The sequence below is a fragment of the Geodermatophilus amargosae genome, from assembly GCF_900116515.1.
In the GTDB taxonomy this organism is placed as follows: domain Bacteria; phylum Actinomycetota; class Actinomycetes; order Mycobacteriales; family Geodermatophilaceae; genus Geodermatophilus; species Geodermatophilus amargosae.
This window is the reverse complement of record NZ_FPBA01000005.1, coordinates 279,947-322,006: the sequence shown is the minus strand read 5'-3', so window position 1 is coordinate 322,006 and position 42,060 is coordinate 279,947. Positions and strand designations below refer to the sequence as shown.

General features: G+C 72.7%; 43 protein-coding genes and 3 pseudogenes (1 of these 46 running past the window's edge). 23 read left to right on the top strand and 23 right to left on the bottom strand.

The annotated features are described in order from the left end of the window. Nucleotides 1-144 (top strand): annotated as a pseudogene (locus tag BM414_RS30765) (IS110 family transposase); the annotation flags it as partial. 16 nt (nucleotides 145-160) lie between these two features. Continuing rightward, nucleotides 161-334 (top strand): annotated as a pseudogene (locus tag BM414_RS10360) (integrase core domain-containing protein); the annotation flags it as partial. A gap of 22 nt (nucleotides 335-356) precedes the next feature. Here BM414_RS10360 and BM414_RS10355 read toward each other — a convergent pair. From BM414_RS10355 to BM414_RS28320, 5 genes are all read right to left on the bottom strand, one after another. Further along, nucleotides 357-533 carry a hypothetical protein gene (locus BM414_RS10355; protein WP_245784620.1) on the bottom strand — a complete coding sequence of 59 codons (177 nt, stop codon included), beginning with the start codon at nucleotides 531-533 and terminating at the stop codon, nucleotides 357-359. 422 nt (nucleotides 534-955) lie between these two features. Next, complete coding sequence (locus BM414_RS28325) at nucleotides 956-2,497, bottom strand: hypothetical protein (RefSeq protein ID WP_139245779.1); 1,542 nt, start codon at nucleotides 2,495-2,497, stop codon at nucleotides 956-958. 281 nt (nucleotides 2,498-2,778) lie between these two features. Beyond that, nucleotides 2,779-3,147 (bottom strand): hypothetical protein, encoded by a 369-nt coding sequence (locus BM414_RS10350; protein ID WP_139245777.1) that lies wholly within the window; start codon nucleotides 3,145-3,147, stop codon nucleotides 2,779-2,781. 262 nt (nucleotides 3,148-3,409) lie between these two features. Beyond that, nucleotides 3,410-4,006, bottom strand: coding sequence for an RNA polymerase sigma factor (locus BM414_RS10345; RefSeq protein ID WP_093579335.1), 597 nt, complete (start codon nucleotides 4,004-4,006; stop codon nucleotides 3,410-3,412). A 78-nt stretch (nucleotides 4,007-4,084) separates the two neighbouring features. Further along, nucleotides 4,085-4,894: a hypothetical protein gene (locus BM414_RS28320; protein ID WP_139245775.1), complete on the bottom strand. Its 810-nt coding sequence runs from the start codon at nucleotides 4,892-4,894 to the stop codon at nucleotides 4,085-4,087. Nucleotides 4,895-6,850: 1,956 nt separating this feature from the next. On the opposite strand from BM414_RS28320, the gene BM414_RS10340 reads away from it, so the two are divergent. Continuing rightward, complete coding sequence (locus tag BM414_RS10340) at nucleotides 6,851-7,987, top strand: tyrosine-type recombinase/integrase (RefSeq protein ID WP_093579334.1); 1,137 nt, start codon at nucleotides 6,851-6,853, stop codon at nucleotides 7,985-7,987. Here BM414_RS10340 and BM414_RS10335 read toward each other — a convergent pair. Continuing rightward, on the bottom strand, nucleotides 7,965-8,768 hold the full coding sequence (locus BM414_RS10335; RefSeq protein ID WP_093579333.1) for an exodeoxyribonuclease III: 804 nt from the start codon (nucleotides 8,766-8,768) through the stop codon (nucleotides 7,965-7,967). The two genes, BM414_RS10340 and BM414_RS10335, sit on opposite strands and share 23 nt — an antisense overlap. Nucleotides 8,769-8,989: 221 nt before the next feature. Here BM414_RS10335 and BM414_RS10330 point away from each other — a divergent pair, with 221 nt between their 5' ends. Next, nucleotides 8,990-10,576, top strand: a complete 1,587-nt coding sequence (locus BM414_RS10330; protein WP_093579332.1) for an LCP family protein — start codon at nucleotides 8,990-8,992, stop codon at nucleotides 10,574-10,576. Between the two features lie 145 nt (nucleotides 10,577-10,721). Then, nucleotides 10,722-11,348 (top strand): FMN-dependent NADH-azoreductase, encoded by a 627-nt coding sequence (locus BM414_RS10325; protein WP_093579331.1) that lies wholly within the window; start codon nucleotides 10,722-10,724, stop codon nucleotides 11,346-11,348. A 9-nt stretch (nucleotides 11,349-11,357) separates the two neighbouring features. Here BM414_RS10325 and BM414_RS10320 read toward each other — a convergent pair whose 3' ends face one another. Genes BM414_RS10320 through BM414_RS10310 form a run of 3 tightly spaced genes read right to left on the bottom strand, consistent with a single transcriptional unit; the run spans nucleotide 11,358 to nucleotide 12,505 of the window. After that, nucleotides 11,358-11,807: a MarR family winged helix-turn-helix transcriptional regulator gene (locus BM414_RS10320; RefSeq protein WP_093579330.1), complete on the bottom strand. Its 450-nt coding sequence runs from the start codon at nucleotides 11,805-11,807 to the stop codon at nucleotides 11,358-11,360. Nucleotides 11,808-11,834: 27 nt separating this feature from the next. Beyond that, complete coding sequence (locus tag BM414_RS10315) at nucleotides 11,835-12,227, bottom strand: VOC family protein (RefSeq protein WP_093579329.1); 393 nt, start codon at nucleotides 12,225-12,227, stop codon at nucleotides 11,835-11,837. Next, the gene (locus BM414_RS10310; RefSeq protein ID WP_217644648.1) at nucleotides 12,212-12,505 is read right to left on the bottom strand and encodes an ArsR/SmtB family transcription factor; all 294 of its coding nucleotides are present in this window, start codon (nucleotides 12,503-12,505) and stop codon (nucleotides 12,212-12,214) included. Before BM414_RS10310 ends, BM414_RS10315 begins: the two co-directional genes overlap by 16 nt. A gap of 115 nt (nucleotides 12,506-12,620) precedes the next feature. Between BM414_RS10310 and BM414_RS10305 the strand changes: the two genes are divergently transcribed. Together BM414_RS10305 and BM414_RS10300 are read left to right on the top strand one after the other, a co-directional pair. Next, entirely contained in the window at nucleotides 12,621-12,842 is a 222-nt protein-coding gene (locus tag BM414_RS10305; RefSeq protein ID WP_093579327.1) for a hypothetical protein, read from the top strand. A gap of 88 nt (nucleotides 12,843-12,930) precedes the next feature. Beyond that, on the top strand, nucleotides 12,931-13,131 hold the full coding sequence (locus BM414_RS10300) for a hypothetical protein (protein ID WP_093579326.1): 201 nt from the start codon (nucleotides 12,931-12,933) through the stop codon (nucleotides 13,129-13,131). A gap of 63 nt (nucleotides 13,132-13,194) precedes the next feature. Here the strand turns inward: BM414_RS10300 and BM414_RS10295 are convergent, their stop codons facing one another. From BM414_RS10295 to BM414_RS10265, 7 genes are all read right to left on the bottom strand, one after another. Continuing rightward, nucleotides 13,195-14,406 (bottom strand): acyl-CoA dehydrogenase family protein, encoded by a 1,212-nt coding sequence (locus BM414_RS10295; RefSeq protein ID WP_093579325.1) that lies wholly within the window; start codon nucleotides 14,404-14,406, stop codon nucleotides 13,195-13,197. A gap of 147 nt (nucleotides 14,407-14,553) precedes the next feature. Further along, complete coding sequence (locus tag BM414_RS10290; RefSeq protein WP_093579324.1) at nucleotides 14,554-15,006, bottom strand: DUF4383 domain-containing protein; 453 nt, start codon at nucleotides 15,004-15,006, stop codon at nucleotides 14,554-14,556. A gap of 214 nt (nucleotides 15,007-15,220) precedes the next feature. Further along, entirely contained in the window at nucleotides 15,221-16,867 is a 1,647-nt protein-coding gene (locus BM414_RS10285) for a carbamoyltransferase family protein (protein WP_093579323.1), read from the bottom strand. A 220-nt stretch (nucleotides 16,868-17,087) separates the two neighbouring features. After that, the gene (locus BM414_RS10280; protein WP_093579322.1) at nucleotides 17,088-18,479 is read right to left on the bottom strand and encodes an amidase; all 1,392 of its coding nucleotides are present in this window, start codon (nucleotides 18,477-18,479) and stop codon (nucleotides 17,088-17,090) included. A gap of 4 nt (nucleotides 18,480-18,483) precedes the next feature. Beyond that, nucleotides 18,484-18,684, bottom strand: coding sequence for a hypothetical protein (locus BM414_RS10275; RefSeq protein ID WP_093579321.1), 201 nt, complete (start codon nucleotides 18,682-18,684; stop codon nucleotides 18,484-18,486). Nucleotides 18,685-18,745: 61 nt separating this feature from the next. After that, the gene (locus BM414_RS10270; protein ID WP_093579378.1) at nucleotides 18,746-20,458 is read right to left on the bottom strand and encodes a RecQ family ATP-dependent DNA helicase; all 1,713 of its coding nucleotides are present in this window, start codon (nucleotides 20,456-20,458) and stop codon (nucleotides 18,746-18,748) included. A gap of 81 nt (nucleotides 20,459-20,539) precedes the next feature. Further along, a complete protein-coding gene (locus BM414_RS10265) occupies nucleotides 20,540-21,751 on the bottom strand; it encodes a DUF2786 domain-containing protein (protein WP_093579320.1) in 1,212 nt (403 codons plus the stop codon). Between the two features lie 120 nt (nucleotides 21,752-21,871). On the opposite strand from BM414_RS10265, the gene BM414_RS10260 reads away from it, so the two are divergent. From BM414_RS10260 to BM414_RS10230, 8 genes and pseudogenes are all read left to right on the top strand, one after another. After that, nucleotides 21,872-22,267 (top strand): TOBE domain-containing protein, encoded by a 396-nt coding sequence (locus BM414_RS10260; RefSeq protein ID WP_093579319.1) that lies wholly within the window; start codon nucleotides 21,872-21,874, stop codon nucleotides 22,265-22,267. A gap of 43 nt (nucleotides 22,268-22,310) precedes the next feature. Continuing rightward, complete coding sequence (modA, locus tag BM414_RS10255) at nucleotides 22,311-23,099, top strand: molybdate ABC transporter substrate-binding protein (RefSeq protein ID WP_093579318.1); 789 nt, start codon at nucleotides 22,311-22,313, stop codon at nucleotides 23,097-23,099. After that, the gene (locus tag BM414_RS10250; RefSeq protein WP_093579317.1) at nucleotides 23,096-23,890 is read left to right on the top strand and encodes an ABC transporter permease; all 795 of its coding nucleotides are present in this window, start codon (nucleotides 23,096-23,098) and stop codon (nucleotides 23,888-23,890) included. Before modA ends, BM414_RS10250 begins: the two co-directional genes overlap by 4 nt. A gap of 29 nt (nucleotides 23,891-23,919) precedes the next feature. Then, nucleotides 23,920-24,363 (top strand): annotated as a pseudogene (locus tag BM414_RS31785) (ATP-binding cassette domain-containing protein); the annotation flags it as partial. 120 nt (nucleotides 24,364-24,483) lie between these two features. Further along, entirely contained in the window at nucleotides 24,484-24,939 is a 456-nt protein-coding gene (locus BM414_RS31780; RefSeq protein ID WP_425432353.1) for a TOBE domain-containing protein, read from the top strand. A 13-nt stretch (nucleotides 24,940-24,952) separates the two neighbouring features. Then, nucleotides 24,953-25,534 (top strand): nucleotidyltransferase family protein, encoded by a 582-nt coding sequence (locus BM414_RS10240; RefSeq protein ID WP_093579315.1) that lies wholly within the window; start codon nucleotides 24,953-24,955, stop codon nucleotides 25,532-25,534. Then, the gene (locus BM414_RS10235) at nucleotides 25,531-25,956 is read left to right on the top strand and encodes a molybdenum cofactor biosynthesis protein MoaE (protein WP_245784619.1); all 426 of its coding nucleotides are present in this window, start codon (nucleotides 25,531-25,533) and stop codon (nucleotides 25,954-25,956) included. Before BM414_RS10240 ends, BM414_RS10235 begins: the two co-directional genes overlap by 4 nt. A gap of 142 nt (nucleotides 25,957-26,098) precedes the next feature. Beyond that, nucleotides 26,099-27,685 (top strand): SpoIIE family protein phosphatase, encoded by a 1,587-nt coding sequence (locus BM414_RS10230; protein WP_245784618.1) that lies wholly within the window; start codon nucleotides 26,099-26,101, stop codon nucleotides 27,683-27,685. A gap of 55 nt (nucleotides 27,686-27,740) precedes the next feature. Here the strand turns inward: BM414_RS10230 and BM414_RS10225 are convergent, their stop codons facing one another. The 6 genes from BM414_RS10225 to BM414_RS10200 form a co-directional block, all read right to left on the bottom strand. Next, the gene (locus BM414_RS10225) at nucleotides 27,741-27,959 is read right to left on the bottom strand and encodes a hypothetical protein (protein WP_093579314.1); all 219 of its coding nucleotides are present in this window, start codon (nucleotides 27,957-27,959) and stop codon (nucleotides 27,741-27,743) included. Continuing rightward, entirely contained in the window at nucleotides 27,956-29,005 is a 1,050-nt protein-coding gene (locus tag BM414_RS10220) for a hemolysin family protein (RefSeq protein WP_093579313.1), read from the bottom strand. Before BM414_RS10220 ends, BM414_RS10225 begins: the two co-directional genes overlap by 4 nt. After that, nucleotides 28,998-30,389: a hemolysin family protein gene (locus BM414_RS10215; RefSeq protein WP_093579312.1), complete on the bottom strand. Its 1,392-nt coding sequence runs from the start codon at nucleotides 30,387-30,389 to the stop codon at nucleotides 28,998-29,000. Before BM414_RS10215 ends, BM414_RS10220 begins: the two co-directional genes overlap by 8 nt. A 69-nt stretch (nucleotides 30,390-30,458) precedes the next feature. Next, nucleotides 30,459-30,707 carry a MoaD/ThiS family protein gene (locus BM414_RS10210; RefSeq protein WP_093579311.1) on the bottom strand — a complete coding sequence of 83 codons (249 nt, stop codon included), beginning with the start codon at nucleotides 30,705-30,707 and terminating at the stop codon, nucleotides 30,459-30,461. A gap of 3 nt (nucleotides 30,708-30,710) precedes the next feature. Continuing rightward, nucleotides 30,711-31,772, bottom strand: coding sequence for a GTP 3',8-cyclase MoaA (moaA, locus tag BM414_RS10205; protein WP_217644647.1), 1,062 nt, complete (start codon nucleotides 31,770-31,772; stop codon nucleotides 30,711-30,713). A 98-nt stretch (nucleotides 31,773-31,870) separates the two neighbouring features. Further along, nucleotides 31,871-32,740, bottom strand: a complete 870-nt coding sequence (locus BM414_RS10200) for a hypothetical protein (RefSeq protein WP_093579310.1) — start codon at nucleotides 32,738-32,740, stop codon at nucleotides 31,871-31,873. Between the two features lie 190 nt (nucleotides 32,741-32,930). Between BM414_RS10200 and BM414_RS10195 the strand changes: the two genes are divergently transcribed. Further along, entirely contained in the window at nucleotides 32,931-34,184 is a 1,254-nt protein-coding gene (locus BM414_RS10195; RefSeq protein ID WP_093579309.1) for an MFS transporter, read from the top strand. A gap of 75 nt (nucleotides 34,185-34,259) precedes the next feature. Next, nucleotides 34,260-35,099, top strand: coding sequence for an aldo/keto reductase (locus BM414_RS10190; RefSeq protein WP_093579308.1), 840 nt, complete (start codon nucleotides 34,260-34,262; stop codon nucleotides 35,097-35,099). A 90-nt stretch (nucleotides 35,100-35,189) separates the two neighbouring features. On the opposite strand, the gene BM414_RS10185 is transcribed toward BM414_RS10190, so the two are convergent. After that, on the bottom strand, nucleotides 35,190-35,996 hold the full coding sequence (locus BM414_RS10185) for a DUF3097 domain-containing protein (RefSeq protein WP_093579307.1): 807 nt from the start codon (nucleotides 35,994-35,996) through the stop codon (nucleotides 35,190-35,192). 321 nt (nucleotides 35,997-36,317) lie between these two features. On the opposite strand from BM414_RS10185, the gene BM414_RS10180 reads away from it, so the two are divergent. From BM414_RS10180 to BM414_RS10155, 6 genes are all read left to right on the top strand, one after another. Continuing rightward, the gene (locus BM414_RS10180) at nucleotides 36,318-37,301 is read left to right on the top strand and encodes a PRC and DUF2382 domain-containing protein (RefSeq protein ID WP_093579306.1); all 984 of its coding nucleotides are present in this window, start codon (nucleotides 36,318-36,320) and stop codon (nucleotides 37,299-37,301) included. A 159-nt stretch (nucleotides 37,302-37,460) separates the two neighbouring features. Next, complete coding sequence (locus BM414_RS10175; protein WP_245784617.1) at nucleotides 37,461-38,378, top strand: AAA family ATPase; 918 nt, start codon at nucleotides 37,461-37,463, stop codon at nucleotides 38,376-38,378. 172 nt (nucleotides 38,379-38,550) lie between these two features. Continuing rightward, nucleotides 38,551-39,555, top strand: coding sequence for a vWA domain-containing protein (locus BM414_RS10170; protein ID WP_245784616.1), 1,005 nt, complete (start codon nucleotides 38,551-38,553; stop codon nucleotides 39,553-39,555). An 11-nt stretch (nucleotides 39,556-39,566) separates the two neighbouring features. Beyond that, entirely contained in the window at nucleotides 39,567-40,688 is a 1,122-nt protein-coding gene (locus BM414_RS10165) for an XdhC family protein (protein ID WP_093579304.1), read from the top strand. Between the two features lie 14 nt (nucleotides 40,689-40,702). Next, on the top strand, nucleotides 40,703-41,302 hold the full coding sequence (locus tag BM414_RS10160; RefSeq protein ID WP_093579303.1) for an MOSC domain-containing protein: 600 nt from the start codon (nucleotides 40,703-40,705) through the stop codon (nucleotides 41,300-41,302). Nucleotides 41,303-41,341: 39 nt separating this feature from the next. After that, nucleotides 41,342-42,060 carry the 5' portion of an AAA family ATPase gene (locus tag BM414_RS10155; protein WP_093579302.1) on the top strand. The gene runs 169 nt beyond the window's last position, so the window shows 719 of its 888 coding nt (coding positions 1-719); its start codon is at nucleotides 41,342-41,344; the stop codon falls past the right edge of the window.

Sequence of the window (42,060 nt, the reverse complement as noted above, 5' to 3'; positions counted from 1 at the left end):
CCCCGCACCCGCGCCTACGTCACCAAACGACAAGCCGACGGGAAAAGCACCAAGGAGATCATCCGCTGCCTCAAGCGACACATCGCCCGCGAGATCTACCGCCTGCTCACCACACCGGCCGCCCTGCCGTTCGCCGCCACTTGACCGCCATAGGAGCTTCGGCAAGGCCGAACGCTTCAACCGCACCCTGCGCACCGAGTGGGCCTACGCCACCGGCTGGACCAGCAACGAGGAGCGCACCGCCGCCCTGGACGCCTGGCTGCAGCACTACAACACTGCCCGCAGCCACTCCGCCCTCGGAGGCCACCCACCGATCAGCCGACTGACCGCGTGAACAACCTGTCTGGTTGCAACACCTAGTCGGTCAGCTCCACGACCACCGGTGCATGGTCGCTGGCTCCCTTGCCCTTGCGTTCCTCGCGGTCTATCAGGGCATTCGTGACCCGGCCGGCCAGTGCGGGGGAGGCGAGGGTGAAGTCGATCCGCATGCCCTCGCGGCGCGGGAAGCGCAGCTGCGTGTAGTCCCAGAACACTTCATGGGGGTTCGCCGACCAGCCGTGATGGGGCCGATCCGCCGCTGACCTGCAACAACACGATTCGTCCAATTGGGGTCAACGAGGGCCAACTAAGGATTCATGTGCCCCAGATGTGCCCCGGCGGCGCCCGTCCCCGCAGTACTTGTCGAGTTCGGTCGGACGGCCGGCCGATCGAGGGCCACGTGTGACGAGCCGCCCGAGCTGGGCGACCAGTCGCCGAATGCGCGCCGCGTCGCTGCGGCGGGCCAGCCGGTCCACAGCGGGGTCTCGGCACGGCTCTCGCAAGTGAGCATCCCTGCGGAGTATTCGCCATCCACCCGCGCGCGCCGAAAAGGCGACGGCAAGACCAGTCCACTCAAGCCGATTCCTGCGTCAGCAAGTAGCTGATGTAGGTAGAAGGCGATGGGCCGATCAGATATTCAACGTCGACCTCGACGAGGCATGACGCCGTCCCGCCAATCGGGGGCATCCTTATCGCTGAAGAAGGATGTCGAGTTGACCCAACCGTCACTTGTCCACCGCAGGGTGCCAGCCAGTACGCGCTGGGAGTAGCTGCCGAAGTCTATGGCGTACCCGTCGTAGCTCTCACCCCCACCTTCCGGTCGAATTCCCGATTGCAAGAGGTGTATCAGCCGCGCGTCGTACAACTCTGCGTAGAGCGGGCGCTTTGGGTCACTTCGGTTAACCAGGATGGTTCTTTTGCCACGCTTCAGCGACTTAGCGAGTATCTCCTCGAAGAGTTCCTCGAGGTCAGGCCTCCCTTCGATGTTCTTGAACTTGGTCATCCAGAAGTAGTCACTTGAGGCTCGAAGAACGTGATCTGGCCCGATCGGCCCTTGAGCGGCCAAGCGGGCGGATTTGGATACGATGTTTATCGCGTCGCGAGGATTACCTTCGGAAGCCGTGACGAGTGTCGCCAAAGCATCCCGCAAGAAGCCGGCCATGATCTCTTCCAAAGTAGATACGTCATGGCCCAAGGTTTTCTCGTATGCACGAAAGTGCTCGAATAGGACCCGCCCGGCGAAGTCTCGCGCGGTCGCTGGACCCTTGAGAGCCTGATGGAAGTCGAGCGACACAGACTCACCCGTATCACTGCCCAGCTCCAACCCAATCCACCGACCGTCTGTCCCTGGCTCACGAAATACTGATCGATGCTCAACAGCTGTCATCTTGACGGTAAGTTGAGGTACGGGGATGAAGGCTCGCCGGAGCATGTCTGCGAGCGTTGGCTGAAGTTCTCGCGGGACCGCATCCCATTCGTCGATTAGAAGCCACAGTCTTCGTCCCTCTATGGCTGCACAAAGGGATCGCAGCGCTTTACTGAGTGACCCAAGAACTACGTGGTACTCCGACTGCCCTTTTCGGGTTACGGCCTGCCTGAAGCTTCCATGCTCGCGATTCTCGGATGAGAATCCAACGGAGATGCCATCCTTCGACTTGTAGCCAACCTCAGCCTTTCCATTCCTGCTGACTTCCCCACCCTGCTCGTGTGTGACTTCGACTTCTCCAGTGACCGCAACGTCGGTCATCGCTTCACCGATAGCATCAAGCGCCGGCCCAAGTAGGTGCAATTGGGCAGAGAGATCGAGGCGCCCCTCGCCTATACCGGCTTGGTAGAGGACTTGGTGAACGTTCTCGACCAGGTCGACAAGCAGCCTGGTTGCGCGGTTACTGAAGGGTATTTGTGGATCATTGTAGATGCCAGCATTTGATCCCATAACGCGCATGTCCAAGAAAATTGGAACATCGTCCCGTGCGCGAATCTGGTGTTCTAGGTGAATCAACAAATGTGTTTTGCCGGCACCCCGGCGACCAAAGACTACCGAGGACTCCGTCCCTGAGAACAACCCATCGACAGACGTTGCGACGTAAGAAGCCTCGAGGCGCGCCTCGTCCGTGACCAAGTCCGCCCTGCGGGCAAGTCCAGTCCAGATGCGGTTTTGGTAGCAGAGCGTCTCCACGGTTCCCCCAAAGAAGAGGCAAGTAGCGTATCGATACTGCGCGGTCCCTGCCACGTAAAGGCTTGTTGCCTCATCGACCAGACAACACTGGCCCCGCTGGACCGCGAGCGCTGCGAACCGGCGACACCCGCCGGGTAGCGCCTGAGGCGGCATATGGAGATGCGGAAAACCCAGCCATCCCCGTCGCGACGCCCGGTCTGTGACGTCGCGGCGAGCGAGGACGGCTGATAGACCGCAGATCAGTGGTGTATCAGCCGTCCTTGACCAAAGCGACCTCTGGGCTACCGCACGAGCCGGTCCTGGAACTCACGAACCAACTGCTCATCCTCATCCGCGAGGACGATCTCGCCCCCTGGGGGATCACCCGCTGCCAGGGACAGTGGCGTATCCATAAGCAGGGCCTGCCGCATGGTGCGAACGGCAACCGCATCGTCGATACGCACGGCGCGGACCCAGTGCGCCAGAACGTCGATCGAGATTTCCCTTGCTGACAGCTCGCCCGTCTCGAACGCACGCAGTTGGCCCGCTTCGGCCACGGCGCCTTCACCTCTATTGCTGGCCACAACGGCCTCCCGCGTCAGGCCTTCCTCCTGACGCCGAAAAAGCAACAGCGCCGGGAGAGGCCCGTGCTCAAGCCGCTTGGTGTCCAAGGCCTCGTCCAAACGGTCGGCAATGCGTGCGCGGCGCTCCGGGGACAGACGCCGACCGCGAGGACCTGATTCCTCTCCGTAGACCAACTTGTTTCGACGCCGAGTAACACCGTCCGGCCACTCTGTGCTGAGGTCCGCTTCACGAAGGAGACGAGCCGCCGTGGCCTCGGTCAGCTCTCGTTCGGAGCCAGGATCATTCGCAGTCATGAGCATTCCTTGTCTCGAGGTTCGGGGTACTGCAGGTGGGAGTGGAGGAGCGCGGTCATGGCTCACCCTCGCTCTCCGACGACGCCTGCTCTTCGGGCGGCAAGAGATGGCGAAGGGAGGGATCCGAGCGGGCGGCTTCCTTGAGCTTCCTGAAAGCCCGGCTGAAGCGCTGCCGCATGGTGGTTTCGGACTTACCTGCGTTCGCAGCTAGGACGCCATAGGGGACGTTGTCAACCAGGCGCGCGAGGATCAACGCGGACTCGTCCTCAGTGAGGACGGTCAGCATCAGCGACACCATGGACGTCGCCTCGGGCCGCGGCTCGTCTGACGTGGGTTCTGCTTCGGCCTCCGGAACATGATCCCAGTCCAAGTGGGTTCGACCTGGAGCATCCCGGCGGGCGTCACGGAGCGCCTGCCGCACGAACCCCTTCGCCCACGGGAGGAGACCCCGGCCCTGGTCGACGAACTTGTCGATCTTGCGGGCCACCTCCGTCAACGCGCTCTCGACAGCAAGCTCTCGATCCACCTGAGCCATGTCCCCCGCGATGGCTTCGGCGTACGCGTCGCAGGTGGAGCCTAAGTACGTCAGTAGAAGCGGGACCGCGCTCGGATCGCCGGCGCGCAGCAGCTCAATGAGTTCCTTCTCGTCCATGGGTCCCTCCGGTGTCTTCACTCTCTATAGAGAGTCTGTGACACCTCCTCCGGGGATCACGTGACAGGCGACCGCAGGTCAGCGGAGTTCGTGGACCGGCGCTCGAGGGATGTCGACAACGCTCGGGGTCGCCTCGCTCGATACGAGGTGGTGAGACTCCGAGTCTTGGTCAGCTAGCCATCGCGTTATGCCGGAGGGACAGCGCCAGGCCAGGACCTTCGTATCGTTCGTATGGTCAGTGGCGTCTAGGACGGCCTCAGCGAGCACACAGTCGGGGGCAGCCACGTCGTCCTGATCACGCGCTGAACGATCAGTCACCTCCACCACCCAGATGTAGCGCGGCATTGGAAGGTTAAGGTACCGAGCGGTTATGGCGTCTGGAAAGCGACGGTGCTCAATGCCGCGCTTGAAATCGTTGCTTAGCATCACGCTGCTTCTGAGAGCAACGCTACTCTCACCTGTTCCCATCTTCACAAGTTCACTGGCCAGCATCTGATCGTCGCCGGTGCCCTTCTTCAAGCGGGAGATCAGATGTTTCTTGGCGATGAGCTCCGCATGTTCACCCGTCAGGTACACCTTGGGTGGAAGGGGGACAACAAGATGCTGCCACGTACCCGACGGATCGCTCCCCCAATTGTCCACCGCCTGGTAGGGGCCCGCCTCGTCGTCTTGGCGCCAGAAGCGAATACGGCGAATGCCATCCCGATCAACGTAGCGCTCGTAGCCGATCAGGACAAAGGCGTGCCTACTGGTGATGACGGTTACTGGGAGTCGACTGTTAAGGTATCGGCAGATGAAAGGTACTACACTCGCGCGATCTCTCTGCCGAAGATCGTAGACCTCTCCCGGCAACCCAAGTCCGAGCATTGCATCAGTGACCTGCCGCACACTCAAGCCTGGACTAGGTAGCGGCCGCCCTAAATCGCTTGCAACCCCCGCATGCGTGGCAATTAGCTCGGGGAGTGCTCGAGGACTACCAAACCGCAAGTGATGGTAGTACGCGGTAATCCAAGCGCAGACCTGAGCGCAGCGCATATATTGTCCGTCTTGGGATAGAAACGGCATCCCGGAGACTCTTAAGTCCATGCCGAAAAGGTTGACCTGATCGTCCGCCTGGCATACAACCGCGCGCGGGGAACGCAGTCGCGGTGGAACTGCAAGCATCGTCCTACCGATCGGTGCCGCCTGCACCGGACGCAGGACGATGTAACCCAGGTATGTTTCGCGCTTTAGTGCGCGAGCGATCGGCTTATCCTCGTGTAGTGCTGCCGCAGGCAGTTCACCGCTGAATAGATGCAGTCGGTGTGCAACAGAAGGGTAGCGTCGGTAGGTCGTCGAATAGAACTGACCGTGCTCACTACGCCAGTCGGCATCGATATAGCGCGGCTCCATTATTGCGCTATGGGCGCGGAGCGCAATCGCTTGACGGAACGTTGCATCATAAACGCGACGAGGGACCTGGTCGCTGATGCCCGTATAGAATATGCGGAGCTGCTTCTCGGTCTCAGCGTCAGTGAGATCAAGGGCCCCTGACGGGACGCGATCCCAAGCCGCGAGGCCTCTCACGGCCGGTATCGGGGCGACGCCTCTCGATGGTGGTCCTCGACCACCCGCCAGGCCTCAAGCTTCCGAACGTCCGACCGCAGCGCGGCTCCATCCACGTCGGCCATCAGTCGACCAGGTGCGCAATCATCTTGAGTCGGGTCTCCAGGCAGTGGCTGGATCAGTCCCTCGAACAAGGTCACTCCCGAGTCTCAGCGTTGCGGCTGGTGGTAGCCGAAGCTGGGGCGATTTAAGCGGACTTGCACTCGACACGGGTTCCCCGTTCCACTCTTGTGCCCCGGCGTGATCGAGTCGTTACCCTTTGTCATCGCTAGGTGGCTGGCTACGCTTCACGGACCCCTGGATCGAAGGCCCACTCCAAGGGCCCCCGTCTGGTCATGCCACCTCGGCTACGTAGCGGCGCCCGAGGGCCTCGCGCCACATACCTCTACGGGCTCCCCCGCACCACTGCTGCCACGACGTCGCCGGGCCGCCACAGCCTTCTCATCAGCAAGGCAACGATCAAGATCCCAACCGTTACACCTCTTGCACCGCCGGACCTGCACGTTTGCCGCTGGCGTGCAGGCGACGGAGTCGGGCGCCGGCGTATCGAGGGCCGAACTCGTTGTGACGGGTCACTTAATCCTCGTCGGTCTCTTGACTGCCGGCACCACGCTGGGAGCAGACATGCGCGGCAGCGTTCGGCCGCTCCGCCGTCCAGGTTGTCGAACGACACGTCGAGGTCGGGGTGCCCCTTGCCCCTACGCGCTGAGACGGGCCCACGTGTTACACGGCTCGCTCGCCAGGTCGGCGACGCCTCAAGTGCAACCTCCACCCCGCGCCGCTCGCCACGGCGCTGACCGCAGTCCCCGACGCCTACCGCCGTCGGCCATACGTCCGGGCCGAACCCACACTCCGCGCTGACGGCGGCCTCGGACCTCCGCCGCATAGGCGGCGCAGAGCATCGTCGGACCTGAGGCAGGACCACGGGCGTTCGCTGGCCTGTCACGTTGTCACTGGAGAAGCCGGACTGGAGGAAGACCGGAGGCTGCGGTGACTCCTGGCGAGCGTTGACCGCCGTGTGCTCACGAGGGCCCGTGGCCACAACGGCCGGTGCGCCGCGAGCGTCGGCGGAGTTGTCCACAGGGCAGAGCGTCATCCCCAGATCCCGCTTCGCCGGTCTTCTCGATCGCTCTCTACCGCAATCTAGGGGGTCCGGCGGGCCCTGCGGCGCCGCGCGAACGGCTGATCGTTTTCCTGTCCGAAGCGACCCGCAGCCGTGACGGACCAGCGGAGGAGCTCATGGCCAGCGTCGAGAAGCGAGTCAGCGACGGCCGCACGACCTACCAGGCTCGTTGGCGGGACGAGCGAGGCCGGCAGCGCAAGAAGTCGTTCGCGAAGAAGGCGGACGCCGACCGGCATGCGGCCACGGTTGAGGCGGACAAGGCGCGAGGGACGTACATCGAGCCCTCGAAGGTCACCGTGGCCGAGTACGCCCGGGAGTGGGCCGCTGCTCGCCCACACCGGCCGACCACCGCGCGGCGGACCGAGATGATGATCCGGCTGCACATCCAAGGCACCCGACTCGGTGGCCGGCGGCTAGCAGACGTGCGTCCGTCCGAGGTGCAGGCGTGGGCGACGGACCGCACCACCGTGCTGGCTACGACCACCGTGCGGCAGGCCCTCGGGCTGCTGCGCAGCGTGTACGCCGCCGCTGTCCTGGACAGGCTCGTCGCATCGTCCCCGGTGGTCCGCATCCGTCTGCCCCGGTACGAGCGGCCGCGCGTCGTGCCGCTCACGGTCGACCAGGTCGCGGCGCTCGCCGAGGCGATGCCGGCGCGGTATCGAGCGATGGTCCTCGCCCAGGCGGGGCTCGGGCTCCGCATCGGGGAGCTCCTGGCCCTGCGGGTGCAGGACATCGACTTCCTGCGCCGCACCGTGCGCGTCGAGTGGCAGTTCACCCACGGGTCGAAGGGCCAGCGCAGCGAGCCGAAGACCCCCCGCTCCCGACGGTCCGTCCCGCTGCCCGGGATGGTCGCCGACGCGCTGGCGGCGCACCTGGCCGCGTACGAGTCGGCGACGGACGGCACGGTGTTCACCACCGGAGCGGGCACGCCACCGGGGCACGTCTACTACGGGCACAACCTCATCCGCCGGGCCGTCACCCGCGCGGGACTCCCGCCCGGAACGACCAGCCACGACCTGAGGCACCACTACGCCAGCGTCCTGCTGGCGGCCGGCGAGTCAGTCGTGGCCGTGTCCGAGCGACTGGGGCACGAGGACGCGTCGCTCGTCCTCAGCACCTACGGGCACCTGATGCCGGACTCCGACGACCGGACCCGGACGGCGGTGGACGCGGCGTGGAACACAGCTGAGTCCTGTGCCCCAGATGTGCCCCGACCCGAGGACCGGCCCGCTAGTCGGCCAGCTCGACGATGACCGGGGCGTGGTCGCTGGCGCCCTTGCCCTTCCGTTCCTGCCGATCTATCAGGGCGTTTGTCACCCGCCGCTCGAACGCCGGCGAGCCGAGCACGAAGTCGATCCGCATGCCCTCGCGGCGGGGGAACCGCAGCTGCGTGTAGTCCCAGTACGTGTAGACGCCGGGGCCGGGGGTGTGCGGCCGGACGACGTCGGCGTACCCGGCCTCGACGACCGCTCGGAACGCCTCCCGCTCGGGCCCGGAGACGTGCGTCGAGTGGGCGAACACCTTCATGTCCCACACGTCGTCGTCCTGGGGGGCGATGTTCCAGTCGCCGACCAGCGCCACCTGCGCGGCCGGGTCGGCGGTCAGCCAGCCGCCGGCCGCGGTCCGCAGCGCGGCGAGCCACTCGAGCTTGTAGTCGTAGTGCGGGTCGCCGAGCTGCCGACCGTTGGGCACGTACAGGCTCCACACCCGCACCCCGCCGCACGTGGCGCCCAGCGCGCGCGCCTCGGCGGCCGGCTCGGCGCCCTCCTTGGCCGCCCACGTCAGCATGCCGGGGAAGCCCACCTCGACGTCGTCCAGCCCGACCCGGGACAGCACCGCGACGCCGTTCCACTGCGAGTAGCCGACGTGCGCGACCTCGTAGCCGAGCTCGCGGAAGCGCTCCTCGGGGAACTGGTCGTCGCGGCACTTGGTCTCCTGCAGGGCCAGGACGTCGACGTCGCGCCGCTGCAGCCAGGCGGTCACCCGGTCGACCCGGGTCCGGACGGAGTTCACGTTCCAGGTGGCGAGGCGCACGGTCCCCGAGCCTATGCCGCGCCCCTGGTCACCGCCGGAGCGCGGGCGGACACCCGCCGTGACCAGCGGAGACGCATGTCACGCCTGATCGGGTGCCGTCACGGGACAGCGGGTATCGAGACATCCGTGACTGCCAGCCGCGAGTGGGAGCATGGCCCGGTGACCAGGCCCTGGACCCGTGCGAGCGCGACGAGCCGACCGGTCCCCGCCCGGGTGCGGCCGTGAGCGACGACCCGGACGTCACCCGGCCGATCGGGGACGCGCCTCCGCTCCCGCCCGTCCCCGGGTCGCACCAGACAGGGGGGCGCGGTGCCCGCCGGCAGCGTCCCGAGGAGCGGTCGCTGGGCGCGGTCCTCGGTCTGACCGTCGCCAACGCCGTCGTCCCCGGCACCGCGTTCCTGGCCTCGGGGCGGCGCCGCGTCGGTGCGGCCGTCCTCGTCCTGTTCGCCCTGCTGGTCGCCGGCGGCGTCTGGCTGGCCACCGCCGGGCGGCGCACCGCGGTCCGGCTGGCCGTCGACTCCACGTACCTGAACTGGGTCGTCGCCGGCCTGGCGGTCATCGCCCTCGCGTGGGTCGTGGTCGTCGTCACCGGCTACCGGTCGCTGCTGCCGCGGCGCAGTTCGGCTCCCCGGCACGCCGTCGGCGCCGTGCTGGTGGCCCTGCTGGTCGCCGGGATCGCCTACCCGGCCTACCGCGTCGGGCAGGTGGCGGTCGCGCAGCGCGGCCTGATCGACGGCGTGTTCGCCGACCGCGAGTCGGCCACCGTCGAGGACACCCCGGACCCGTTCGGGGACCAGGAGCGGGTCAACGTCCTGCTGCTCGGCGGCGACGGCGGCGAGGGCCGCGAGGGCGTGCGCACCGACACCGTGATCGTCGCCAGCATCGCCACCGAGACCGGTGAGACGACGCTGTTCAGCCTGCCCCGGAACCTGGAGGACCTGCCCTTCCCACCCGAGAGCCCGCTGGCCGCGATCTACCCGGAGGGCTTCGAGTCCGGCAGCGAGAGCGAGAGCCTGCTCAACTCCGTCTACCGCAACGGGCCGGCCGACCACCCCGGCGTCCTCGGGGCCACCGACGACCCCGGCGCGGACTTCCTCAAGCTCGGCGTCGGCGAGGCGCTCGGCCTGGACATCGACTACTTCGTGCTGGTGAACCTCGACGGGTTCAGCCGGCTGGTCGACGCCCTCGGGGGCATCACGGTCAACGTCAACTACTACGTGCCGATCAACGGGATCACCGGCCAGGAGCTGCCGGACGACTACATCGCGCCGGGTCCGAACCAGCACATGGACGGCTACACGGCGCTGCAGTTCGCGCGGGGCCGGTACGGGCTGACGGACTACGACCGCATGGACCGCCAGCGCTGCACGATCAAGGCGATCATCGACGAGGCCGACCCGATGACGCTGCTCGACCAGTACCAGGAGCTCGCGGCCACCACGCAGGACATCGTGAGCACCGACATCCCCCGCTCGGCGCTCGACGACTTCGTAGACCTGGCGTTCCTCGTCAAGGACGCCGACATCCGCAGCGTCGTCTTCGACACCAGCCTCATCGACCCGGCCTATCCGGACTACGACCTGATGCGCCAGATCGTCCAGGACACCTTCGCCGGCCCCGCGGACCCGGCGGCGCCCGCGCCGGCCCCGGGGACCAGCGCCTCCGGCGCCGAGGTGCCCAACGGGTCGCCGCCCGAACCGGTCGAGGGGGCCGAGCCGGCCGCCGACGTCGGTGACGCCTGCGCCTACGACCCGGCGCAGGCCCAGGCCGCGCTCGACCAGGGGAAGCCGCCGACCCGCAACGGCTGACGGAACCTCCTCGTGCCCCACCGCTCGCGAGCCCGCGGCGGGGCCCTGCCAGGGGACGGTGCGGCGGATGGGACGTCTTGTGCGTGCGCACGCATGTGCGCATACTACGTGCGTCTGCACATAACTCCGTCCGAGAGGACCCCCGATGTCCGCCCTGCTGCACGTCTCCGCCTCGCCCCGCGGCGCCGCCTCCGAGTCCCGGGCGCTCGCCGCGACCTTCCTCGACGCCTTCACCGAGACCCACCCCGACGTCCCGGTCGACACCCTCGACCTCTGGGACGGCACCCTGCCGCCCTTCGGTGCCGCCGCGACCGCGGGCAAGATGGCGATCTTCGCCGGCGGGCAGCCCGAGGGGGAGTCCGCCGAGGCCTGGCGCGCGGTCGAGGCCACCTTCCGCCGCTTCAACGCCGCCGACCGCTACCTGTTCAGCGTCCCGATGTGGAACGCCGGGGTGCCCTACGTCCTCAAGCAGTTCATCGACGTCGTCAGCCAGCCGGGGCTGCTCTTCGGCTTCGACCCGGCGACCGGCTACCAGGGCCTGCTGACCGGCAAGAAGGCCGCCGTCGTCTACACCAGCGCCGTCTACGGCCCCGACCGCGGCCCGGCCTTCGGGTCGGACTTCCAGAGCACCTTCTTCACCGACTGGCTGCACTGGGCGGGCGTCCAGGACGTCACCGAGATCCACCTGCGCCCGGACCTGGTCGCCGACGACGTGGACGTCCGCCGGGCCCTCGCCCACGCGCAGGCCCGGGACGCGGGCAAGACGTTCTGATCGCCCGGGTCAGCGGTGCGGTGGCTCCTCGGCCTCGAGCACGCGGGCCAGCGCCCGGGACAGCACGCCGATCTCCTCCTCGTCGAGGTGGCGGGTGTAGTGCTCCTCGATGCCGGCGAGGTAGGCCGGGGCGGCGGCGCGCAGCCGTTCCCGGCCCTCCTCGGTGAGGACGGCGAACAGCGACCGGCGGTCGTCGGGGTTGGGCTCGCGGCGCACCAGGCCGGCCCGCTCGAGCTCGTCGACGACCCGGCTGACCCGCTCCCGGCTGAGCACCACCCGGCTGCCCAGCTCGCTCATGCGCAGCCGCCGGCCGGGCGCGGCGTTAAGCTCGAGGAGGACGTCGTACCAGGCCAGCGGCAGCTGGTGGGCCGCCAGTGCCCGCTCCAGCCGGGGGAGCACCGCCGCGTGGACCCGCAGCAGCAGGGCCCACGGGAGCACCCGGTCGACCGGCTCCGCCACGTCGGCGACCCTAGCCCGGGCGGGCGCTCAGGCCGCCGGGACGCTGGCGATCTGGATGAGGTTGCCGCAGGTGTCGTCGAGGACGGCCGTGGTCACCGGGCCCATTGCCAGGGGCTCCTGGGTGAAGCGCACCCCGAGGGCCTTGAGGCGCTCGGTCTCGGCGTGCACGTCGGCCACGGTGAAGGCGGTGTAGGGGATGCCGTCGGCGACCAGCGCTGCCTTGAACGGCCGCGCCGCCGGGTGCTCGTCGGGCTCCAGGACCAGCTCGACGCCGTCGGGCGCCTCGGGGGAGACGACGGTCAGCCAGCGGTGCTCACCGAGCGGGACCTCGGTCTTCTTCACGAAGCCGAGGACGTCGGTGTAGAAGCGCAGCGCCTTTTCCTGGTCGTCCACCAGCACGCTGGTCAGGGTGATCCGCACGAGTCCTCCTCGGGGTCGATGCGCCATCTCCGGGTGATGGCGCGCAGGGGCGAGGTGTCCAGCGAGTGGAAGGTGTAGCGACCCTCCCGCCGGCGCCGGACCAGGCCTGCCTGCTCGAGGACGTCGAGGTGCTGGGAGACGGCCTGGCGCGACGAGCCGACGCCCCGGTGGATGAGCCGGGTGCACAGCTCGAACAGCGTCTGGCCGTCCCGTTCCTGCAGCTCGTCGAGCAGGGCGCGCCGGGTCGGGTCGGCGAGGGCCTTGAACACGTCGCCCACACCGGAACGATACGCAAGCGTACACTTGCCTGTCCAGCCCACTGCGGTCCGCCGTCGGCCGTCTGGTTGGCTCGCAGCGAGAGCCGGTCGGGGACCGGCCGGAAGCGGAGGCGACATGGGCGGCGGTCCGGCACGGCCCGGGGACGGCAGGACGGCGGCGCGGCGCGAGCGGCTCGTGGCGCTGCTGGTCCTCGGCATCGGGGTGGTGCTGCTGGTGTCCTCGCCGACGTGGTTCGCCAGCGACCGCACCGCCGTCGGCGTCGCGCAGCTGTTCGTGGGCGTCTTCCTGCTCGCCGTCGGCGGATTCCTGCTGCGCCGGTCGCGCGCCCGCGGCTGAGGCGGGGTGGCGGCGCTCGCGTTGCGGCGTCCAGGTGACGGGCACCACACTCCGGGGGACCGAGCGGGCCCCAGGACGGAGGACGTGCGTGAAACTGGAGAAGCAGCGACTGCTCGAGATCCTGCGTACCGAGGGCGACAACGACACCGCCCAGGCGGTGGAGAGCCAGTTGCCCGACGAGATCGACACCGAGCGTGACGCCGACGCGCTGTCCGGCGTCGGGCTGGACCGCACCCAGCTGATGGCCAAGCTGGCCGCGGGGGGCCTGGGGACGACCCTGTCCCCCTGACCCTGCCCGGACGTGCGAACGGGGCCGGTACCTCAGCTGAGGTGCCGGCCCCGTCGTCGTCCGTCAGCCGACGAAGGGGCGCTCGCGGGCGAGCTCCTCCTTGGCGACACCGCGGATGTGCACGGCGTCCGGGCCGTCGACGATCCGCAGCGTGCGCGCCGAGGCGTAGAAGCGGGCGAGCACGGTGTCGTTGCTGACGCCGGCGCCGCCGTGCACCTGGATGGCGCGGTCGATGACGTCGAGGGCGACCCGGGGCGCTGCGACCTTGATGGCGGAGATCTCGGTGCGGGCACCCTTGGCCCCGTACTTGTCGATGAGGTCCGCGGTCTTGAGCACGTAGAGGCGGGCCTGGTCGATCTCGATCCGGGACAGGGCGATCGCCTCCCGCACGGTGCCCTGCTCGGCCAGCGGCCGACCGAAGGCCACGCGCTTCTGCGTGCGGTCGACCATGAGCGCGAGCGCCCGCTCGGCCATGCCGATGGCGCGCATGCAGTGGTGGATGCGGCCGGGGCCGAGCCGGGCCTGGGCGATCATGAAGCCGTCGCCCTCGCCGGAGAGGATGTTGGACACCGGCACCCGGACGTCGGTGAACCGCAGCTCCGAGTGGCCGTGCTGGTCCTGGTACCCGAACACCGGGAGGTGCCGGACGATCTCCAGGCCCGGGGTGTCGCGGGGCACGAGCACCATCGACTGCTGCCGGTGCGGACTGCCGTCGGGGTCGGTCTTGCCCATGACGATGAAGATCTGGCAGCGCTCGTCGGCGGCGCCGCTGGTCCACCACTTGCGGCCGTTGATCACGTACTCGTCGCCGTCGCGGACGATCGAGGTCTGGATGTTGCGCGCGTCGGAGGAGGCGACGTCGGGCTCGGTCATGGCGAAGCCGGAGCGGATCTCCCCCTCCAGCAGCGGGTCGAGCCAGCGCTGCTTCTGCTCGGGCGTGCCGAACAGCATCAGCGTCTCCATGTTCCCCGTGTCGGGGGCACCGCAGTTGGTGGCCTCGGGGGCGATCGTGGGCGACCAGCCCATGATCTCGGCGACCGACGCGTACTCGAGGTTGGTCATCTCCCCGAGCTCGTGGTGGAAGAGGTTCCACAGCCCGCGTGCGCGGGCCTCCTTCTTGAGGTCCTCGAGGACCGGCGGATGGCCGTGGTCGTCGTGGCCGCGGGCGGTGCGCCACTCCTCGTAGACGGGCTCGGCGGGGAAGACCTGCTCACGCATGAAGTCCCACATCCGGCCGCAGACGTCCTCGGCTCGGGCGGACAGGGCGAAGTCCATGCGACGGAAGGTAGACCGCTTCGTGACCGCCGTCGCACCTGGGTCACCTCCTGTCGGGAGTGGGAACGGCAGGAGCCGGGCACCCGCCGCGGTGGTGGGTGCCCGGCTCCTCCGGTGCCCGGCAGGAGCCGGGCGGTGTGCTGCAGGTCAGGCGCGCGAGGCGCGGGCGACCCGGTTGTTGACCGGACCCAGAGCGATCACCAGGCCGACGAGGGCGGTGGCGATGTGCAGGACGTTGTCGGCCTGGTTGATGTTGAGGAAGTCCCACTCCTTATTCACGGCGATGAGGCCGTAGACGAAGGCGGCGGCGTACCCGACGGCCAGCAGCCAGCCGTAGGTGCGGGCGCCGGACAGCGTGCGGGACAGCGCGACGCCGGCCGCGCCGATGAGGATGTGCACCACGTTGTGCAGCGGGTTGATCATGAAGAAGAGCAGCATGTCCGTGTTGCCGTCAGCGGTGCGGTTGCTGACGAAACCGTCGAAGCCGGTGATGAAGAAGCCGATGATGCCGACGAGGAGGTAGACCACCCCGAAGGCCAGGGCGAGCATCTGGGGCCAGGCCATCCCCGGCCGGGCGCCGGTGTTCCCTGTAGAAGTCATCGTGTTCGTTCCTCCGTGTGTGGTGCGCCGCCGTCGTGGCGAGCGCTGGACCCCGCTACCCCTGGGTGTGCCCCGATAACGGCACCTCCCCCGTTCAGGGGAGCGTCGTTGCCGGATCGTCACCGTCGAGGTGGCCGTGCACCCGGAGTTCGCTGGTCGCGTCCGTTCCGGTTCGCTCCTCCCCTGACCGGGGGAGGAGCGGACCGGCGGCGGCTCAGGGGCGGGGCGTCCGGACGGGCCGGCGGACGACGAACGGGCCGATGGCCAGCAGGTCGACCGGGGCCGAGCCGAAGCACTCGAGGGCGTCGCGCGGGTCGTCGACCATCGGCCGGCCGGCGGTGTTGAGGCTGGTGTTGACCACCACCGGGATCCCGGTGCGCCGCTCGAACGCCGCGATCATCCGGTGCACGAGCGGCTCGCTCTGCGGGTCGATGGTCTGGATGCGGGCGGTGCCGTCGACGTGGGTGACCGTCGGGATGCGGTCCTTCCACTCCGGCGCGACGTCGTGCACGAAGAGCATGTACGGCGAGGGGATGGGGCCGCGGCTGAAGATCTCCGGGGCCTTCTCCAGCAGCACCATCGGCGCGACCGGGCGGAACTGCTCGCGGCCCTTGACGTCATTCATCCGCTCGAGGTTGGCCTCGAAGCCGGGGTGGGCGAGCAGCGAGCGGTGGCCCAGCGCGCGCGGGCCGTACTCGCTGCGGCCCTGGAACCAGGCGACGATGCCGTTGTCGGCGAGCACCTCGGCGACGGCCTCGGCGACGTCGTCGGGACGCTCGTAGTCGATGGCCGCGGTCTGCAGCCGGCGCTCGATCTCGTCGTCGCTCCAGCCACGGCCCAGCGCCGCGCCGGGCATCGGCTCGGTGCGTTCGCCGAGCTCGGCGGCCACGTGCAGGGCCGCGCCGAGCGCCGTCCCGGCGTCGCCGGCGGCCGGCTGCACCCAGACCTGCTCGAAGGGGCTCTCGGCGAGGATGCGGGTGTTGGCCACGCAGTTGAGCGCGGTGCCGCCGGCCATGGTGAGGGTCTTCTCGCCGGTCTGCTCGTGCACCCAGCGGGCGAGGTCGACCAGCACCTCCTCCAGCCGCGTCTGGACGCTGGCGGCGAGGTCGGCGTGGTCCTCGGTCCACTGGTCGCCCTTGCCGAGGCGGGGCGCGAACTCGGTGAAGTCGATCTCCTCCGTGACGAAGCCGCCGTCGCCGGTGGCCCGCACGAGCTCCGACAGCTCGCCGAGGAAGCGCGGCTTGCCGTAGGAGGCCATCGCCATGACCTTGAACTCGTCGGAGCTGCGCAGGAAGCCCAGGTGGTCGGTGAGGTCCTCGTACATCAGGCCGAGGGAGTGGGGGAGGGCCTGACCGGCGAGGACCTCCAGCTGTCCGTCGACGTACCGGCCGGCGAGGTGGCTGTGCGCCTCGCCGCGGCCGTCGAGGACGAGCACGGCGTTGTCCCGCTGCGGGGCGGCCTTGCCGGCGGAGGCGGCGTGCGCGACGTGGTGCTTGACGAAGCGGACCTTCGCGGGGTCGAGGCCGGGCAGCGCGTGGGCCAGGAAGTCCGGCGCCATCTCGGCGTACCTCTTGCGCATCGTGTCGCCGTCGTCGAACAGGCCCGACTCCTCCGGCGTGCCCATGAGCGCGGGGTCGAACGAGTAGGCGACGGCGTCGAGCTCCTCGGGGCGGATGCCGGCCTCGGTCAGGCACCAGGCCGCCGAGAGCTCGGGCAGCTCCCAGGCGCTCCAGGGCAGCGGGCGCTTGCCGTGTTTGCGCCGGCTGAAGCGTTCCTCCTCGGCCGCGGCCACGACCCTGCCGTCGACGACGAGCGCCGCCGCGGGGTCGTGGTAGATGGCGTTGATGCCGAGGACCTTCACGTGCGATCTCCTCCCGCACCGGGCGACGTGCCCGGCTCTCCGGCCTTGATCATCGACTTCTCCCCCGAGTCCCGCAGGGCGAGCACCCGATGCGGTGGTGCTCCCCGGGCGAGGCGGTCCCCGGGCGAGGCGGTCCCCGGGCGAGGCGGTCCCCGGGCGAGGCGGTCCCCGGGCGAGGCGGTCCCCGGGCACGGGCCGCCGTGCCCGGGACCGCCGCCGGTCACAGGGCCGGGCGCCGGGTGCTCCAGTCTGTCGCCGACTCGTAGGCCTGGCCCACGCGGAGCACGCCCACCTCGTCGAACGGCCGGCCGATGACCTGCAACCCGATCGGCAGCCCGGCCGAGGTGAAGCCGCACGGCACGGACAGCGCCGGCAGGCCGGTGACGTTGCCCGGGGCCGAGTGGTGGACCCAGGCGTCGATCACCGCCGTCTCCTTGCCGCCGGGGAAGGTGAACGTCTCCTGCCCAACCGCGGCCGCAGCAGCGGGCAGGGTCGGGCACACCAGCGCGTCGAGGCCCTCGAAGGCCCGGCGGAACGCCTGCTGCACCAGCGTGCGCACGCGCAGGGCCTTGATGTACTGCGTGGCGAGCACCGTCTCGCCGGCGTCGAGGAACACCCGCACGTCGTCGGTGTACCGGTCACCCGACTCCCGCAGCATCTCCTGGTGGTACGCGCTGGCCTCGGGTACGAGCACCCCGAACTCGACGGCCATCATCTGCTCGGCGTAGGGGATCGCCACCTCCCGCAGCGTCGCTCCCTGGGCCTCGAGGACGCCGATGGCCTCCCGGACGGCCGACTCGACCTCGGGGTCGACGTCGTCGAAGAAGTAGTTGCTCGGGACACCGAGCGTCAGGCCGCGGACCCCGGCGTCCAGGTCACCGGTGAAGTCGGGGACCGGTTCCCTGGCGGAGCCCGGGTCGCGGGCGTCGAAGCCGGCGAGGACCTGCAGGGTCAGGGCCGCGTCCCGCACGGTGCGGGTGAGCGGTCCGGCATGGTCGAGCGACCAGCACAGGGACGTGATCCCGAAGCGGGAGACCCGCCCGTAGGTCGGCTTGAGGCCGACGGTGCCGCACACGGACGCCGGGATGCGGATCGAGCCGCCGGTGTCGGTGCCCATCCCCATCAGGCACTCCCCGCCGGCCACCGCGGCGCCGGACCCGCCGCTGGAGCCGCCGGGCACGTGACCGGTGTTCCAGGGGTTGCGGGTCGTCGGGGTCAGCACGCCGTAGGCGAACTCGTGGGTGTGCGTCTTCCCCACCATGACGGCGCCGGCGTCGCGGAGCCGGGCGACGCAGGCGGAGTCCTCCGTCGGCAGGTGGTCGGACCGGACCGCCGAGCTCGACGTCGTCGGCAGGCCCACGGCGTCGTAGAGGTCCTTGATGCCCACCGGGATCCCGTGCAGGGGGCCGCGGTACCCGCCGCCGGCGATCTCCTCCTCCGCCCGCCGCGCAGCCTCCAGCGCCTGGTCGGCGGTCACGACGACGAAGGCGTTCAGCCTGCCCTCGACCTCGTCGATGCGGTCGAGCGCGGACTGCACGAGCTCGACCGGGGACAGCGTGCGCCGCTCGATCTGCCGGGCGGCCTCGGCGATGCTCAGCTCCGAGGGCTGCACGTCCTCACTCCCACCGCGCGTCGAAGGCGGAGGCCGGCGGCGTCTCGCCCACCGCGATCTCGTCGAGGCTGTCGTACAACCCCAGGATCATGGTCACGGCCGGGCCCGCCGCTGCGCGCCGCTCGGTGCCGAGGTCCAGGCCGGCGTGGGCGAGCAGCTGGTCGAGGGCCTCGTCGCCGAGCGGCGATCGTGGTGTCGACGCCATGTGCCACCTCTTCGGGGTCGGGGGTGTGACGTGCCGCACAGCATGCCCGGGTCCCGCGGCGTCAGGCGCTGCGGACCTGCAGGAGGTCGTTCTGCTCGACCGCCCGGAGCGCGAGGGTCTTGTAGCCGACCTCCTCGAACAGCACGACGACACGGTCGTCCTCCAGTCGCATGACCACGCCGGGGCCCCACTCGGTGTGGACGACGGGGGTCTCGGGCGCGAAGGGGGTGTCGGCGCCGTCGCCGGAGGGCTGCTCGTGAGCGGTGCCGGCCGAGCACGTGTCGCAGTTGCCACAGGGTTCCTCGAGCTGCTCGCCGAAGTAGCCGAGCAGGTACTGCCGGCGGCACTCGGTCGTCTCGGCGTAGCCGCGCATCATCTCGACGCGGCTCTGGTCGACCCGCTCGTGGTGCTCGGCGAGCTCGCGCGCCGCGGCGGCGGCGTCGCCGGGGCTGGGCGCCCCCTCGGCCGGGTGCGCGGCGCCCTCGTCGTCGAGGACGACGGCCGACACCTGCTCGAGCAGGTTGAGGTCGCGGGCCAGCGGGGTGGCGCCCCGGCCGGTCTCCTCGCGCAGCTGCTTGACGTCGACGCCGTCCTCGACCCCGGCCGCGGGGGCGGCGGCGACCAGCCCGGCGACCTGCTGCAGCTCCTCCTCGGCGGGGGCGCCGGCGGCGAAGAAGCGGCGCAGGCCGAGGTCCTCCTGCCGGTAGACCAGGACGGCGAGCGCCGGGTCGCCGTCGCGGCCGGCCCGGCCGATCTCCTGGTAGTAGCTGTCGACGGAGTCGGCGGGCTCGGCGTGCACGACGAAGCGGGTGCCGGGCTTGTCGATGCCCATCCCGAAGGCCGTCGTCGCCACGACGACGTCGAGCTCGTCGTCCATCCACGCGCGCTGGGTGTCCTCGCGCTCGCTCCGCCTCAGGCCCGCGTGGTACGGCCGCGCCCGCAGACCGCGCTCGGTGAGCGCCTCGGCGAGGTCGAGGGTGCCCTTGCGGGTGGCGCTGTAGACGATGCCCGGGCCGCGGCCGGCCTCGACCTCGGCCACCGTGCGGTCGATCACCGCGCTCCGCTTCGCGGAGGCGTCGGCGTGGTGGTCGACCTCGAGCCGGATCTCGGGCCGGTCGAACCCGGCGACGACGACCTCGGGGTCCTCCATCGCCAGCCGCTCGACGATCTCGGCGCGCACCGGCGGCGCGGCGGTGGCGGTCAGGGCGAGGACGGTCGGGTGGCCCAGCTGCTCGACGACCTGGCCCAGCCGCAGGTAGTCGGGGCGGAAGTCGTGCCCCCACGCGGAGACGCAGTGCGCCTCGTCGACGACGAACAGCGCGATGCCGGCGTCGCGGACGGCGTCGACCACCTCGGGCTTGGTCAGCTGCTCGGGCGCGAGGAAGAGGAAGCGGACCGTTCCGTTCCCGATCCCCTCGAGGGAGGCGCGCTGGTCACCGGCGGAGAGGCTGGAGTTCAGCTGCGCGGCCCGGCCGGCCTCGTCGCCGAGGTCGGCGAGCCGCTCCACCTGGTCGCGCTGCAGGGCGATGAGCGGCGAGACGACGACGACCGGCCCGCCCAGCAGCTGCCCGGCGACCTGGTAGACCGCGCTCTTCCCGGCGCCGGACGGGAGCACCGCCAGCGTGTCCCGGCCGGCGAGGACGGCCTGCATGGCCCGCTCCTGACCGGGGCGGAAGCCGTCGAAGCCGAGGACGTCGCGGGCCGTCTCGCGCAGCCGGCGGGTGCGGACCGAGGCCGAGCCGCCGGCGGGATTGGCGCTGGAGGTGCGTGACACCGGGGCCCGCTGCCCGCGCGCCGAGATCGGCAAACGGCGCGCCGGTCGTCCCGGCGTCTCCACGGGGACGCGACCGTGGACTCAGCGCAGGTGCGCACGGCGGGTGCCGACGTCGGCGGAGTCCGCGGCGGCGCGCCCTGCCCGGAAGCCGGGACCGTCGACCGAGGAGCGGCTGCGGCCGCTGCGCACGCGGGGGAACAGCTCGGTGAACGCGTCGTCGACGGCCACCTGCCTCGAGCGCAGGACGGGCAGCAGGTCCACGCCCCGATCGGCCGCGGCCTCCCGCGTCGCCTGCTCCCGGGCGGCCCTCAGCCGCTCGCCGATGCGGCCGGCGTAGCCGAGCAGGAACGCCCGCCGGAACGCGCGGGACGCCGACCGCAGGCCCGCCGCCCGCTCGGCGGCTCCCAGCGCCTGACCGACCTGCAGCAGCAGCGAGGTGAACAGCAGCTCCACTGCGTCGAGGTCGGCCGCGAGCCCGACCAGGGTGGCGATGCCCAGGCCGCGGTACCAGACCAGCCGGACGCCGTTGGCGTCGGCGACCGCGCCGAGCAGCTGGACCTTGGCCTGCACGTACGGGTCGTCGACGTGCACCCGCCGGGTCGCGACGTCCGAGCGCTCCCGGGGGCGGTCCGAGAGGAGGGCCGTGTCGACCGCGTGGCGGGTCATCAGCTCCTGCGCCTTGGCCGTGAGCGCCTCGGCCTCCTCGGGGAACTCCGTCGACTCGGCCTTGGCCAGCAGCGCCCGGATCCGCCGGAGCACGCGGGCGTCGTCGGGTGCCGCGGCGGCCTCGCGTCGCGCTCCGGAGCCCCAGCGGGACGGCGGCGGCAACAGGTGGTCGATCCGCGCCAGCGTGCGCAGCGTCGCCGCCAGCAGGAGCACCTCCCGCCACGCCTCGCCCGCCGGCCGGCCCTCCACCCGGTGCCAGGCGGCGACGACGGCGGGGTCGCCGGCCGTCAGGGCACCGAGGTCGCGGAGCTGGTCGACCCACGGCTCCGGTGCCCGGGCCGCGGCGTCGGTGCGGCGGGCGTCCTCGGCGACCAGGGCGACCACCAGCCGGGCCGCGCGGACCGTCCCGCCGCGGCGGACCGCGTGCGCGACGTCGGCGGGCTGCCAGCCGCGCTCCCACGCGTCGGCGATGGCGGACAGCAGCGCCCGCGTGACGCCACCGGAGCCGTCGACCTGCGGGTCGCGCGCGGCCAGGGTCGCGGTCAGGGCAGACGCGTCGTCGGCGGGCCAGGTCCCGCGCAGGAGCAGGTCGTGCAGCCAGGCGTCGTCGGCCGTCCGGGAGCTCATGCGGGAATGCTGCAACGGCGGGGACGCACCTCCGGGGAGGCGCTGTGGACGGCGGACCGTCGTCCACGGGCTCCCCGGACGACGCCGGGACCGTCGTACCGGCGACTAGGGTCGCGCGGCGTGAGCGCGAGCTACCGGATCGCCGAGGCCGCGGCGCTGCTGGGCGTCAGCGACGACACGGTGCGCCGGTGGATCGACAGCGGCCGGCTGCCGGCATCGCGGGAGGGCGGCGGCCCGGCGCACGTCGACGGCGCGGACCTGGCCGCCCTGGCGACCGCGCTGCACGAGGCGCCCGAGCCGGGCACCACCCGAGGGTCCTCGGCGCGCAACCGGTTGGCCGGCATCGTGACCCGCGTCGTCCGCGACACCGTGATGGCGCAGGTCGAGATCCAGGCCGGGCCGTTCCGGCTGGTCTCGCTGATGTCCCGCGAGGCCGCCGACGAGCTGGGCCTCGAGGTCGGTGTCCGCGCCGTCGCCACGGTCAAGGCGACGCAGGTGAGCGTCGACGTCCCGTAGCACCCTCCGCACGAGCGGAACCAGGAGCGCTACTGTCCCGCGCATGCGGAGCGGACGGGTGGTGGCGGTGCTGGCGGTGGTGGCCCTGGGCGCCGCCGGCTGCGGGGGAGGGGACGACGCCGCGGCGTCGACGGCCGGCGCGTCCGGGAGCGGCCCCAGCGGCACCCTCACCGTCTTCGCCGCCGCCTCGCTCACCGACGTCTTCACCGACCTCGGGCAGCAGCTGGAGGGAGACCACGACGGCCTGACCGTGCAGTTCAACTTCGCCGGCAGCTCCGCGCTGGCCACGCAGCTCACCCAGGGCGCCCCGGCCGACGTCTTCGCCTCGGCCAACGGCACGCAGATGTCCGTGGTCACCGGCACGGACCTCGCCGACGGCGACCCGACGGTCTTCACCAGCAACGTCCTGCGGATCGCCGTCCCCGCGGGCAACCCTGCCGGCGTCACCGGGCTGGCCGACTTCGCCCGCGACGAGCTCGCGCTCGCCGTCTGCGCGCCCGAGGTGCCCTGCGGCGCGGCCGGCGAGGACGTCTTCGCCGCCGCCGGCGTGACCCCGCGGCCGGACACCCAGGAGGAGGACGTCCGCGCGGCGCTCACCAAGGTCGAGCTCGGCGAGGTCGACGCCGCGCTGGTCTACGCCACCGACGTCGCCGCCGCCGGCGACCGGGTCGAGGGCATCTCCTTCCCCGAGGCGGAGGGCGTCGTCAACGACTACCCGCTGTGCACGCTGGCCGCCGCGCCGAACCCCGAGGCCGCCCGGGCCTTCGTCGACCTGGTGCTCTCCGAGGAGGGGCAGCAGGCGCTCGAGGACGCGGGCTTCCGCGCCCCGTGAGGCGCGCCCGCACCCCGGCGCCGCTGCTCGTCCCGGCGGCCCTCGCCGTCGTCTTCCTCGTCCTGCCGCTGGCCGGACTGCTCATCCGGACGCCGTGGTCGCAGCTGGGCACGCTGCTCACCGCGCCCGGCGTCGGGCAGGCGCTGCGGCTGTCGCTGGTCTCGGCCACGCTGGCGACCGCGGTCTCCGTCGTCCTCGGGGTGCCGCTGGCGTGGGTGCTGGCGCGCTCGCGGGCGCGCGGGCGCGCGGTGCTGCGCGCGCTGGTCACCGTGCCGCTGGTGCTGCCGCCGGTGGTCGGCGGCGTGGCGCTGTTCCTCGTGCTCGGCCGGCAGGGGATCGTCGGCAGCTGGCTGGCCGAGACGACCGGCATCACCATCCCGTTCACCACCACGGCCGTCGTCATCGCCGAGACGTTCGTGGCCATGCCGTTCCTCGTCATCAGCGTCGAGGGGGCACTGCGCGCGGCCGACGTCCGCTACGAGGACGCCGCGGCCACGCTGGGCGCGGACCGCTGGACGACGTTCCGCCGGGTCACCCTGCCGCTGGTGGCCCCGGGCGTCGCCGCCGGCTCCGTGCTGTGCTGGGCCCGGGCGCTGGGCGAGTTCGGCGCCACCATCACCTTCGCCGGCAACTTCCCGGGGACGACGCAGACGATGCCGCTGGCCGTCTACCTGGCGCTGCAGCGCGACCCGCAGGCCGCGATCGTCCTCTCGCTGGTCCTGCTGGTCGTCTCGGTGGCGACGCTGCTGCTCCTGCGGGACCGGTGGCTCGGGCGGGGAGCGGCCGCGTGAGCCTCGCGGCGCAGGTCCTCGTGCGGCGGGGACCGGTCACCGTCGACGTCGCGCTGGAGGTCGCCGACGGCGAGGTGCTGGCCGTCCTCGGACCCAACGGCGCGGGCAAGTCGACGCTGCTGCGGGTGCTCGCCGGCCTGCTGCCGCCCGACGGCGGCCGGGTCGCCGTCGACGGGACGACCTGGGACGACGTCGCCGCGCGGGTGCACCTGCCCGCCCACCGCCGGCCGCTCGGGATGGTCTTCCAGGACCACCTGCTCTTCCCGCACCTGTCGGTGCTGGAGAACGTCGCCTTCGGTCCCCGGACGCGGGGGGCCTCACGAGCGGCGGCGAGGACCGCGGCCGCCGCGTGGATCGGGCGGGTCGGGCTCGACGGGCTCGGCGGCCGGCGGCCCGGGCAGCTCTCGGGCGGGCAGGCTCAGCGGGCCGCGCTGGCCCGCGCGCTGGTCGGCGACCCTGCGCTGCTGCTGCTCGACGAGCCGCTCTCGGCGCTCGACGCCCGCACCCGGCTGGCCGTCCGCGCCGAGCTGCGCCGGCACCTGACCGACTACGCCGGCAGCGCGGTGCTGGTCACGCACGACCCCGTCGACGCCATGGCGCTGGCCGACCGCGTCGTCGTCGTGGAGGACGGCCGGGTGGTGCAGGCGGGGACGCCGTCCGACGTCGCCCGCCACCCCCGCACCGACTACGTCGCCCGGCTGGTCGGGCTCTCGCTGCTGCCCGGCACCGCCGACGGGCTCACCGTGCGCCTCGACGGCGGCGGGGTGGTGGCCGTCGCCGTGCCCGCGGACGGCCCGGTGCTGGTGGCGGTGCGCCCCGAGTCGGTGGCGCTCTACCTCTCACGGCCGGAGGGCAGCCCCCGCAACGCCTGGCCGCTGACGGTGGCCGGCGCGACGCCGCACGGCGCGACCGTGCGCTGCGAGCTCGACGGGCAGGTGCCGCTGCTCGCCGACGTCACCGCGACCGCGTTCGCCGAGCTCGGCCTGGCCCCGGGCTCGCCGGTGTGGGCGGTCGTGAAGGCCTCCGAGGTCGCCGTCTACGCGCGGTGACAGGGTGGCGGGCATGAGCACGGTCGCCGGCCTGGTCCTCGCCGCGGGCGGGGGACGCCGCTACGGCATGCCCAAGGCGCTCGTCGAGTACGGCGGCAGCCTGCTGGTGGAGCGGGCGGTGCGGACGGCGCGCGCGGTGTGCGACCCGGTGCTCGTCGTCCTCGGCGCCCGCGCGGTCGACGTCTGGCGGGCCGCCGACCTCACCGGCGCCACCGTGCTGGCCAACCGCGACTGGGAGACCGGCATGGCCTCCAGCCTGCGCACCGGGCTCGACGGGCTGCGCGGCTGGCCGGGACGGGTCGACGCCGCGCTGGTCACGCTCGTGGACATGCCGGGCATGACGCCGGCGGCCCTGGCGCGGGTCGCGGACGGAGCCGCCCCGGACGCGCTGGCGGTGGCCACCTACGACGGCGTCCGCGGGCACCCCGTGCTGCTCGGCCGGGACCACTGGGCGGGCGTGGCCGCGACGGCGACCGGCGACGAGGGCGCCCGCGGCTACCTGGCCGCGCACGCGGTCACCGAGGTCGACTGCACGGGCCTGGCCGACCCGGTGGACCTCGACGTGCCGCCCGGCGGGGTAGCTTCGGCGCCGTGATCGCCGGCCACATGATCGCCCGAGTCGTCGACGAGCCGCTCTCGGTCGCCGAGCACGAGGAGGCGGTGACCGACGCCGGCGCCGGCGCCGTCGTCTCCTTCGCCGGCGTCGTCCGGGACTCCGACGGCGGCCGGTCGGTGACCGAGCTCGAGTACGTCGGCCACCCGACCGCCGCGCAGGTGATCAGCGAGCTCGCCGAGGAGTTCACCGCCCGTCCCGGCATCCGCGCGGTCGCCGTCTCCCACCGGGTCGGCCTGCTGGGCATCGGCGACGTCGCGCTGGCCTGCGCGGTCAGCTCGGCCCACCGCGGCGAGGCCTTCACCGCCTGCGCCGAGCTGGTCGACGAGGTCAAGAAGCGGCTCCCCATCTGGAAGCGCCAGGTGTTCACCGACGGCGACGAGGAGTGGGTCGCCTGCCCCTAGGCAGGAGGTCGCGTCTCGGTACCGGAGCGGCCCGCTCCCTTGACCGGCGTGGGGGCGCGTGACACAACGGTGGGGGCTCCAAGGGTGGGGTGGATCCCCCGGCGTGCCCGCGGACCGCGGCAGGACGACAGCGAGGTGCCCGGTGCCCGCGGAGCGCGACCCCGTCCTCGAGGCGATGCCCCTCGGCTTCATCGCCGTCGACGCCGACTGGCAGATCACCTACGTCAACGCCAGCGGCGAGGCCGTCGTGGGGCGGACGTGGGACGAACTCGTCGGTGCCTGTTTCTGGGCGTCCTTCCCGGCCAACCGCGACAGCGAGGCCGGCCGCGTCTACCGCGAGGTCGTGGCCACCGGGCACGCCCGGACGTTCGAGACCTACTACCCCGAGCCGTTCCACAGCTGGTTCGAGGTGAGCGCCGTCCCGCTGCCGGCCGGCCTGGCCGTGTACTTCTCCGAGGTCACCGCGCGCCGCACCGCGCAGGACCGGCTGGCGCTGCTGGCACGGGTCGGCGCCGAGCTGACCGGCACCCTCGACCTCGCCGAGGCCGTCCGCCGGATCCCGCGCCTGGTGGTGCCCGAGCTCGGCGAGGCCTGCCTGCTCACGGTCGTCGACGACGACGGCCGGCCCCGTGACCTCGGCTCCTGGCACGGCGACCCGGCCCGCCGCGACCTGCTGACCCGTTACGCCGGCGTCCGGCTGCCCGGGATGCCGTCCGCCGCCCCGGTGATGCGGGCGCTGGCGGGGGAGACCGTGACCGCCGACGGCGACGCGGTGCTCGCGGCGATCGAGGACGAGGAGGCCGCCCGGCTCTACCGCGAGCTGGGCGCCCCGGCCGTGCTCGCCGTCCCGCTGCCGGGTCGCGACCGGGTCATCGGTGCGCTCACCTTCCTCGCCGGGAACCCCGGCAGCGCCGCGCGGGTGGACCCGCTCACCGCCCGCGAGGTGGCCGGCCGGGTGGGGCTGGCGCTGGACAACGTGCGGCTCTTCGCCCGCCAGACCCAGCTCACCGAGGCCCTGCAGCGCAGCCTGCTCACCGACCCGCGCGGCTCCGGTCTCGGTGCGATCGAGGTCCGCTACACGCCGGCGGCCGAGGCGGCCCGCGTCGGCGGTGACTGGTACGACGCCTTCCCCCAGCCCGGCGGGGCGACGACGCTGGTCATCGGCGACGTCGTCGGGCACGACACCGCCGCCGCGGCGGCCATGGGGCAGCTGCGCTCGCTGCTGCGCGGCGTCGCGGCCTACAGCGGTGCGGGGCCGGCCGAGGTGCTGCGCGGGCTGGACGAGGCCATGGCGACGCTCGGCGTGGACACCTACGCGACCGTCGCCGTCGCCCGCTTCGAGCGCACGCCGGAGGAGGCCGCGGCGGGCCGCACCCGCATGTGCTGGGCCAGTGCCGGCCACTTCCCGCCCCTGGTGCTCGACCCCCACGGCCGGCCGGTCGTGCTGCCGGCACACCCCGGCGACCTGCTGCTCGGCGTGGACCCCTCGAGCGTCCGCGTCGAGAGCACCCTCGTGCTCGAGGCGGGTTCCACGGTGCTGCTGTTCACCGACGGCCTGGTCGAGCGGCGCGGCCTCGACCTCGACGCCGGACTGGCCCGGCTGGCCGCCGTCGTCGCCGAGCTCGGCGGGCGCCCGCTCGACGAGCTGTGCGACGAGGTGATCGAGCGGCTCGTGCACGGCCACCCGGAGGACGACGTCGCCCTGGTGGCCCTGCGCCTGGACCGCTGAGCGGGATCGGTCGAGCCGGGCCGGTCGCGCAGAGCCGGCCGCGCCCGGGCCGGCGTCAGCCCAGGGTGCGGCCGTCCTCGTCGGTGGGACGCGGGGTGCCGTGCCCGCGGGCGGCCTCCTCGGCGCGCTCCTCCTCGAGCTCCACCTCGGCCTCCAGCCGGTGGGCCTCCCCGGCCACCTGGGCGGCGGCGTCACCGTGCGACTCGCCGTAGACCTCCTCGGCCCGGCCCAGCAGCTCCTCGGCCTTCGCCTTGGCCTTGTCGATGAAACTCATCGTTGCCCCGTCCTCTCCGTGCTCCTGTGTGCAGCGTCGCGGATCTCGCCGACCAGCTCCTCCAGGATGTCCTCCAGCGCCACGACGCCGACCACCCGCCCCGCGTCGGTGACCGCGGCGAACTGGGCGCGGCCGGCCTGCATGACCTCCAGCGTGCGGCGCAGGTCGTCCTCGGCGGCCACCCGCGGCAGGGGGCGGGTGATGTCCCGGACCCGCGGCTCGGGGGCGCCGTCGGCCTGCAGCACGTCCTTGACGTGCACGTACCCGAGCAGCCGGTCGCCGACGGCCACCGGGAAGCGGGAGAAGCCGGTGGTGGCCGCGGCCCGCTCGACGGCGGCGGTGTCGTCGTCCGGCCCGACGACGGTGAGCGCGGCCCGCGGGATCAGCACCGAGCGGGTCTCGCGCTCCTCCAGGCCGAGGGCGCCGGTGAGCAGCTCGTGCCCGCGCTCGTCGAGCAGGCCGCCGGCGCGCGACTCGTCGAGCAGCCCGGCCACCTGGTCGCGGGTGAACGCGCTGGTCACCTCGTCCCGGGGTGTCACCCCGAGCAGCCGGAGCACGGCGTTGGCCAGCGCGTTGAGCGTCACGATCACCGGCTTGAGCACCGTGACGACGGCGGCCAGCGGCGGGGCCAGCGCCAGCGCGGCCCGGTCGGGACCGGCCAGCGCCAGGTTCTTCGGCACCATCTCGCCGATCACCACGTGCAGCGCGACGACGGCGGTGAGCGCGAGGACGAAGGAGATCGGGTGCACCAGCGCCTCGGGCACCGACAGCGCCTCGAACACGGGCTCGAGCAGGTGCGCCACCGCGGGCTCGCCGATGGCACCGAGGCCGAGCGAGCAGACGGTGATGCCCAGCTGCGCACCGGCCATCATGAGCGACACCCGCTCCATTGCCGCGAGCGTGGTGCGGGCGCGGCGGGAACCGGCGTCGGCCAGCGGCTCGATCGACGAGCGGCGGGCGGAGATCAGGGCGAACTCGGCACCGACGAAGAACGCGTTGGCGAGCAGCAGCACGACGGCGACGATCAGGCCGATCCAGTCACCCACGGTCGGTCTCCTCGTCCTCGTCGCCGGTGGTCGCGGGCAGCTCGCCGACGACGGCCCGCTCCACGCGGGTGCCGTCGACCGCCTCGACCCGGACCCACACGCCGGCCGGCAGGCCCTCGGCCTCGGCGGCCAGCTCCGGCGGCAGGGCCGGTCGTGCCTCGATCCGGTCGCCGTCCTCCGGGATCCGGCCGAGCACGTGCAGCACCAGGCCGCCGAGGGTCTCCCAGTGCCGGTCGGAGGGGACCGCCAGGCCAGTGGCCGCGGCCACCTCGTCCGGGCGCAGCAGGCCCGACACCGACCAGGTGCCGTCGCCGAGGTCGACGACGTCGTCGCCGGTCTCCAGGTCGTACTCGTCGGTGAGGTCGCCGACGATCTCCTCCACGAGGTCCTCGATGGTCACGACGCCGTCGGTGCCGCCGTACTCGTCGACGACGACGGCCATCTGCAGCCCGCCGCGGCGCAGGTCGCCGAGCAGGTCGTCCAGCCGCCGGGACGTCGGGACGAACAGCGCCGGCAGCATGACCGCCGAGACGGGCGTCTCCGCCCGCCGGTCGCGCGGGACCGCCAGGGCGTGTTTCACGTGGACCATGCCGACGACGTCGTCGACGCCGGCCCCGGAGACGACGGGGAAGCGCGAGTGCCCCGAGTCGCGGGCGGCGGTGAGCACCTCGGCGACGGGGGCGCCGTCGAGGACGGTGGTCATGCGGGTGCGCGGCGTCGCCGCGTCGCTGGCCCGCAGCTCACCGAAGGCCAGCCCGCGCTCGAGCAGGAAGGCGGTCTCGGCCGGGAGCGTGCCCTGCCGGCCGGAGCGGCGGACCAGCGAGGTGAGCTCCTCCGGCGAGCGGGCCGAGGCCAGCTCCTCCTGCGGCTCGACGCCGAACAGCCGGCGCAGGATGGCGTTGGCCCAGCCGTTGAGGAGGCGGATGACCAGCGACGTGGCCCGGGTGAAGCCCCGCTGGAAGCCCGACACGGCGCGGGCCGTGCGCAGCGGCTCGCTGATCGCCACGTTCTTGGGCACCAGCTCGCCGAACACCATGGTCAGCGCCGTCGCGAGGACGAGCGCCACGGTGATCGACACCGACCGGGCGGCGCCACCGGACAGGCCCACCGTCTCCAGCGGCCCGCGCAGCAGCGCGGCGATCGAGGGCTCGGCCACGAAGCCGATGGCCAGGTTGGTGACGGTGATGCCGAGCTGGGCGCCCGAGAGCTGGGTGGACAGCGTCCGCATGGCGGCGAGGACGCCGGCCGACCCGCGGACGCCGGCTGCGGCCTCGCGCTCCACGGTGGCCCGGTCGACGGTCACCAGGGAGAACTCGAAGGCCACGAAGGCGGCGCAGCCGAGGACCAGCAGGACGCCGACGAGGACGAGCAGCCACTCGATCATGCGTGCGTCCGCAGGAGCGGGAGGGAACGGGGAGGGCTCGTATGGTGAGGCAGGCTCACGAGGGTGCGGTCATCCTCCGGCGAAGGGGGGCAGCACGTCCACGACCGCCCCGGGTGACAGCTGCAACGTGCGGTCACGGGTCTGCGTTCCGTCGACGAGGAACGAGCAGGCGGTGAGCACCCGTTCGAGGCGCTCGCCGTGCGCCTCGACGATCCGGCCGACCAGCTCCTCGAGGGTGCCGGCCGCGCAGCTCTCGGTGTCGACGCCGCTGGCCGCGCGGGCCCCGGCGAAGTAGCGCACGGTGACGAGATCGGTCACCGGTCAGCCGCCGATCGCCGACATCGGCCGGCTCGGCTGCAGGAAGCTGGGGTCGTCGATCCCGTGGCCGGGGAGCTTGGCCAGGGTGGCGATCCGCCAGCGGTCGGCCAGCTCGGCGTCGGTGGCGCCCTCGCGCATCGCCGTCCGCAGGTCGGACTCCTCGCGGGCGAACAGGCAGTTGCGGATCTGGCCGTCGGCGGTGAGCCGGGTGCGGTCGCAGGTGCCGCAGAACGAGCGGGTGACCGAGGCGATGACCCCGACGGTCGCCGGGCCGCCGTCGACCAGCCAGCGCTCGGCGGGAGCCGACCCGCGTTCCTCGGTGTCGGGCGTGAGGTCGTGCGCGGCCGACAGCCGGGCGAGGATGTCCTCGGCGGTGACCATCTCGCCGCGGGTCCAGGCGTGGTGGGCGTCGAGCGGCATCTGCTCGATGAACCGCAGCTGGTAGCCGTGCTCCAGGCAGAAGTCGAGCAGCGGGACGGCGTCGGCCTCGTTCATGCCGCGCAGCAGGACGGCGTTGACCTTCACCGGGGTGAGGCCGGCGTCGTGCGCGGCCCGGAGGCCGGCGAGGACGTCGTCGAGCCGGTCGCGGTGGGTCAGGGCCTTGAACCGTTCGCGGTCGAGGGTGTCGAGGCTGACGTTGATCCGGTCCAGTCCCGCGGCGGCCAGCGCGGGCGCGACGCGGGCCAGGCCGATGGCGTTGGTGGTGAGGCTGACCTCGGGGCGCGGGGACAGCGCGGTCGCCGCCTCGACGATGCCCACCAGGCCCGGGCGGAGCAGCGGCTCACCGCCGGTGAAGCGGACCTCGTGGATGCCCAGCTGCTCGACGCCGATGCGGACCAGCCGGACGACCTCGTCGTCGGTGAGCTGCTCGACCTTGGGCAACCACTGCAGGCCCTCGGGTGGCATGCAGTAGGTGCAGCGCAGGTTGCAGCGGTCGGTGAGCGAGACCCGCAGGTCGGTGGCGACCCGGCCGTGCCGGTCCACCAGCCCGCCGCTGCCGGGCGCGGTGGCGGGCGGCGCCGGACGGCGCACCACCGGGTCGGGCAGCGGGCTGGACTGGGTCACGTGGACGAATGTAGTGGCGGTCGTGCCGTCCGTGCCGTCCCCCGGGACGCCGACGGGGGCGGCCCGCACCGCGGACCGCCCCCGTGGGGAGTACTGGTTCAGCCGATCGGGACCGGGTTGGTCGGGTCCGGCGGCACGGGCACCGAGCCCTGGATCCGGTTGCGGGCCTGGCAGTCGCTCGTGCAGTTGGTGGCGCCGGCCGAGAGCTCGATCGAGTCCTCGCCGAGCACGCCGCCCATGCGGCCGCCCGAGGCGACCGACCAGCGGGTCGTGGTGGCGGTCTGCTCGAGCTTGGTGGCCACCTGCGGGCTGTCCTTGCCGAGCAGCATCTGGTGGGTGGCGTCGGCCGGGACGCCGTCGCCGAAGTTCACCTTGCCCGTGTACTCGTTGACGAAGTAGTAGAGGCCGGCGCCGAGTGTGTGCACGTACTCGACGGCGGTGCCGAACTCCTGCTCCATCTGGAAGATGCCGCCCTGCGGGGCGTCCTTCGACTGGACCTTGAGCTTGCCGCCGGAGGCGGTCGTGAAGATGACGACCAGGACGTCGTCGCGCAGCCGCAGCTCGCTGATCCGGACGCCGCGCAGCTGGGCGGCGGTCAGCACCGGCACCTTGGAGGCGAAGACGACGGTCGGGGCGGTGACCATGCGCTGCGCGTCGGGGGCGCCGGTGAGCGAGTAGTCGTACACGCCGAGGGTGGCCGGGTCGATCCGGAACGAGACGTGCCGGCCGCGGACGGCGATCGGCGCGGTGGGCGTGGTGTCGCGCAGGCGGTACTCGTTCCCGGCGGCCGGGTTCGACGTGCGGCCGTTGACGGTGACGGCGAAGTCGCCGCCGCTGCTCGCGCCCTCGGTCGCGCCGCCGTCGTCGCCCCCGGAGGCGGAGGCGGTGCCGGGGACGAGCAGCGCGGCGAGCGCGAGCAGCAGGACGAGGGCGGCGCGCAGGGGGCGCGGCCGGGAGGTGGGGGCCACGGGGCTCCTCGGGTCGGCGGATCGGGCACCGACCAGAGTGCATGAAGCTTCATGCATCCTGCGTCACGACACGCACACGTTCAGTAAACCGGGACGACGGGCCGGCGGACCGTTGTTACCGTCGCGTCGCCACCCGAGAGTCCGGCGGGCAGTCCCGCACTCGCCTGTGGCCAGGAAGCGCGAGAAGCCCGTGTCACCCCGATCCCTGCTCGGCCCCTACGGCCGCCTGTTCGCCGTCCCCGGCGCCGTGTGGTTCTCCCTCGCCGGCTGGGTCGCCCGGCTGCCGCTGCCCATGCTCGGCCTGGGTGCCGTCCTGCTCGTCGAGGGCGAGTCCGGCAGCTACGCGCTGGCCGGCGCCGTCGCCGGCACGCTCGCCCTGTCCGCCGCGGTGGGCGGACCGCTCTGGTCCCGGGCGATGGACCGGCGCGGCCAGGGCCGGGTGCTGCAGGTCGCCATGGCCGCGTACCTGCTCACCGGTCTGGCCTTCGTCGGCGTCGTGGTCGGCGACGCGCCCCGCGTCACCTGGTTCGTCCTGGGCGCCCTGACCGGCGCCAGCCTGCCGGGGATCGGCGCCATGGTCCGGGCGCGGTGGGCCGCGGCCCTCGAGGACGCCGAGCGGCGGCAGACCGCGTTCGCCTTCGAGTCCGTCGTCGACGAGGTCGTCTTCGTCGTCGGCCCGCCGCTGGTCACCGTCCTCGGCACGCTCGTCGCACCGGCCGCCGGCTTCACCACCGGGATCGTGCTCGGCACGGTCGGCGGGTTGTGGCTGGCCCGCCAGCGGGACACCGAGCCCGTGGCCGTGCCCGTGACCACCGGCGGCCCCTCCCGGCTGACCGCCGCGCTCGGGCCCGCGGTGGTCGTCGTCTCCCTGGCCTACCTCGGCGTGGGCACCGTCTTCGGCGCGATGGACGTCGTCGTCGTGGGCTTCGCGGAGGAGCAGGGGGTCCCTGCGCTCGCCGGTCTCGCGCTGGCGCTCTACGCGGGCGGCAGCCTCGTCGCCGGGCTGGCCTACGGCGTGGCCCGCCTGCGCGGCACGCTCGCCGGGCGCTTCCTCGGCACCGCCGTCGCCTTCGGGCTGGCCGCCCAGGGGCTGTGGGCGGTGTCCTCGCTGCCGCTCCTGGTGGGTGCCGGCTTCCTCGCCGGTCTCGCCGTCGCGCCGGTGCTGGTGTCGGGTGCCTCGCTGGTGGAGTCGCGGGTGCCGCGCTCCGCGCTCACCGAGGCGCTGTCGTGGACCAACACCGGGCTGACCCTGGGGGTCACCGCGGGCTCGGCGCTCGCCGGTGCGGCGGTCGACGCGTGGGGCGCCCAGGCGGCCTTCGCCGTGCCCGCGCTCGCCGCGGCCGGGGCCGCGGTGCTGGCGCTGGGCGCCGCGCCCCTGCTGCGCCGCGCGCCCGGGCCCGTCGAGGCGTCTCCGTCACGGGTTGGGGACCCGGTCGGCGGGTAGCCGGACTCCCACGGAGAGCCTGGCGCGCCATCGAGTGGCGCGCCGCCCACCGTCCGCGACCGAGAAGGAGAGCCCGTGGCCACCGCGCCCACCATCCACCTGAACAACGGCGTCCAGATCCCGCAGCTGGGCTTCGGCGTCTACCAGATCCCGCCGGAGCAGACCGTCGAGGCGGTCCGCAGCGCGCTCGAGGTCGGCTACCGGCACATCGACACCGCCGAGATGTACGGCAACGAGAAGGAGGTCGGCCAGGCGGTCCGCGAGTCGGGCATCGACCGCTCCGAGGTCTTCGTCACCAGCAAGCTCAACAACGGCTTCCACCGCCGCGACGACGCGCTGCGTGCCTTCGACCGGACGCTGGCCGACCTCGGCTTCGACCAGCTCGACCTGTTCCTGATCCACTGGCCGCTGCCCACGATCGACGTCGACTACGTCGAGACGTGGAAGGCCATGGAGGAGATCTACGCCGGCGGCCGCTGCCGCGCGATCGGCGTGTCCAACTTCAACCCGCACCACCTGCGCCGGCTGTTCGCCGAGACGGAGGTGCGCCCGGCGGTCAACCAGATCGAGGTCCACCCCTACCTCGCCAACGACGAGGTGCGGGCCTTCGACGCCGACCACGAGATCGTCACCGAGGCCTGGTCGCCGATCGCCCAGGGCAAGGTCCTCGACGACCCCGCGGTCACCACCATCGCCGAGACCCTCGGGAAGACCCCGGCCCAGGTCGTGCTCCGCTGGCACGTGCAGCGCGGCGACGTCGTCTTCCCGAAGTCGGTGACCCGCGAGCGCGTGGAGCAGAACTTCGCGCTGTTCGACTTCGAGCTCGACGCGGGCCAGATGGCGACGATCACCGGCCTCGACCGTGGCGAGCGCACCGGCCCCGACCCGGACACGTTCGACTACGTGCCCAGCTGATCCGGCGAGATCGGCGGTCTCGTACGCCCACGGCGGTCCGGGCGTACGAGACCGCCGATCTCGTGCGGGGGGAGGCGCCTCCCCGACCGATCACTCCGTGACGAAGTCGATGAGCTCTTCGACGCGGCCGATGAGCTGGGGCTCGAGGTCGGTCCAGGTCCGCACGCGGGCGAGGATGCGCTGCGCCCACACGTAGCCGGTGTCGTCCTCCCAGCCCAGCCGGCGGCAGACGCCCTCCTTCCACGACTCGCCCTTCGGCACGGTCGGCCACTCGCGGATGCCGACGACCGAGGGCTTGACCGCCTGCCAGATGTCGACGAACGGGTGGCCGACGACCAGGGCGTGCTGCCCGGTCACCTGCTCGGCGATCCGCGACTCCTTCGACCCGCGCACCAGGTGGTCGACCAGCACACCGAGCCGCCGGCCCTGGGCGGGGCGGAACTCGCGGACGATGCCGGGCAGGTCGTCCACGCCGTGCAGCGGCTCGACGACGACGCCCTCGATGCGCAGGTCGTGGCCCCACACCTTCTCGACCAGCTCGGCGTCGTGCTTGCCCTCGACGTAGATGCGCCCCTCGCGGGCGACACGGGCGCGCGCCCCGGCGACGTAGGTCGAGCCCGAGGCGCTGCGGGTCGGCGTCACCGGGCCCCTGGGGGTGGGGCGCACGAGCACGACCGGCCGGCCGTCGACCCAGAACCCCGGGCCGAGGGGGTAGGCGCGGACGCGGCCGAACCGGTCCTCGAGGTGGACGACGTCCTTCTCGCAGCGCACGACGGCGCCGACGAACCCCGAGCTGGGGTCCTCGACGACGAGGTCGGGCTCGGCGGCGACCTGCGGGGGTGGCTTCTTGACCGTGCGCGGGTGCACCAGGTCGTCATAGGGGGAGCGGGGCGGCACGGTCCCAGGAGAGCCGATGACGGCGCCCAGGCCCGGCAGACGCGCCGGTGGAGGGCTGCTGAAGCGGGCGCGACACGCCCGGGCGACGATGTCGTCGCGTTCTGTGACGGTTCGTCGCGATGGGTCCACGGTCCCCAGAAGGTGGGCAAACCCGCCCTGAGCTGGGGATTCGCCCCTCCCGGACGGGTAGCGGCCCCGGACCGTCTGCTCCACGCTCAGCGACCGAAGTGTCAGAGTCGATCTCCGTCGTTTCGCTCGGGCCAACGTGGTCACTGATCCAGATGACCGCGACACCGAAGCTCAGACGGGAGCCAAACGACGATGATCGGCACTGACAACATCAGCCGCGTGATCGGGCAGGACGTCTACGACGAGTCGGGCGACAAGATCGGCTCGGCCTCCGAGGTCTACCTGGACGACGAGACCGGCCAGCCGGAGTGGGCCACGGTGCGCACCGGGCTGTTCGGGACCAAGGAGTCCTTCGTCCCCCTCCAGGACGCCGACCTGACCAATGACGGCCTGCGCGTCCGCGTGAGCAAGGCCAAGGTCAAGGACGCCCCGAAGATCGACACCGACGGCCACCTCTCCCCGCAGGAGGAGCAGGAGCTGTACCGGTACTACGGCCTCGGCACGGGCACGCAGACGACGACGCAGACGACGGACACCGGCACCGCGGGCACCTACGCGACGGACCAGAGCCGGTCGCAGCAGGACCTCACAACGGCCGGCACCGGCACCGTGGGCACCGCCGGCTACACCGACCGTGACCGTGATGGCGTGCGCGACGACCTCGAGACCCGCGACACCGTGGGCCACGACACCTCGGGCCCGACGACCGACAACGCCATGACCCGCTCCGAGGAGCACCTCAACGTGGGTGTCCAGCGGGTCGAGGCCGGCCGCGCCCGGCTGCGCAAGTACGTCGTCACCGAGAACGTGACCCAGACGGTGCCGGTCTCCCGCGAGGAGGTCCGGGTCGAGCGCGAGCCGATCACCGAGGCCAACATGGGCAACGCCATGGACGGGCCGGCCATCTCCGAGGAGGAGCACGAGGTCGTCCTGCACGCCGAGCGCCCCGTGGTCTCCAAGGAGGCCACGCCGGTCGAGCGCGTCCGCCTCGACGTCGACACGGTGACCGAGCAGCAGCAGGTCTCCGAGCAGGTGCGCAAGGAGCAGATCGAGGTCGACGGCGACCAGACCGGTGTCGCCGGCACGGGCACCACGGGCCGTGAGGACGACCGCGGCATGGTGCAGAAGGCCAAGGACGCCCTGGACCGCGACAACGACGGCAAGATCGGCCGCTGATCGGTAGCAGCAGTACAGCCCGGTCCTGACCGGGCACGGCACAGTCGGCGGCGGCCGGCCGGAGACGATGCTCCCGGCCGGCCGCCGTGTCGTCTGCAACGGTTGCAGGCCCCGGGCCGGGCCGTGTCGGGCGCGTGTGCAGGTGGGATGCTCGGCGGCGTGACCGAGACTACGGCTGCGCCGTCCACCCGGACCGACGGCCTCCCGGGCGGCCCGGAGGAACTGGCCGCGGCACTCAGGTCGACCGGCTACCTGCCCGACGAGGGTCTGGCCACCGCCGCCTATCTGGCGCTGGTGATGCGCCGGCCGCTGTTCCTCGAGGGCGAGGCCGGCGTCGGCAAGACCGCCCTGGCCCGCGCGCTGGCCGCGGTCACCGGCCGCCCGCTGTACCGCCTGCAGTGCTACGAGGGTCTCGAGGCCAGCCAGGCGCTGTACGACTGGGACTTCGGCCGCCAGCTGCTCCACCTGCGGGCCGCCGAGGCCGCGCACGCCACGGCCGACACCAAGTCGCTCGAGGCCTCGCTCTACGACCGGCGGTTCCTGCTCGCCCGCCCGCTGCTGCAGGCGCTGGAGGACTCCCCGAGCGTGCTGCTGGTCGACGAGGTCGACCGCGCCGACGACGAGTTCGAGGCGTTCCTGCTCGAGGTCCTCTCCGACTTCACGATCTCCATCCCGGAACTGGGCACCGTGCGCGCCGACGTCCCGCCGCTGGTGGTGCTGACGTCCAACCGCACCCGCGAGGTGCACGACGCGCTCAAGCGCCGCTGCCTCTACCACTGGCTGGAGCACCCCGACTTCGACCGCGAGGTGGCGATCCTGCGGACGCGGCTGCCGGAGGTCACCGAGCGGCTGGCCCGCGAGGTGGCCCGGGCGACGGCGAAGCTGCGCACGCTGGACCTGCTGAAGCCGCCCGGCGTCGCCGAGGCCATGGACTGGGCCACCGCGCTGCACGCCCTGGGAGCACGCGACCTCGACCCCGACCTCGCCGCGCGCACGCTCGGCGCCGTGATCAAGTACCGCGAGGACACCGACCGGGTGCACTCGCTCGCGCGGGGAGCGCTCTTCGGTGGCGGCTGACGGAGGACCCCGTCCCTCTCACCCTCCGCGAGCTCAGGGTGAGCCTCCGGACGGGGCCAGGGGTGCACGACCACCTCGTGACGTCGTCGCCACCGTCCTGGGGTTCGCCCGCACGCTGCGCGCCGCCGGCATCACCGCCTCCCCGGACCGCGTCGAGGCCATGCTCACGGCGGTGGCGGCACTCGACGTCCTCGACGCCACCGCCGTCTACTGGGCCGGGCGGCTGACGCTGTGCTCCGGCCCGGACGACCTCGACCGCTACGACGCCGCCTTCGCCGCGTACTTCGGCGGCGAGGCCCCGCGGCGCGGGCGTCCTGCGGCCGGCACCCCGCCGCGGGTCGCCGTCACTGCGCCGCTGGAGGAGGGCGGCGGAGCCGGTGAGGAGGGCGAGGACCCCTCCGACCTCGCCGTCGCCGCCTCCGCCGACGAGGTGCTGCGGCAGCGCGACGTCGCCGACCTGACCCCGGCCGAGCGCGAGCACCTGCGGCGGCTGTTCGCGCTGGTGCGCCCGGCGTCCCCGATGCGCCCGGCCCGCCGCCGCCGGCCGTCCGCGCACGGGTCGGTGCACCCGGCGCGCACGGTGCGGCGGGCGCTGCGTGACGGCGGCGAGGTGTCCCGGCTGCTGCACCGGCGGGCCCGGCCGCGGCCGCGGCGGGTGGTGCTGCTGGTCGACGTCTCCGGCTCGATGAGCCCCTACGCCGACGCGCTGCTGCGGTTCGCCCACGCGGCGGTGCGGGCCCGGCCGGCCTCGACGGAGGTGTTCACGATCGGTACCCGGCTGACCCGCGTGACCCGGGAGATGCGGCTGCGCGACCCCGACCGGGCGCTCGCGGCCAGCGGGACCGCGATCCCCGACTGGTCGGGCGGCACGCGGCTCGGCGAGGTGCTCAAGGCGTTCCTCGACCGGTGGGGGCAGCGCGGGACCGCCCGCGGCGCCGTCGTCGTGGTGTGCAGCGACGGCTGGGAGCGGGGCAGCCCCGACCTCCTGCGCGAGCAGATGGCGCGGCTGCGCCGGCTCGCGCACGGCGTCGTCTGGGTCAACCCGCACAAGGGCCGGGCCGGCTACGAGCCGCTGACCGGCGGGATGCAGGCGGCGCTGCCGTCCGTCGACGCGTTCGTGTCCGGCCACAGCCTGGCCGCCTTCGAGGAACTGTCGGGAGTGATCTCGCGTGTGTGAGAGGAGCGGTCGTGCGTGAGGTGCTCGACGACCTGGTCGGCTGGTGGCAGGCCGGCGAGACGGTCGGGATGGGGACGGTCGTGGCCACCTGGCGCTCCGCGCCGCGGCCGGCCGGCGCGGCGATGCTGGTCGGTCCCGACGGGACGGCGGTCGGCAGCGTGTCCGGCGGCTGCGTCGAGGGCGCGGTGTACGAGGAGGCCAAGGACGTCGTCGAGTCCGGCGTCCCGACGCTCGAGCGCTACGGCGTCAGCGACGACGACGCGTTCGCCGTCGGCCTGACCTGCGGCGGGATCCTCGACGTGTTCGTCGAGCCGGTGTCGCGCGAGTCGTTCCCCGAGCTCGGGGAGATCGCCGGGTCGGTGGGCCGGCACGAGCCGGTCGCCGTCGTGACCTGCGTGCGCGGCCCCGACGACCGCCTGGGGCGCCGGCTGGTGCTCTGGCCCGACCGGGCGTCGGGCACCCTGGGCCTGCAGCGCCTCGACGACGCCGTCGCCGACGACGCCCGCGGGATGCTCGCCGCCGGCCGCACCGGCACGCTGACCTACGGCCACGACGGCGAGCGGCGCGGCGACGAGCTCACGCTGTTCGTCTCCTCCTTCGCCCCGCCGGCGCGGATGGTCGTGTTCGGCGCCATCGACTTCGCGGCCGCCGTCGCCCGGGTCGGGGCGTTCCTCGGCTACCGCGTGACCGTGTGCGACGCCCGCCCCGTGTTCGCCACCGCCCGCCGCTTCCCCGACGCGCACGAGGTCGTCGTCGAGTGGCCGCACCGCTATCTGCAGGCCGAGGTCGAGGCCGGCCGGGTCGACGAGCGCACGGTCTTGTGCGTGCTCACCCACGACCCCAAGTTCGACGTCCCGCTGCTGGAGGTCGCGCTGCGCCTGCCGGTGGCCTACGTCGGCGCCATGGGCTCGCGGCGGACCCACGAGGAGCGGCTCGAGCGGCTGCGCGAGGCCGGGCTGTCCGCGGCCGAGCTGGAGCGGCTGTCCTCGCCGATCGGCCTGGACCTCGGCGCCCGCACGCCCGAGGAGACCGCCGTCTCCATCGCCGCGGAGATCATCGCCGGGCGCTGGGGCGGCTCGGGGGAGCGGCTGACCGGGATCGAGGGCCCCATCCACCGGACGGCCGACCGGTGAGAGGTGCGGCAGAGATGGCCATTTCTGCCGCTCTGACGCACCGCTACGACGTCGAGGTCGTGGGGCTGCTCGTCTCGCCGGTGCACCGCTACGACGGGCGGCCGCGCGGCGTCGTGCCGGCCCAGGACGGCGACCGGGTCGACCGGGTCGAGGTCCGCGCGGGGCACGGCATCGTCGGTGACCGCTACGCCGGCCGGGCCGCGCACCGCGACGCCGCCGTCACGGTGCTCGCCGTCGAGTCGGTGGAGGCGCTGGCCGCCGAGCTGGGCACCGTCCCGCTCGACGCGCTGCTGACCCGCCGCAACGTCGTCCTGCGCGGCGCCGAGGTGGAGGCGCTGCGCGGCGAGGAGTTCGCGCTGGACTGCGGGGAGGGCGTCGTCGTCCTGCGGGGCGGGCGTCCGGCCAACCCCTGCGCCTGGCTGGACACCGTCCTCGCACCCGGCGCGCACCGGGGCATGCGCGGGCGCGGGGGAGTGCGCTGCGCGCCGCTGTCCGACGGCGTGCTGCGGCTCGGCCCCGCCGTCCTCCCCAGCGCCGTCCCGCTCGACGCCGCCCGCGCGGGGGAGCCCCACCGGCTGCTGCCCCGTCCCCGGCCGGGTCCCGCGGCCCCGTAGCCTGCGTCACATCCGCCCCGGACCTGCGAGAGGAGCCTCGTGACGCCGACCGTGCCGCACCCGGTCATCGGGCTGCGCCGCGAGCGCGAGGTGCTCACCGTCGCGCTCCGGACCAACCGGCACGTCGTCCTCGAGGGGCCGCCGGGCACCGGCAAGTCCACGCTGCTGCGCTCGGTCGCCGCGGAGGACGGCCAGGAGGTCGTCTTCGTCGAGGGCAACGCCGAGCTCACGCCGGCCCGGCTGATCGGCCAGTACGACCCGGCCGCCGTCCTCGCGGAGGGCTACGTGCCCGGCAGCTTCACCGACGGGCCGCTGCTCACGGCCATGCGCGGGCACGGGCTGCTCTACCTCGAGGAGCTCAACCGCATCCCCGAGGAGACGCTCAACGTCCTCATCACCGTGCTCACCGAGGGCGAGATCACCGTCCCGCGGCTCGGGCACGTGCGGGCCGCCGCCGGCTTCCGGCTGATCGCCGCGATGAACCCCTTCGACGCCATCGGCACCGCGCGCGTCGGTCAGGCGATCGCCGACCGGATGTGCCGCGTCGTCCTCGGCTACCAGGACGCCGACGCCGAGCGGGCCATCGTCACCGCCGTCACGGGGGCGCCCCCGGCGCTCGTCGGTCTGGCCGTCCGGCTGGTGCGCGCCACCCGCGAGCACCGCGACGTCCGGATGGGCTCGTCGGTGCGCGGCGCCACCGACCTCGTGCTGCTGCTCGGGGGGCTGCTCGACGTCCGCGGGCAGTCCGGCCTCGGCGC

Excerpts from the sequence above, each read along its gene's own strand:
- BM414_RS10275 (WP_093579321.1), bottom strand. The coding sequence starts at position 18,684 with ATGGCGTCGACACCACGATCGCCGCTCGGCGACGAGGCCCTCGACCAG.
- BM414_RS10305 (WP_093579327.1), top strand. The coding sequence starts at position 12,621 with ATGGGCGGCGGTCCGGCACGGCCCGGGGACGGCAGGACGGCGGCGCGG.
- BM414_RS10265 (WP_093579320.1), bottom strand. The coding sequence starts at position 21,751 with ATGAGCTCCCGGACGGCCGACGACGCCTGGCTGCACGACCTGCTCCTG.
- BM414_RS10325 (WP_093579331.1), top strand. The coding sequence starts at position 10,722 with ATGTCCGCCCTGCTGCACGTCTCCGCCTCGCCCCGCGGCGCCGCCTCC.
- BM414_RS10340 (WP_093579334.1), top strand. The coding sequence starts at position 6,851 with ATGGCCAGCGTCGAGAAGCGAGTCAGCGACGGCCGCACGACCTACCAG.
- BM414_RS10295 (WP_093579325.1), bottom strand. The coding sequence starts at position 14,406 with ATGGACTTCGCCCTGTCCGCCCGAGCCGAGGACGTCTGCGGCCGGATG.
- modA (WP_093579318.1), top strand. The coding sequence starts at position 22,311 with ATGCGGAGCGGACGGGTGGTGGCGGTGCTGGCGGTGGTGGCCCTGGGC.
- BM414_RS10160 (WP_093579303.1), top strand. The coding sequence starts at position 40,703 with ATGGCCATTTCTGCCGCTCTGACGCACCGCTACGACGTCGAGGTCGTG.
- BM414_RS10345 (WP_093579335.1), bottom strand. The coding sequence starts at position 4,006 with ATGGACGAGAAGGAACTCATTGAGCTGCTGCGCGCCGGCGATCCGAGC.
- BM414_RS10225 (WP_093579314.1), bottom strand. The coding sequence starts at position 27,959 with ATGAGTTTCATCGACAAGGCCAAGGCGAAGGCCGAGGAGCTGCTGGGC.
- BM414_RS10180 (WP_093579306.1), top strand. The coding sequence starts at position 36,318 with ATGATCGGCACTGACAACATCAGCCGCGTGATCGGGCAGGACGTCTAC.
- BM414_RS10240 (WP_093579315.1), top strand. The coding sequence starts at position 24,953 with ATGAGCACGGTCGCCGGCCTGGTCCTCGCCGCGGGCGGGGGACGCCGC.
- BM414_RS10290 (WP_093579324.1), bottom strand. The coding sequence starts at position 15,006 with ATGACTTCTACAGGGAACACCGGCGCCCGGCCGGGGATGGCCTGGCCC.
- BM414_RS10215 (WP_093579312.1), bottom strand. The coding sequence starts at position 30,389 with ATGATCGAGTGGCTGCTCGTCCTCGTCGGCGTCCTGCTGGTCCTCGGC.
- BM414_RS31780 (WP_425432353.1), top strand. The coding sequence starts at position 24,484 with ATGGCGCTGGCCGACCGCGTCGTCGTCGTGGAGGACGGCCGGGTGGTG.